General features: G+C 65.5%; 64 protein-coding genes (2 of these 64 running past the window's edge). 22 read left to right on the forward strand and 42 right to left on the reverse strand.

The window, feature by feature from the left end; all coding sequences use genetic code 11:
• Positions 1–496 carry the final stretch of an NnrS family protein gene (locus HNE04_RS15170; RefSeq protein WP_172220598.1) on the forward strand. The gene continues 665 nt to the left of window position 1, outside the view, so only the last 496 of its 1,161 coding nucleotides appear in the window; its start codon lies off the left edge, out of view; the stop codon is at positions 494–496.
• On the opposite strand, the gene HNE04_RS15175 is transcribed toward HNE04_RS15170, so the two are convergent.
• The 15 genes from HNE04_RS15175 to HNE04_RS15245 form a co-directional block, all read right to left on the reverse strand.
• Positions 448–1,107: a hemerythrin domain-containing protein gene (locus tag HNE04_RS15175; RefSeq protein ID WP_172220600.1), complete on the reverse strand. Its 660-nt coding sequence runs from the start codon at positions 1,105–1,107 to the stop codon at positions 448–450. The genes HNE04_RS15170 and HNE04_RS15175 overlap by 49 nt on opposite strands.
• A gap of 36 nt (positions 1,108–1,143) precedes the next feature.
• Complete coding sequence (locus HNE04_RS15180; RefSeq protein ID WP_172220602.1) at positions 1,144–1,791, reverse strand: alternative oxidase; 648 nt, start codon at positions 1,789–1,791, stop codon at positions 1,144–1,146.
• 54 nt (positions 1,792–1,845) lie between these two features.
• Positions 1,846–2,628, reverse strand: coding sequence for a fumarate/nitrate reduction transcriptional regulator Fnr (gene fnr / locus HNE04_RS15185; protein ID WP_172220604.1), 783 nt, complete (start codon positions 2,626–2,628; stop codon positions 1,846–1,848).
• Positions 2,629–2,649: 21 nt separating this feature from the next.
• Positions 2,650–3,039, reverse strand: coding sequence for a response regulator (locus HNE04_RS15190; protein WP_172220606.1), 390 nt, complete (start codon positions 3,037–3,039; stop codon positions 2,650–2,652).
• 112 nt (positions 3,040–3,151) lie between these two features.
• Entirely contained in the window at positions 3,152–3,796 is a 645-nt protein-coding gene (locus tag HNE04_RS15195; protein WP_172220608.1) for a response regulator, read from the reverse strand.
• On the reverse strand, positions 3,793–5,259 hold the full coding sequence (locus tag HNE04_RS15200; protein WP_172220610.1) for a PAS domain-containing sensor histidine kinase: 1,467 nt from the start codon (positions 5,257–5,259) through the stop codon (positions 3,793–3,795). Before HNE04_RS15200 ends, HNE04_RS15195 begins: the two co-directional genes overlap by 4 nt.
• A gap of 33 nt (positions 5,260–5,292) precedes the next feature.
• Complete coding sequence (locus tag HNE04_RS15205; protein ID WP_328700342.1) at positions 5,293–5,532, reverse strand: hypothetical protein; 240 nt, start codon at positions 5,530–5,532, stop codon at positions 5,293–5,295.
• Between the two features lie 21 nt (positions 5,533–5,553).
• Positions 5,554–5,823 (reverse strand): FixH family protein, encoded by a 270-nt coding sequence (locus HNE04_RS15210; RefSeq protein ID WP_172220612.1) that lies wholly within the window; start codon positions 5,821–5,823, stop codon positions 5,554–5,556.
• A 10-nt stretch (positions 5,824–5,833) separates the two neighbouring features.
• Positions 5,834–7,267: a cytochrome c oxidase accessory protein CcoG gene (ccoG, locus tag HNE04_RS15215; RefSeq protein WP_172220614.1), complete on the reverse strand. Its 1,434-nt coding sequence runs from the start codon at positions 7,265–7,267 to the stop codon at positions 5,834–5,836.
• A 14-nt stretch (positions 7,268–7,281) separates the two neighbouring features.
• Positions 7,282–8,199 carry a cytochrome-c oxidase, cbb3-type subunit III gene (ccoP, locus tag HNE04_RS15220; protein ID WP_172220617.1) on the reverse strand — a complete coding sequence of 306 codons (918 nt, stop codon included), beginning with the start codon at positions 8,197–8,199 and terminating at the stop codon, positions 7,282–7,284.
• 14 nt (positions 8,200–8,213) lie between these two features.
• Entirely contained in the window at positions 8,214–8,351 is a 138-nt protein-coding gene (locus HNE04_RS15225; protein WP_172220620.1) for a cbb3-type cytochrome oxidase subunit 3, read from the reverse strand.
• 17 nt (positions 8,352–8,368) lie between these two features.
• Positions 8,369–8,998: a cytochrome-c oxidase, cbb3-type subunit II gene (gene ccoO / locus HNE04_RS15230; protein ID WP_172220623.1), complete on the reverse strand. Its 630-nt coding sequence runs from the start codon at positions 8,996–8,998 to the stop codon at positions 8,369–8,371.
• Between the two features lie 13 nt (positions 8,999–9,011).
• Positions 9,012–10,445 carry a cytochrome-c oxidase, cbb3-type subunit I gene (ccoN, locus tag HNE04_RS15235; protein WP_172220626.1) on the reverse strand — a complete coding sequence of 478 codons (1,434 nt, stop codon included), beginning with the start codon at positions 10,443–10,445 and terminating at the stop codon, positions 9,012–9,014.
• Between the two features lie 67 nt (positions 10,446–10,512).
• Positions 10,513–10,650 (reverse strand): cbb3-type cytochrome oxidase assembly protein CcoS, encoded by a 138-nt coding sequence (gene ccoS, locus HNE04_RS15240; RefSeq protein ID WP_172220629.1) that lies wholly within the window; start codon positions 10,648–10,650, stop codon positions 10,513–10,515.
• Between the two features lie 10 nt (positions 10,651–10,660).
• Complete coding sequence (locus tag HNE04_RS15245; RefSeq protein ID WP_172220632.1) at positions 10,661–12,922, reverse strand: heavy metal translocating P-type ATPase; 2,262 nt, start codon at positions 12,920–12,922, stop codon at positions 10,661–10,663.
• A gap of 100 nt (positions 12,923–13,022) precedes the next feature.
• Here HNE04_RS15245 and HNE04_RS15250 point away from each other — a divergent pair, with 100 nt between their 5' ends.
• Positions 13,023–13,466: a universal stress protein gene (locus tag HNE04_RS15250; protein ID WP_172220635.1), complete on the forward strand. Its 444-nt coding sequence runs from the start codon at positions 13,023–13,025 to the stop codon at positions 13,464–13,466.
• Positions 13,467–13,483: 17 nt separating this feature from the next.
• On the opposite strand, the gene HNE04_RS15255 is transcribed toward HNE04_RS15250, so the two are convergent.
• A complete protein-coding gene (locus HNE04_RS15255; RefSeq protein WP_172220637.1) occupies positions 13,484–13,936 on the reverse strand; it encodes a universal stress protein in 453 nt (150 codons plus the stop codon).
• Between the two features lie 126 nt (positions 13,937–14,062).
• On the opposite strand from HNE04_RS15255, the gene HNE04_RS15260 reads away from it, so the two are divergent.
• On the forward strand, positions 14,063–14,428 hold the full coding sequence (locus tag HNE04_RS15260) for a TraR/DksA family transcriptional regulator (protein ID WP_172220640.1): 366 nt from the start codon (positions 14,063–14,065) through the stop codon (positions 14,426–14,428).
• 9 nt (positions 14,429–14,437) lie between these two features.
• On the opposite strand, the gene HNE04_RS15265 is transcribed toward HNE04_RS15260, so the two are convergent.
• The 7 genes from HNE04_RS15265 to HNE04_RS15295 are packed head-to-tail and all read right to left on the reverse strand — an operon-like array spanning position 14,438 to position 21,135.
• Positions 14,438–15,505 carry an ABC transporter substrate-binding protein gene (locus tag HNE04_RS15265; protein ID WP_172220643.1) on the reverse strand — a complete coding sequence of 356 codons (1,068 nt, stop codon included), beginning with the start codon at positions 15,503–15,505 and terminating at the stop codon, positions 14,438–14,440.
• Positions 15,506–15,523: 18 nt separating this feature from the next.
• Positions 15,524–16,681: an NAD(P)/FAD-dependent oxidoreductase gene (locus tag HNE04_RS15270; RefSeq protein WP_172220646.1), complete on the reverse strand. Its 1,158-nt coding sequence runs from the start codon at positions 16,679–16,681 to the stop codon at positions 15,524–15,526.
• Entirely contained in the window at positions 16,678–18,060 is a 1,383-nt protein-coding gene (locus tag HNE04_RS15275; RefSeq protein ID WP_172220649.1) for an FAD/NAD(P)-dependent oxidoreductase, read from the reverse strand. The genes HNE04_RS15270 and HNE04_RS15275 overlap by 4 nt, the downstream gene beginning before the upstream one ends.
• Positions 18,057–18,353 (reverse strand): (2Fe-2S)-binding protein, encoded by a 297-nt coding sequence (locus HNE04_RS15280; protein WP_172220652.1) that lies wholly within the window; start codon positions 18,351–18,353, stop codon positions 18,057–18,059. Before HNE04_RS15280 ends, HNE04_RS15275 begins: the two co-directional genes overlap by 4 nt.
• The gene (locus tag HNE04_RS15285) at positions 18,350–19,144 is read right to left on the reverse strand and encodes an ABC transporter permease (protein WP_172220655.1); all 795 of its coding nucleotides are present in this window, start codon (positions 19,142–19,144) and stop codon (positions 18,350–18,352) included. The genes HNE04_RS15280 and HNE04_RS15285 overlap by 4 nt, the downstream gene beginning before the upstream one ends.
• Before the next feature lie 3 nt (positions 19,145–19,147).
• The gene (locus HNE04_RS15290) at positions 19,148–20,041 is read right to left on the reverse strand and encodes an ABC transporter permease (protein WP_235965045.1); all 894 of its coding nucleotides are present in this window, start codon (positions 20,039–20,041) and stop codon (positions 19,148–19,150) included.
• On the reverse strand, positions 20,038–21,135 hold the full coding sequence (locus tag HNE04_RS15295) for an ABC transporter ATP-binding protein (RefSeq protein WP_172220658.1): 1,098 nt from the start codon (positions 21,133–21,135) through the stop codon (positions 20,038–20,040). The genes HNE04_RS15290 and HNE04_RS15295 overlap by 4 nt, the downstream gene beginning before the upstream one ends.
• Positions 21,136–21,300: 165 nt before the next feature.
• On the opposite strand from HNE04_RS15295, the gene HNE04_RS15300 reads away from it, so the two are divergent.
• The 3 genes from HNE04_RS15300 to HNE04_RS15310 all read left to right on the forward strand — a co-directional run bounded on the left by HNE04_RS15300 (position 21,301) and on the right by HNE04_RS15310 (position 22,922).
• On the forward strand, positions 21,301–22,122 hold the full coding sequence (locus HNE04_RS15300) for an IclR family transcriptional regulator (protein ID WP_172220661.1): 822 nt from the start codon (positions 21,301–21,303) through the stop codon (positions 22,120–22,122).
• Positions 22,119–22,499: a fluoride efflux transporter CrcB gene (gene crcB / locus HNE04_RS15305; RefSeq protein ID WP_172220664.1), complete on the forward strand. Its 381-nt coding sequence runs from the start codon at positions 22,119–22,121 to the stop codon at positions 22,497–22,499. The genes HNE04_RS15300 and crcB overlap by 4 nt, the downstream gene beginning before the upstream one ends.
• 81 nt (positions 22,500–22,580) lie before the next feature.
• The gene (locus tag HNE04_RS15310) at positions 22,581–22,922 is read left to right on the forward strand and encodes a hypothetical protein (protein ID WP_172220667.1); all 342 of its coding nucleotides are present in this window, start codon (positions 22,581–22,583) and stop codon (positions 22,920–22,922) included.
• On the opposite strand, the gene HNE04_RS15315 is transcribed toward HNE04_RS15310, so the two are convergent.
• Entirely contained in the window at positions 22,919–23,665 is a 747-nt protein-coding gene (locus HNE04_RS15315) for a SapC family protein (protein WP_172220670.1), read from the reverse strand. The genes HNE04_RS15310 and HNE04_RS15315 overlap by 4 nt on opposite strands.
• A gap of 17 nt (positions 23,666–23,682) precedes the next feature.
• Complete coding sequence (locus HNE04_RS15320) at positions 23,683–25,008, reverse strand: hemolysin family protein (RefSeq protein ID WP_172220673.1); 1,326 nt, start codon at positions 25,006–25,008, stop codon at positions 23,683–23,685.
• Positions 25,009–25,118: 110 nt separating this feature from the next.
• On the opposite strand from HNE04_RS15320, the gene HNE04_RS15325 reads away from it, so the two are divergent.
• A complete protein-coding gene (locus HNE04_RS15325; protein ID WP_172220676.1) occupies positions 25,119–25,373 on the forward strand; it encodes a hypothetical protein in 255 nt (84 codons plus the stop codon).
• A gap of 33 nt (positions 25,374–25,406) precedes the next feature.
• Here HNE04_RS15325 and HNE04_RS15330 read toward each other — a convergent pair whose 3' ends face one another.
• From HNE04_RS15330 to HNE04_RS15375, 10 genes are all read right to left on the reverse strand, one after another.
• The gene (locus tag HNE04_RS15330; RefSeq protein ID WP_235965071.1) at positions 25,407–26,099 is read right to left on the reverse strand and encodes a recombinase family protein; all 693 of its coding nucleotides are present in this window, start codon (positions 26,097–26,099) and stop codon (positions 25,407–25,409) included.
• 231 nt (positions 26,100–26,330) lie between these two features.
• A complete protein-coding gene (locus HNE04_RS15335; RefSeq protein WP_172220679.1) occupies positions 26,331–27,200 on the reverse strand; it encodes a zonular occludens toxin domain-containing protein in 870 nt (289 codons plus the stop codon).
• A 3-nt stretch (positions 27,201–27,203) separates the two neighbouring features.
• Positions 27,204–27,530 carry a DUF5455 family protein gene (locus HNE04_RS15340; RefSeq protein WP_172220682.1) on the reverse strand — a complete coding sequence of 109 codons (327 nt, stop codon included), beginning with the start codon at positions 27,528–27,530 and terminating at the stop codon, positions 27,204–27,206.
• Positions 27,530–28,852, reverse strand: coding sequence for a hypothetical protein (locus tag HNE04_RS15345; RefSeq protein ID WP_172220685.1), 1,323 nt, complete (start codon positions 28,850–28,852; stop codon positions 27,530–27,532). The genes HNE04_RS15340 and HNE04_RS15345 overlap by 1 nt, the downstream gene beginning before the upstream one ends.
• 172 nt (positions 28,853–29,024) lie before the next feature.
• Entirely contained in the window at positions 29,025–29,261 is a 237-nt protein-coding gene (locus HNE04_RS15350; protein ID WP_172220688.1) for a hypothetical protein, read from the reverse strand.
• 283 nt (positions 29,262–29,544) lie between these two features.
• The gene (locus HNE04_RS15355) at positions 29,545–29,880 is read right to left on the reverse strand and encodes a hypothetical protein (protein ID WP_172220691.1); all 336 of its coding nucleotides are present in this window, start codon (positions 29,878–29,880) and stop codon (positions 29,545–29,547) included.
• 2 nt (positions 29,881–29,882) lie between these two features.
• The gene (locus HNE04_RS15360) at positions 29,883–30,212 is read right to left on the reverse strand and encodes a hypothetical protein (RefSeq protein ID WP_172220694.1); all 330 of its coding nucleotides are present in this window, start codon (positions 30,210–30,212) and stop codon (positions 29,883–29,885) included.
• Between the two features lie 30 nt (positions 30,213–30,242).
• Positions 30,243–31,451 carry a replication initiation factor domain-containing protein gene (locus tag HNE04_RS15365; RefSeq protein WP_172220697.1) on the reverse strand — a complete coding sequence of 403 codons (1,209 nt, stop codon included), beginning with the start codon at positions 31,449–31,451 and terminating at the stop codon, positions 30,243–30,245.
• A complete protein-coding gene (locus HNE04_RS15370; RefSeq protein WP_172220700.1) occupies positions 31,448–31,630 on the reverse strand; it encodes a hypothetical protein in 183 nt (60 codons plus the stop codon). Before HNE04_RS15370 ends, HNE04_RS15365 begins: the two co-directional genes overlap by 4 nt.
• Positions 31,627–31,806 carry a hypothetical protein gene (locus tag HNE04_RS15375; RefSeq protein WP_172220703.1) on the reverse strand — a complete coding sequence of 60 codons (180 nt, stop codon included), beginning with the start codon at positions 31,804–31,806 and terminating at the stop codon, positions 31,627–31,629. The genes HNE04_RS15370 and HNE04_RS15375 overlap by 4 nt, the downstream gene beginning before the upstream one ends.
• 182 nt (positions 31,807–31,988) lie before the next feature.
• Between HNE04_RS15375 and HNE04_RS15380 the strand changes: the two genes are divergently transcribed.
• The 3 genes from HNE04_RS15380 to HNE04_RS15390 all read left to right on the forward strand — a co-directional run bounded on the left by HNE04_RS15380 (position 31,989) and on the right by HNE04_RS15390 (position 33,527).
• Positions 31,989–32,213, forward strand: coding sequence for a hypothetical protein (locus HNE04_RS15380; RefSeq protein ID WP_172220706.1), 225 nt, complete (start codon positions 31,989–31,991; stop codon positions 32,211–32,213).
• Between the two features lie 229 nt (positions 32,214–32,442).
• The gene (locus HNE04_RS15385) at positions 32,443–32,712 is read left to right on the forward strand and encodes a hypothetical protein (RefSeq protein ID WP_172220709.1); all 270 of its coding nucleotides are present in this window, start codon (positions 32,443–32,445) and stop codon (positions 32,710–32,712) included.
• The gene (locus HNE04_RS15390; protein ID WP_172220711.1) at positions 32,697–33,527 is read left to right on the forward strand and encodes a symmetrical bis(5'-nucleosyl)-tetraphosphatase; all 831 of its coding nucleotides are present in this window, start codon (positions 32,697–32,699) and stop codon (positions 33,525–33,527) included. Before HNE04_RS15385 ends, HNE04_RS15390 begins: the two co-directional genes overlap by 16 nt.
• On the opposite strand, the gene HNE04_RS15395 is transcribed toward HNE04_RS15390, so the two are convergent.
• A complete protein-coding gene (locus HNE04_RS15395; protein WP_172220714.1) occupies positions 33,514–34,944 on the reverse strand; it encodes a DEAD/DEAH box helicase in 1,431 nt (476 codons plus the stop codon). The two genes, HNE04_RS15390 and HNE04_RS15395, sit on opposite strands and share 14 nt — an antisense overlap.
• An 83-nt stretch (positions 34,945–35,027) precedes the next feature.
• Complete coding sequence (gene ypfJ, locus HNE04_RS15400; RefSeq protein WP_172220717.1) at positions 35,028–35,903, reverse strand: KPN_02809 family neutral zinc metallopeptidase; 876 nt, start codon at positions 35,901–35,903, stop codon at positions 35,028–35,030.
• Between the two features lie 39 nt (positions 35,904–35,942).
• On the opposite strand from ypfJ, the gene pcp reads away from it, so the two are divergent.
• Genes pcp through HNE04_RS15420 form a run of 4 tightly spaced genes read left to right on the forward strand, consistent with a single transcriptional unit; the run spans position 35,943 to position 39,042 of the window.
• Positions 35,943–36,614, forward strand: coding sequence for a pyroglutamyl-peptidase I (pcp, locus tag HNE04_RS15405; protein ID WP_172220720.1), 672 nt, complete (start codon positions 35,943–35,945; stop codon positions 36,612–36,614).
• 46 nt (positions 36,615–36,660) lie between these two features.
• Positions 36,661–37,512 (forward strand): 3',5'-nucleoside bisphosphate phosphatase, encoded by an 852-nt coding sequence (locus HNE04_RS15410; RefSeq protein WP_172220722.1) that lies wholly within the window; start codon positions 36,661–36,663, stop codon positions 37,510–37,512.
• Positions 37,509–38,402 carry a DMT family transporter gene (locus tag HNE04_RS15415; protein ID WP_328700343.1) on the forward strand — a complete coding sequence of 298 codons (894 nt, stop codon included), beginning with the start codon at positions 37,509–37,511 and terminating at the stop codon, positions 38,400–38,402. The genes HNE04_RS15410 and HNE04_RS15415 overlap by 4 nt, the downstream gene beginning before the upstream one ends.
• A 4-nt stretch (positions 38,403–38,406) precedes the next feature.
• Entirely contained in the window at positions 38,407–39,042 is a 636-nt protein-coding gene (locus tag HNE04_RS15420; protein WP_172220726.1) for an L-threonylcarbamoyladenylate synthase, read from the forward strand.
• A 526-nt stretch (positions 39,043–39,568) separates the two neighbouring features.
• Here the strand turns inward: HNE04_RS15420 and HNE04_RS15425 are convergent.
• Entirely contained in the window at positions 39,569–40,591 is a 1,023-nt protein-coding gene (locus tag HNE04_RS15425; protein WP_172220728.1) for an IS110 family RNA-guided transposase, read from the reverse strand.
• A gap of 646 nt (positions 40,592–41,237) precedes the next feature.
• Between HNE04_RS15425 and HNE04_RS15430 the strand changes: the two genes are divergently transcribed.
• The 3 genes from HNE04_RS15430 to HNE04_RS15440 all read left to right on the forward strand — a co-directional run bounded on the left by HNE04_RS15430 (position 41,238) and on the right by HNE04_RS15440 (position 43,891).
• Positions 41,238–41,906: a site-2 protease family protein gene (locus HNE04_RS15430; protein ID WP_172220730.1), complete on the forward strand. Its 669-nt coding sequence runs from the start codon at positions 41,238–41,240 to the stop codon at positions 41,904–41,906.
• Positions 41,907–41,908: 2 nt separating this feature from the next.
• Positions 41,909–43,204 (forward strand): tryptophan--tRNA ligase, encoded by a 1,296-nt coding sequence (locus HNE04_RS15435; protein WP_172220732.1) that lies wholly within the window; start codon positions 41,909–41,911, stop codon positions 43,202–43,204.
• A 93-nt stretch (positions 43,205–43,297) separates the two neighbouring features.
• Positions 43,298–43,891, forward strand: a complete 594-nt coding sequence (locus tag HNE04_RS15440) for a response regulator transcription factor (RefSeq protein WP_172221222.1) — start codon at positions 43,298–43,300, stop codon at positions 43,889–43,891.
• Here HNE04_RS15440 and HNE04_RS15445 read toward each other — a convergent pair.
• The 4 genes from HNE04_RS15445 to rpoN all read right to left on the reverse strand — a co-directional run bounded on the left by HNE04_RS15445 (position 43,870) and on the right by rpoN (position 47,529).
• A complete protein-coding gene (locus tag HNE04_RS15445; protein ID WP_172220734.1) occupies positions 43,870–45,285 on the reverse strand; it encodes a sensor histidine kinase in 1,416 nt (471 codons plus the stop codon). The two genes, HNE04_RS15440 and HNE04_RS15445, sit on opposite strands and share 22 nt — an antisense overlap.
• 26 nt (positions 45,286–45,311) lie before the next feature.
• Positions 45,312–45,680, reverse strand: a complete 369-nt coding sequence (locus tag HNE04_RS15450) for a response regulator (protein ID WP_172220736.1) — start codon at positions 45,678–45,680, stop codon at positions 45,312–45,314.
• A 225-nt stretch (positions 45,681–45,905) separates the two neighbouring features.
• Positions 45,906–46,109, reverse strand: a complete 204-nt coding sequence (locus HNE04_RS15455) for a KGG domain-containing protein (protein ID WP_172220739.1) — start codon at positions 46,107–46,109, stop codon at positions 45,906–45,908.
• The gene (gene rpoN / locus HNE04_RS15460; RefSeq protein WP_172220742.1) at positions 46,096–47,529 is read right to left on the reverse strand and encodes an RNA polymerase factor sigma-54; all 1,434 of its coding nucleotides are present in this window, start codon (positions 47,527–47,529) and stop codon (positions 46,096–46,098) included. The genes HNE04_RS15455 and rpoN overlap by 14 nt, the downstream gene beginning before the upstream one ends.
• Before the next feature lie 234 nt (positions 47,530–47,763).
• On the opposite strand from rpoN, the gene HNE04_RS15465 reads away from it, so the two are divergent.
• The 5 genes from HNE04_RS15465 to HNE04_RS15485 form a co-directional block, all read left to right on the forward strand.
• Positions 47,764–50,739 carry a hybrid sensor histidine kinase/response regulator gene (locus tag HNE04_RS15465; RefSeq protein ID WP_172220745.1) on the forward strand — a complete coding sequence of 992 codons (2,976 nt, stop codon included), beginning with the start codon at positions 47,764–47,766 and terminating at the stop codon, positions 50,737–50,739.
• 89 nt (positions 50,740–50,828) lie between these two features.
• Positions 50,829–52,175, forward strand: coding sequence for a sigma-54-dependent transcriptional regulator (locus HNE04_RS15470; protein ID WP_172220748.1), 1,347 nt, complete (start codon positions 50,829–50,831; stop codon positions 52,173–52,175).
• Between the two features lie 162 nt (positions 52,176–52,337).
• The gene (locus HNE04_RS15475) at positions 52,338–52,562 is read left to right on the forward strand and encodes a KGG domain-containing protein (RefSeq protein WP_172220751.1); all 225 of its coding nucleotides are present in this window, start codon (positions 52,338–52,340) and stop codon (positions 52,560–52,562) included.
• 137 nt (positions 52,563–52,699) lie between these two features.
• On the forward strand, positions 52,700–53,011 hold the full coding sequence (locus HNE04_RS15480; RefSeq protein WP_172220754.1) for a hypothetical protein: 312 nt from the start codon (positions 52,700–52,702) through the stop codon (positions 53,009–53,011).
• A 96-nt stretch (positions 53,012–53,107) separates the two neighbouring features.
• Positions 53,108–53,578 carry the 5' portion of a hypothetical protein gene (locus HNE04_RS15485; RefSeq protein WP_172220757.1) on the forward strand. The gene runs 27 nt beyond the window's last position, so 471 of the gene's 498 nt are visible here — the first part of the coding sequence; its start codon is at positions 53,108–53,110; the stop codon falls past the right edge of the window.

A 53,578-nucleotide genomic window follows, 5' to 3' on the forward strand; every position in this document is an offset into this window, starting at 1 on the left:
TGCGCTGCAACTGCAAGGGTCGCCACTGGCCCTGCTGGCTGCCGCCGGCGCGGCAGCGCACCTGATCCGCTGGGCCCTTTGGCAGCCCTGGAAGTCCTGGCGCGCGCCCCTGGTCTGGGTACTGCATCTGGCGTACTTGTGGATTCCGGTGCACCTGGCGTTGCGGGCGATGTCCGCGGCGCAATGGATCGCGCCGTCGATCGCGGTCCATGCGCTCACCGTGGGCGCGGCGGGCGGCCTGATCATAGGCATGATGGTGCGCACCGCGCGCGGCCACACCGGGCGGCCCTTGCGGGCGGACCGGTGGGATGTAGCCGGCTTCGTGCTCATAGCGCTCGCAGCCTTCGTCCGCGTCTTCGTCCCGCTGGCGGCACCGGCCTGGGCTCTCGATGCCGTGCTGTGCTCGGCCGCGTTGTGGTCCGCCGGCTTCGGGCTTTACGCGGTGCGTTACTGGCCGGTGCTGACGCGCCCGCGGCTGGACGGGAACCCCGGCTGAGGGGCGCTTTGCGAAGCGTCCATCGCATGGAAGCTGCGCCCCACACCGATCGGTGCAGGTGCGGTCAGCACAATGCGCGCGAAGAGACGGTCGAAGCTCGGATCGCGCGCGCCAGGACCGAGCGGGTCCGGTGCGCAGAGAAAAGCAGCATCCAGCTCCACCCAGTCGGCCGCCGTCAGGAGCCGCTGTGCGGTCGGCAACAGCTCGGTTTCCTCGCAGCGCATGTGATCCAGGTAGAAGCGCACATACTCCCGGGCCGCCTGCTCGAAGGCAAGGCGGCGCGACTCGCCCAGCAGTTCCCAGGCCAGCAGCAGGTGCTGCAACGCGCGCACCTTTCCCTCGCCCTTCATGTGGTCGGCTTCCAGGCCTTCAATCACCGGCATGAGCTCGGGAGCGACGCGCAGCAGTTTGGGGAACAGCAAGTCCGATTCCCGGGGGTGGTGCTGGCGCTCGGGAAACTCATCGATATAGAAGAGCATTGCGCGCAGCACATCGAAGAACCGCTCGGGTTCGTCACCCGGGCCGTGGTCGACCATCATTGAAACGGAGTGCAGCACAGCGGCGATCGAAGCGTGCTGATCGCGAATAACCTGGGATGTGGATGAGGCCATGTCTGTCTCCGGTGCCAAATGTTGAAAGAAAAATGCTCAGACCTCGGCGGAGGCCGGTCTGACAGCGCTCGCTTGCCCGCCCAGCTCGTTGGCGTAGCCGTGATTCACGTCGCGGTGCCCAGCCTCGTCTTCGCGCACCGCCAGCACGACGTCGCGCAAGGTGGCGCCGTCCGGCAGGTTCCAGTACTTCTTGGCGATCTCCGGCGCGGACACGTTGGCGTGTTCGCCGGCATCGATCAGCGCCAGGTAGTTCGTGTAGCTTTGGTAGGCCTCTTCCTCGAAGTAGCCGACCACACGGTGCGCCACGGCAGGGGCCAGCAGGTACAGAAGGAAATAGGCGTTGTAGAAGAATCCCTGCACCAGGATGACAAGCAGGCGCTCGAACCAGTTGGGCTGGGCGATCTCGATGAAGGTCATCAGGTGCATGCGCTCGTTCTCCGCCTCGTCCATCAGCGTGCGGATCCAGCCTCGGTCATCCTCGATGCGGCGCAGACAGCGCAAGTGAGTCAGTGTCGCGCCCACCATTCCCGGGACGGCGGCCACGGTTTCCAGGACGATCGCCCGGTGGCCGTAGCGTTTGGCGAAGAACAGGTCGGCGAAGAATCGCAGGAATCGAACGAAGCCGTAAGCGAAGCGGTCACCGAAGTTGCGGGGGATGTGGTGAGGATTGTTTTGGAAAGTCATGGCTGGTACTTGGGTTAGGGATACGGGAATGGGGATGCCGCCGGACAACTGGCTTCACTGAACTCGCATTTCAAATGCGCGGGTCAGGCCGTCCAGATCGACGATGCGGATGTGGCGTTTGTCCACCTCCAGCAGGCGCTGCTGCACAAAGGCCGAGAAGGTGCGGCTCACCGTCTCCAGCTTCATGCCAAGGTAGCTCCCGATCTCGGCGCGCGACATGCGCAGGTGGAATTCGCTGGCCGACCAGCCGCGGGCCTTCAGCCGCTGCGACAGGTTCAGGAGAAAGGCGGCAAGCCGCTCTTCTGCGTTCATGCTTCCCAGCAGCATCATCAGGCTGTGCTCGCGCACGATCTCGCGGCTCATCAGGCGGCTGACCACATGCTGCATATTGCTGTTGCCGGCCGACAGTTCGTTCAAATGCGCGTAAGGGATGGCGCAGATCTCGGTGTCTTCCAGTGCGGTGGCGCTGCTGGCATGCGTGCCCTGCGCCAGGCCGTCCAGGCCCATCAACTCGCCGGCCATATGAAAGCCGCTCACCTGCTCGCGACCGTCGGCCAGCATCAGGCTGGACTTGAAGGTACCGCTGCGCACCGCGTAGATGAACTGGAACTTGTCACCTTCGCGGTACAGGGTGTCACCGGTCTTGACCTTGCGTCGGGCAAACATCAAGCTGTCCAGCTGCTGCATCTCCGTCCCGCCCAGCCCGCATGGCAGGCACAGCTCGCGCAGGTGGCAGGTGGAGCACTGGGTTTTCAGGGGCGCCGGCGCAACGTGCGCGCGCTGGGCCACGAAAACGGGACGGGAGGAACGGACGGGTGCTTCGAGGGCGGTGTTCATGAGGATCCTTGGCGGCTGAAATCAAAGCGAGACCGGTTGCCGCGCCGTGGCGACGGCGTGGGCCAGCTGGTCGAACTCGGTGCTCTTGTCGAGGAAGCGGACGGCGCCCTCGCGCAGGTAGCGCTCGCGGTAGGCGGGCGCCGAGTTGTTGCTGAATACGACGAATGCGATCTCGGGGTCGGAAAGGCGAACTGCTCGCAGCACCTGCAATCCCGAGCCGCCTTCCAGCTGAACGTCGAGCACCACCACATCGGGTTGCGTGGCCAGGATGCCGTCGATGGAGTCTTGCGGTGTCTTTGCCTGGCCGACGATCGTCATGGCCGGCGCTCCAAGCATCGCGGCAACTCGGGTGCGGATCAGTTCCGAGTCATCTGCCAGGAAAACCTTGAGGGGATTGTTGCGGGAAGGCATGCCGCTACTGTGCCGGGCGGCCCGCCTTCGCAACATCGGCGGCGGCTGAAACCGAGCCTCGGTCAAGTCCCAAACAGGACCGGGACTGCGCCTAGGTACGCTAGGAATATTCCTAGGGATCCAGCTGGTCGGCCAGGCCGTGCTTGATCGCGTAGCGGATCAGCTCGCTGGCGTTGCCCAGACCCATCTTCTGCATCAAGTTCGCCTTATGGGTGCTGACCGTCTTGACGGACAGGTTCAGGCGCGTGGCGATGTCGGTCACCGAAACGCCCGCCGCCAGCAAGCGGAAGACTTCGAATTCGCGCGCCGACAGGGACTCGTGCGCCGCGGCGGCCGCGCCCGGCATGGCGCCCAACGCGAGTTGCTCCGCCACCTCGGCGGTGATGAAGGCCCCGCCGCCGGCGATCTTGTGGATGGCCTGAACCAGCAGGGCCGGGGCGCTCTCCTTGGTCAGATAGCCGCTGGCGCCCGATTTGATGGCCCGCACCGCGTACTGCAGCTCCTGGTGCATGCTCAGCACCAGGATGCGCAACTTGGGTTTTTCGGCCTTGACCAGCTTGATCAGCTCCATGCCGCTGCGGCCGGGCATGGACAAGTCGAGCACCAGCACGTCGAAGTCGCGCTCGCGCACCAGCCGCATCACTTCGGTGCCGTCGCCGGCTTCGTCCACGATCTGCAGGCCGACGTCGGCGGCCACGATGCGCTTGAGGCCCTCACGCACGATGGCGTGGTCATCGGCAATGGCGATACGGATCACTTCGCGCCCTCTGTCCGGTACAGCGGAATGTGAGCCTGCACGCGGGTGCCGCGCCCCGGCTGGCTATCGATGCTGACGCTGCCCTTGAGGAGGTGCGCCCGTTCGCGCAGGCCCACCAGTCCCAACGAATTCTGCTTGCGGGGCGCGGCTGGTTCGAAGCCTACGCCGTCATCCTGCACCCAGAGCCTCGCTTCCCCAGGGTTCACGGCAACCCCCACCGTCACCTGCCGGGCCCGGGCGTGCTTGGCGACATTGGCCAGCGATTCCTGCACCATCCGGAAAACGGCGGTGGCATACGGCTCGGGCAACTCCAGCCCCTCATCCATCTCGATCCGGCAGGGCACGCCGGTGCGTTGCGTGAAGTTCTGGGCCAACCATTCGATCGCGGGCACCAGGCCCAGGTCGTCGAGCAACAGGGGCCGCAGGTCGGCGGCGATACGGCGGGTGGCTGCCACGCTGCCATCGAGCATGGCGAGCATCTCTCCCAGCTTGGCGGCAGCGCCATGCGGATCCCCTGCCACGTTGTCTCGCACCCAGATCGTGTCCATCTTCAGCGCCGTCAGCGATTGCGCCAGTTCGTCGTGCAACTCGCGGGCGACGCGGGTCTTCTCCTGCTCGCGGATGGCGCTGGCTTCGGCGGCGAACGCGGCAAGTTCCTCCTGCGCGCGCACGCGGTCGGACACGTCGCGCAGGATGACCGTGAGCAGCTTGCCTTCAGGGGTCTGCAGCTGCGAGATCGAGGCATCCAGGGGAAATTCCTCGCCGGTCGCCCGCTTGCCGTAGATCACCGTGCCGTCCCCCATGCGGCGGGACGTGACGCCGGTGGCGGCAAACTGCCCCACATGGGCCTCGTGACTGGCCTGGTACCTCGCCGGCAGCAGCATCGCCAGGCGTTGACCGACCACCTGGGCCGCGGGCCACCCGAAGATCTTTTCGGCAGCGCGGTTGTAGAGCACGATCCGCTGGCCTTCATCGATGGTGATGATGCCATCCATCGCCGAGTCCAGCAGGCCGGCCAGGCGGGCTGCCAGGCGCATCTGCTCCCGCTCCGCCTGCACCCGCTCGGTCACATCGCGCAGGATGACGGTGAACAGCTTGCCCTCGGGCGTGTCCAGCTGGGAAATGGAAGCATCGACCGGGAACTCTTCACCGCTGGCGCGCAAGCCATACACCACGGTGCTGCCACTCATGCGTCGCGAAGTGACGCCCGTGGCCCCGAAGCGGGCCACGTGCTCGGCGTGACGTTCGCGGAAGCGCGGGGGAATCAACCGTGTCAGGGGCTTGCCCATCACCTCGGCTGCCGGCCAGCCGAAGATGCGTTCGGCGGCGCGGTTGTACATGACGATGTTCTGATGCTGGTCGGCGGTGATGATGGCGTCCATGGCCGAATCCAACAGTCCCGCCAGCCGTGCGGCTGAGTTGTCGGAGATCGAAGGGGTTGAAGCCATGTTGCGCTCGGGCATGAGCGCAATTTACAGCACAATTGCCTCCCGCTGCTAGCGGTTCATCTTCTCCGGCGCCATGACGAGGATGGCCGTCATCAGGCTTGCCAGCGCACTGCAGCCCCAAAAGAGAAAAAACGCTGCTGCGTAAATCGCCTGTCGCGACCAGGGCAATGGATGGCCGAACCAATGCAGTTCCATGGGATCCACCACAGCGAATACCACCGCCTGCAGCGCGCACGCCGCCAGGAATGCAGGCCAGGCAATCCCCATGAGTCGGTTGACAGTGGGCATGGCGTTGTCTCCTTGGCTCTTTCACGGGCTGCCTGGCAGCGGTGTCGCCGCATGGTTGCGTCCCTGCAAGGCCGGCAGCAATGCCTTGCCGTGTTGCGCCGCAAGCGTCTTGTTGATCTCCATGCCGCGGCGATAGTAGTCTTCGGCCACCACCGGGTCGGGCGTGCCCACGGCGATCCACACGGTCGCGATCCCGGCAACGACCACCACGGCCGGCCCGGCAATCACCATCCAGACCAGGGGAAACTTCCACCAGGGGGCATCCGGCCGGTCTGCGCTGACGTTCTTCATGAGGCCTCTCCTAACGGGGAACAATGAACACCGACTTCTCGCCTACGTGGGCGTCGCCCGCGGCGTCGCCGATTCGGAACTCGATGGGATGCGAGCCCGGGTCGGCCGAGCCGTAGGCGATCTGCAGCCGCACCGGCACCCAGCGGGACTCGGCGGGTCCCACCTCGACTTCGGCTTCCGATGCAATGGCGAGGCCTGCCAGTCCACGAGCCGAGATGCGGTAACGCTGGGGCTGCTCCGTCGCATTCATGATCTGAAGCCGGTAGACGTTCTCCAGCTTGCCGCCTGCGACGATCCGCGAAAGAGCCGCCCGGTCGCGCACCACGTCGACCTTCAATGGCGTGCGGGCGACCAGGCTGGCCAGGACGCCGACGCACAAGGCCAGCAGCACGCAGGTGTAAATGAGCACGCGCGGGCGCAGTACTCGGCGCCACATCCGGCCCGCGTCCCACTGCCCAGCCAGGGCGTTCTGGGTGGTGAAGCGGATCAGCCCGCGCGGATAGTTCATCTTGTCCATCACCGTGTCGCACACGTCCACGCAAGCGGCGCAGCCTATGCATTCGTATTGCAGGCCCTGGCGGATGTCGATGCCGGTCGGACACACCTGCACGCACAAGGTGCAATCGACGCACGAACCCAGCGCCAGCGCGGAAAGCTCCGCCTTGCGCGAACGGGCGCCGCGCGGTTCGCCCCGCTCCGCGTCGTAGCTGACGATCAGCGTGTCGGCATCGAACATGGCGCTCTGGAAGCGTGCATAAGGGCACATGTACTTGCAGACCTGCTCGCGCAGGAAACCGGCATTGCCGTAAGTGGCGAAACCGTAGAAGAACACCCAGAACACTTCCCAGGAACTCATGCGGGCCTGCAGGAATTCCATGCCGAGCTCCCGGATCGGCGAGAAATAGCCCACGAAGGTGAAACCCGTCCACAATCCCAGGCCGATCCAGAGGAAGTGCTTGAACCACTTCTTCACCAGCTTCTCCAACGACATCGGCGCGCCGTCCAGGCGCATGCGCGCGCCGCGATCACCCTCCACCTTGCGCTCGATCCACAGGAATATCTCGGTGTACACGGTCTGCGGGCAAGCGAAGCCGCACCACAGTCGCCCTGCCACCGCGGTGAACAGGAACAGCGCGAGCGCACTGATCACCAGCAGGCCGGTGAGATAGATGAAATCCTGCGGGTACAGCACCAGGCCGAAGATGTAGAAGCGGCGCGCCCCCAGGTCGAACAACACCGCCTGGCGCTGGCCCCACTCCAGCCAGGGTATCCCATAGAACACCAGCTGGGTCAACGCGACGAAGCACCAGCGCCACCGCGAGAAGAAGCCCGATACCGAGCGCGGATAGATCTTCCTCTGCGCTTCGTAGAGCGACTCACCCTCGCCCTGGGATGGCACGGGAACGATGGGGATGACCTTGCGCGTGGTGGCGGAAGACTGCAAAGCGAAGCTTCCGTTCAGGGCTTGGCCGCAACGGCATTGTTGGACAGGCCCCAGACATAGGCGCCCAGCAGCTGGATCTGCGCCTCGGTGAGCTTGCCGGCCTGCCCCGGCATGTCGCTGGTCTTGCCGCCGTTGATGATCGCGACGATGGCCGGTTCGCCCCAGCCGTGCAGCCAGATGTCGTCGGTGAGGTTGGGTGCGCCCAGGGCCGCGTTGCCCTTGCCGTCGATCCCATGGCAGGCGGCGCAGGCCGTGAACTTGCTTCTGCCGAGCTGGCCGCGCAGCGAGTCGTGCGGGCTGTTGGAGAGGCTCAGCACATAGTTGGCGACGTTCTTGACGTCATCGCTGGTCCCCACGGCCGCGGCCATCGGGGGCATCTGCCCATGGCGCCCGCCGGTAATGGTCTCGATGATCTTCTCGGGCGTGCCCCCGAACAGCCAGTCCTTGTCGGTCAGGTTCGGAAAGCCCTTGCTGCCGCGCGCGTCCGAGCCGTGGCATTGGGCGCAGTTGTTCATGAACAAGCGCTCACCGATGGCCATGGCGTGGGGATCGCCGGCCAGTTCTTCCGCCTTGCGCGCCGCGAACTGGGAATACAAGGGCGCAAGCTCCTGCTTGGCCTTCTCCACCTCGGCGTCGTACTCGCCCCGTTGCGTCCAGCGCAGCTCGCCCTCATAGGAGCCCAGGCCGGGATAGGCCACCAGGTACAGCATGCCGAACACGATGGTCAGCACGAACAGCCACATCCACCAGCGCGGCATGGGATTGTTCATTTCCCGCAGATCCTCGTCCCAGACATGGCCCGTGGTGTTGTCGCCGTCGGAAACCACCTTCTTGCGCGCGGTGATCCACAGAAGCAGCAGACAGGCCAGGATGCTGACGAACGTCACGCCCGCCACATAGATCGACCAGTAATCCGAATTGAAATCGCTCATGGCGGCGCTCACGATCAGTCTTGTTGGAAGGGAATGCCTGCCGCTTCGTCGAAGCGGGAGCGGTTGCCGCGTGAATAGGCCCACCAGGCGATGGCCAGGAAGGTGATGAACGAGGCCAGCGTGGCCGCGATGCGCAGGGTCGTGACGTCCATTTGAGAGGCTCCTTGTCTTACTTGAGGGCCAGGCCCAGGCCCTGGAGGTAGGCGACCATGGCCTCCATCTCGGTCTTGCCTTTCACCTCGGCGGCGGCCTGGGCGATCTCGGCGTCGGTGTAGGGAACGCCCACCATCCGCAAGGCCTTCATGCGCGGGGCCATGCCGGCGGCGTCCACCTTGTTCTTCTCCAGCCAGGGGTAAGCGGGCATGTTGGACTCGGGCACCAGGTCCCGCGGGTTGTTCAGGTGGATACGGTGCCACTCGTCGCTGTACTTGCCTCCCACCCGATGGAGGTCGGGACCGGTTCGCTTGCTGCCCCACTGGAACGGATGGTCGTAGACGAACTCGCCCGCCACCGAGTAGTGGCCGTAGCGCAGGGTTTCCGCGCGGAACGGCCGGATCATCTGGGAGTGGCAGTTGTAGCAACCCTCGCGCAGGTAAATGTCGCGCCCGGCCAGCTGCAGCGCGGTGTAGGGCTTGACGCCGGTCACCGGCTGGGTTGTCGATTTCTGGAAGAACAGCGGCACGATCTCCACGGCGCCGCCTATGGCGACCACCAGCAGGATCAGCACGATCATCAGGAAATTGTTGGTCTCCACTTTCTCGTGAGAGAAGCCGGTGGCCTTGTTGGTGTTCTCGCTCATGTTTCTTTCTCCATCAGGCCGCTTGCGGCATCGGCACGGCGACGCGGGCCGCGTGGCCGCCCACCACGGTCATCCAGGTATTCCAGGCCATGACCAGCATGCCGCCCAGGTACAGCAACCCGCCCAGCAGCCGGACCACGTAGAAGGGATAGGTAGCCTTGACCGATTCGACGAAGGTGTAGGTCAGCGTGCCGTCGCCGTTGACGCCGCGCCACATCAGGCCCTGCATCACGCCGGCGATCCACATGGCCGCGATGTACAGGACGATGCCGACGGTGCACATCCAGAAGTGCAGCTCGATCGCGGGCACCGAGTGCATCTTCTTCTGGCCGAACAGGCGCGGGATCATGTAGTAGAGCGTTCCCATGGTGATCAGCCCGACCCAGCCCAGGGCGCCCGCGTGGACATGGCCGACGGTCCAGTCGGTGTAGTGGGAGAGCGCGTTGACGGTCTTGATCGACATCAGCGGGCCTTCGAAGGTGGCCATGCCGTAGAACGACAGCGCCACGATCAGGAAGCGCAGGATCGGGTCGTCGCGCAGCTTGTGCCAGGCGCCCGACAGCGTCATCACGCCATTGATCATCCCGCCCCAGCTGGGGGCCAGGAGGATCAGCGAGAACACCATGCCCACCGACTGCGTCCAGTCCGGCAGCGCCGTGTAGTGCAGATGGTGGGGGCCGGCCCACATGTAGGTGAAGATCAGCGCCCAGAAGTGCACGATCGACAGGCGGTAGCTGTACACCGGCCGCTCGGCCTGCTTGGGGATGAAGTAGTACATCATTCCCAGGAAGCCCGCCGTGAGGAAGAAGCCCACCGCGTTATGGCCATACCACCACTGGATCATCGCGTCCTGCACACCGGCGTAAGCGGAGTACGACTTCATCCAGCCGGCTGGAACCGCGGCGCTGTTGATCAGGTGCAGGATGGCCACGGCCAGGATGAACGAGCCGTAGAACCAGTTGGCCACGTAGATGTGGCGCACCTTGCGGATGCCGATGGTGCCGAAGAACACGATGGCGTAGGACACCCACACCAGAGTGATCAGGATGTCGATGGGCCATTCCAGCTCGGCGTATTCCTTGCCCGAGGTGTAGCCCAGGGGCAGGCTGATGGCGGCGGCGACAATGACGGCCTGCCAGCCCCAGAAGGTGAAACTGGCCAGCTTGGCCCCGAACAATGGGACGCTGCAGGTGCGCTGCACCACGTAGTAGCTGCTTCCGATCAGCGCGCAGCCGCCGAAGGCGAAAATCACCGCGTTGGTATGCAGGGGGCGCAGCCGCCCGTAGCTCAGCCACGGTATGCCGAAGTTCAGTTCGGGCCAGGCCAGCTGGGCGGCGATGAACACGCCGACCAGCATGCCGACCACGCCCCACACCACCGCCATCAGCGAGAACTGGCGCACGACGCTGTCGTTGTACAGGATGGCGGAGCCGGGTTTGTCGTTCATGGAGAGCACCTTCTTTTCGTGACGCTCCCAGTCTCGCCGCGCCCCGGCCCGGCCGGCTTGACGAAAATCAATCGGAGTGCAGAATGCGCTCGCCTTCGGCGTCCAGCGCCTCGAACTGCCCGCGCCACACCGCCCAAGCCAGGCCGCCCAGGATCAGCAGGGCCAGCGCCACCGACAGCGGTATCAGGAGGAACAGGATGTCCATGTCAGCGACCTCAAGACACGCGGGCCAGCCGTGCCGAATTCACCACGACGAGGAGGGAGCTCGCCGCCATGCCGAGGCCGGCCAGCCAGGGCGGCATCCAACCCATGACAGCCAGGGGCACGCAAACGGCGTTGTAACCGGCGGCCCAGGCCAGGTTCTGGCGCACGATCATGCGGGTGCGGCGCGCATGCAGCAGCAACGACGCCACTGCCGTGAGCTGTCCGCCCAGCACGACGAAATCGGCCTGGGCCTGGGCCAAGGGCACGGCGTGGCCCATGGCGACCGACACGTCCGCACGAGCCAGCACCGGGCCGTCGTTGATGCCGTCACCGACCATGGCGATGCGATGGCCGCCTTGCTGCAGCTGGCGCACGTGTTCCAGCTTGTCCGCGGGCGATTGATTGCCCCAACTCGCGTTGATGCCGGCGAGCCGGGCGATGCGGCGGACTGCGCGGGTCTGGTCGCCGGACAGCAACTGCAGCCGCAACTTCAACCGTCGCAGTGCGCCCACCGCAGGCACGGCGCCTGGACGCAGCGCCTCCTCCAGCTCGAAACTCGCCAGCCATCCGTCCTCGTCGGCCAAATGAACCTGGCTGGTGGCGCTTCCCTTCATTGACGAATCACCGCAGAAAGCAGCCGATCCCAGCTTCAAGTTGCGCGGCTGCCACCCGCTGTCGCGCGACACTCTCCCCGAGACACCGCCGCCCGAGGTCTCTTGGACCTCAGACGCGTTCCAGCCAGCAGCGCCAGCGGCCGCTACGATCGCGCGTGACGCGGGATGCAGGGAATGACTAGCGAGCGCGGCCGCCAGCCCCAATGCCTCGGCCGTACCGGTGCCGGGTCGGCAATGGCTGCGCACGACCGAAACTCGCTGCTCCGTCAGCGTTCCGGTCTTGTCGAACACCACCGTGTCGATGCCGGCGCATGTCTCCAGCGCCTGGAGCCGGCGCACCAGGACGCCCCGCCGTGCCAACCCACCGGCGGCAGCCAGCGTGGCGGCTGGCGTAGCCAGCGACAAGGCGCACGGACAGGTGACGATCAGCACAGCCACGGCCACGCTCAGCGCTTGTGCGGGCCCGGCCGGCCACCACCAGGCGGCGGCCGCCGCGCTGGCGATGAGCACGCCCAGCAGGAACGGGCCGGCGATGCGATCGGCGAGTTGGGCCAGCTGCGGCTTCTCGACCGAAGCGCGCTCCATCATGGCGACGATGCCGGCGAAACGGGTCTGCTCGCCGGTACGCTCGACATGAACCACGACCATGCCCGTCAGGTTGTGGCTGCCCGCCACCACCGGCTGACCCTCGCCACGCGACAAGGCGTGCGACTCGCCCGTGAGCAGGGCTTCGTCGACGCGCGTTTCGCCGGCCACGACCGTCCCGTCGGCGGGGAACACTTCACCGGGCAGCACGCGGATCCGATCGCCGATGGCGAGTTGGCGCACCGGCACGCGTCCGAACCCGCCATCGGCCGACTGCCGCTCGACCGTCTCGGGCATGCGGCGAGCCAGGGCTTCCAGCGACCCGGCCGTCTTGTGGCGAAGCCGCTGCTCCAACAGCCGCCCGGACAACAGAAAGAAGACGAACATGCTGATCGAGTCGTACCAGACATCGCCGCCCATCGGCCCACTGGGATCGAACGTGGCCGCAGTGCTTGCGCCGAAAGCGATGGCCAGCCCCAGTGCCACCGGCACGTCCATTCCCATGCGCCCATGGCGCAGGTCACGCCAGGCCGACTCGAAGAACGGCCGGCAGGAGAACAGCAGCACGGGCAAGGTGAGAATCCACGACGCCCAACGCAGCAGGGCCTGGATGTCCGGGGTGATTTCCCCGGGCTGCGCCACATAGGCCGGGGTGGCGTACATCATCACCTGCATCATGCAAAAACCCGCGACCAGCCAGCGCCACAGGAGCAGCCTTTGCGCCCGCAAGCGCGGCACGGCCGAAAGCAGATCGGCTGCCGGCAACGCGCCGTAGCCTGCGCGTTGCAGGGCCTTGAACCACTCCGACGGCTTGCCGGGACTGGGCGACCAGACCACCCGCGCGGTCGCCGTCGCGCCGTTGACTTGCACGCTGCGCACGCCCGGGCTGCCCAGCAGGGCCTCTTCCACTGTGAGCGAACACCCCGGGCAGTACATGCCCTCGATGGCGAGATAGGACTCCCACCAGCCCTCGCTGCCGGCCAACTTGCGACTGAAGCCCTGCCACTCGGCGGGCTCATCCAGCGCGGCCCAGCGCACGGGCTCGGCGGCAAGGACAAGTGTGGCGCTTTGCATGTTGCAAGGCTAACGACGGCGTTGCGCTGCGCGGTTGACCTGGATCAACTACGCCAGCCGCAAGCCGCCCTAACCTGCACCAATTGCACAGGAGACCCTTATGTACAGACGAATCCTGGTCGCCACCGACGGCTCGACCCTCTCCAAGAAAGCCGTCCGCGACAGCATCGGCCTGGCGGCCGCGACCGGTGCGGAACTTGTCGCGCTCCATGTCGTGCCTCGCTACCCCGTGAGTTACTTCGACGGCGCCCTCACGATTTCCAGCGACGACATCGCCCGGACCGAAAAACATTGGCACGATCAGGGTCAGGCGGTTGTCGATCGGGTGCGCGAGGCCGCGTTGTCCGACGGCGTCAAAGCCAAGGGGGTGGTCGCCCACTCGGATCTCGTAGCCGAGTCCATCATGGCTGTCGCCAGGAAGCACAAGTGCGACCTGGTCGTCATGGCTTCACACGGCCGCAAAGGCATCAAGCGGATCCTGCTGGGCAGTGAGACCCAGCAGGTCCTCACCCACAGCAACTTGCCCGTCCTGGTTCTGCGCTGATCCCGTGAAGTAGCGCGTTACGTGTGTGCTTCCCGCGCGACCAGGACCGGAACGGGTGACTGGGACACGACCTTGGCGGCGATGCTGCCCAGCAGCATCCGCCTGATCCCCGTGCGCCCGTGCGAACCCACGACGATCAGATCGGCACCCTCCTCCCGGGCCGCCTGAAGGATGCCATCGGACGCGTGCACGTCTTCGGCACGCCGCCAGCGAAGCTCGATTGCTTTGCCTTCCTTGTTGCACAAGGCCGCCACCTTGGCGTGAGCCTGGGCCGCATGCTCGTACGCGGACGACATGTAGGCCTGGAACCCGAGCGGGTTGCTCTCACCAATACCCAGGTACGGGTAGGGGTCGATGACGTACAGCGCCGTCAGTCTTGCGCCGCATGTGCGCGCCAGTTCCACCGCCAGCTGCGCCGCGCGCGTGGAAGCCGGGGAACCGTCAGTGGCAAGCAGGATATTGCTGAACATGGGGATACCTCGATGTGCTGCTTCTACAGGCTCCATGGTGCACCCGCGGCTGGAACCGTGCTTGACTTTTATCAATGGCCCCCGCCCTCGCGCGACCAACAATTCGCTTATCACCAAGGGGTTTCCATGAAGAGATACCACAGCGGCCTGGTGGCCGAATACGACCAACTCCTGGCACGGCGCGAACGGGAGCTTTGCGCGCTGCTGCGTGCACGCGAAGAGCAGGCGGTCGGCGCCGCTCGGGACGACATCAGCGACTTCAAGGACGTGGCGACCCGGGAGTCGCAAGTCGTCGTTGATGAGGTCCAGGCCGAACACGCCGCGCACGAGCTCGAGCAGGTCCTGGCGGCCCGCCGCCGGCTGCAGGAGCTCAACTACGGGATGTGCCAGGATTGCGGCGCGCCCATCGACCTGCGCCGCCTCTCAGCCATGCCCGCTGCGTCCCACTGCGTGTCCTGCCAGTACATGCGCGAGCACCAGCCGTACTCGTGATACGGGCGCTCAACGCTCCACTGTCTTGTTCCACCGCGCATTCCACGCCGGCCGGTTCTCGTTGATCGTGTCCCAGTCGACCGTGGTCGCGGTCTTCATGTACTGGTTCATCTGAGCCACCAGCGCCGCCGACGCGCCGGTGGCCTTGGTCCTGGAATTGGACGGGATCTGGTTGCCGTGCTCCAGCGCCGCGGCCTGGGCTTCCGGCGACAGCAGGTACTGGGCCAGCTTGTGCGCCAGCGCGGGCTCGCTGTTCTTCGCGATCACGCACTCGCCCACCGTGAGGACGGCCGAGCCTTCCTTGGGCTGCACGTACTCCACCGGCAGGCCCTTCTCCTTCAGCACGCCGACGGCAGTCGGCGTCAGCGGGAACATCGCGGCCTCGCCGGTCTGCACCATCTCGGCGATCTTGGCCGAGCTGGGGATGTACTCCACCACGTTCGGGCCGATGGTCGTGGCCCAGGCCTTGAAGCCGGGCTCCACGTTCTTGTCGGTGCCGCCCTGGATGCGGTTGAACAGCAGGAAACCATGCAGGCCGAAGGTCGACGACGACAGCGACTGGAACACCACCTTGCCCTTGAACTTGGGATTGGCCATGTCCATCCACGAAGTGGGCGCCGGCCAGCCCTTCTCTGCGAACATCTTCTTGTTGTAGGCGATGCCGGTCATGCCGACGTTGACGCCGGCGGCCATGTCGCCTTTGAAGCGCGCGGTGGGGTACAGGTCGTTCAAGGCCTGGCTGGGCTGCATCTTCTCGCACAGGCCCATGCCGATGGCGCGATACATGATGCCGTCGTCCAGGAACATCACGTGCATCTGCGGGTTGTCCTTGTTGGCCTGGGCCTTGGCCAGGATGTCCGACGAGGTCCCGGGCACCACCACCACCTTGACGTTGTTGGCCTTCTCGAAAGCGCCGAACACGTTCTCGGTATAGGTCTTCTCCATCGTGCCGCCGTTCATGCCGATGTACAGCGTCTTGGTTTGCGCCAAGGCCGCGCCGGTGGAGAAGCAGGCGGCAGCGGCGGCCAGGCACAGGGCAGTGCGACGAGTGGAAAGGAAGCGTGAAGGCAGGTTCATGGCAATCTCCTGGAGGGTTCAGGCAAGGGCTGAAGGAACAAGTCCGGCGCTTGCCGCGCGCGGGCTTGAAGTGAAACGGGAAATGGAAAAGGCTTCGATCGGCGTGGTGGACTCGCCACCCTGCACCAGTTCGGCCAGCACCGCGCCCACGGCGGGCCCGAGCTGGAAACCGCCGCCGGCGAATCCGAAGGCATGGATCAGGCGTGGCGTGGTGGCGCTGTGGCCGATGACGGGCTGGCGGTCCGGCAGATAGCCTTCGGTGCCGCTCCAGGTCCGGATGATGTGGGCGTTGCGAAGGGCCGGCAGCAAATCGACGGTCTGCTGCATCAGCTTCGCCAAACCGCTTCGCTGTACGCGGGCGCGCAGGTCGTCCAGCGCATAGCCCTGGCCGCCGCCGATCACGCAATTGCCGCGCGCCACCTGGCGGGCGTACACGCCGCCGCCTTCCACGCCCAGGCTCAAGTCCATGAAATGCGGCAGGGGTTCGGTCACCGCCATCTCGGGATGGCCGGACACCATCGGCACGGTGTCGCCGAACTGCGCCGCGATGGTTCCCGCCCAGGCGCCCGCGCAATTCAGCAGGTAGCGGGAACTCACTTCCAGTTCGCTGCCGGATCGCAGGAGGAAACTCTCGCCGTCGTGCACGGCTTCGTCGATGCACGTCTGCTCCCGCACGTCCGCGCCCAGCCGCCGCGCGGCCAGCGCGAAGGCCGGGGACACCAGGCGCGGGTTGGCCTGCCCGTCCTGCGGGCAGAGCGACCCACCGACCGCAGCACTTCCCAGCCAGGGACAGCGCTCATGGACGGCACGGGCCGACAGGATCTGCAGGTCCATGCCGAAGCCCCGGGTGCGCTCACGGTAGCTCTCCAGCGAAGCCAAGTCCGCATCGCTGCGCGCGATCTTCAAATGCCCGGATTGCAGGTATTCGCCGTCGATGCCGGTGAGCTCCTTCAGCTGCGCCCAGATGCCGTGCGCGCGTTGCGACAGCGGCAACTGCGCCAGCGGCCGGCCCTGGCGGCGCACGCCGCCGTAGTTGACGCCGCTGGAGCGCGAGCCGCAGAGGTCGCGTTCGATGATCACCACCGGGATGCCCATGCGCCGCAGGAACAGCGCGGCCGAGGCGCCCACGATGCCGCCACCGATGATGGCCACTTCGGTGGAAATGCGTTCTTTCATGAGGCCTCTCCAGCGGCCCGGGCCACCGCCGCGAACGGCAGCGGCTTGATCGGCGCCTGGCCGCGCAGTCGTCCCACCGTCTGGGGCGCAGTGGCGCACGCATGAGCCAGGATCTCGGCCGCCGCCACGCCGCAGGTGCGGCCCTGGCAGCGTCCCATGCCCACGCGGGTCAAGGCTTTGAGCCGGTTCATCTCGCGCGCGCCGGTGTCGCGGGCGCAGGCCCGCAGTTCGCCCGCCGTGATCTCCTCGCAGCGGCAGATCACCAGATCGTCGGGCGCACCCGCGGCCCAATCCGCCGGAAAGGGAAAGGCGCGTTCCAGGCCGTGCCGGAAGGCTGCCGTGCGCGCCAAGCGGGCTTCAAGCGTGGCGACGCGCGCAGCATCCACTGCAATCCCCGCGTCGGCCAGCAGCGCCAGCGCCGCGCGCTCACCCGCCCATTCGGCGGCGTCGGCGCCCATGATGCCGGCACCGTCGCCCGCCAGGTAGACGCCCGGCACACTGGAACGCCCTGCCCCGTCGCGTTCGGGCAGCGCCGCCCGCTGCAAGGCGTTGTAGCTGAAGCGGCAGCCCAGCAGGTCGGCCAGCTGGGTCTCGGAGCGCAACGCGTAGCCGAAACCGACGGCGTCGCAGGCCAGTTCGTGCTCATCGTTTCCATCGCGCCAGCGCATGCCGGAAACCTGTGTGTCGCCGCTGGCACGGACCAGCCGCACGCCCTGATGCACCGGCACACCATGGGCCCGAAGCCACCCCAGGTAAAACAGGCCCTTGGCGAACAGCGCCGGTTGCCGCAGCATGGCCGGCACGGCAGCGGCCTTGTCCTTGAAGCTCGCGGTGTCCAGCACGGCGACCACCTTTGCGCCGGCCTTCGCATATTGGTAGGCCACCAGGTAGAGCAAGGGCCCGGTGCCCGCAAATATCACCCGGGAACCGATGGCGCAGCCCTGGTACTTCAGTGCTACCTGCGCCGCGCCCAATGTGTAGATGCCGGGCAAGGTCCAGCCCGGAAACGGCAGCACGCGATCGGTCGCGCCCGTGGCCACGATCAGCTGGCCATAGGGCAGCGTGCCCATCCGGCCGCGGCTGAGCAGGTCGAGCCGGCCGCCTTCGGCGCTCCAGACCAGGGTGTCGGGCCGCCAGTCCACTTGCTCCAGGATCTCCGCCATGGCGCTGTGCACGGCGTCGGCGCGCCCGGCCTCGAAGCCGTACAGCGCGCGCTTGGGCCGCTCGAAGCCGGCCGGTGGCTGGCGATAGATCTGCCCGCCCCAGCGCGGCGCTTCGTCGATCACCACCGGCCGCACGCCATGCGCGACCAGTGCCTGCGCCGCCCGTACGCCGGCGGGGCCGGCGCCGACGATGACGGGTTGCAGTGCCGCGGTCATTTACCGGCCTCCACGCCGCTGACCAGGCGCATGCCTTCTTCGACGAAGGTGGCGCAGGCTCTAAAGCGCTGGCCCGATTCGGTGGCGATCCAGCAGTCCTGGCAGGCGCCCATCATGCAAAAACCCGCACGCGGCTCGCCGCTGAACTCGCTGCGGCGCAGCTGCGCCGAATGCGTCAGCACCGCCGTCAGTACCGTGTCGCCCGCCAATGCGGTGAGCGGCTGGCCGTCGAGCACGAAGCAGACGGGCCTGCGGCCGGTCTCGGCCAGGCGTTTCAAAAGCGCGGTGCTCATCGATGCCCCACCAGGATCTTGTCGAGCCCGTAGATGCGATCGAGCACCAGCATGGCCACGGCCGTCAGCGCCACCATGAGCGCCGAAACGGCGGCCATCAGCGGATCGATCGATTCGGTGGCATACATGTACATGCGCACCGGCAGCGTCACCGTGGATGGCGCCGTGACGAAGATCGACATCGTCACCTCGTCGAAGCTGTTGATGAAGGCCAGCAGCCAGCCCCCGGTCACGCCGGGCAGGATCATCGGCAGCGTGACGCGCCGGAACACCGTGGCCTGGCTGGCGCCCAGCGACAGGGCCGCCTGCTCCGCGCTGCGGTCGGTGCCCTCCACCGCCGCCAGCACCAGCCGCAGCACGTACGGCGTGATGATGACCACGTGGGCCAGCACCAGCCAGAAGAAGCTGCCGGTCGCACCGATCAGGGAAAAGGTGCGCAGCAGCGCCACGCCCAGCACCAGGTGCGGAATGATCAGCGGCGAGAGGAACAGGCCATTGAGGAAATGGCGCCCCGGGAAGCTGTGGCGCGCGATCGCCAGCCCCGCGGGGACGGCAATCGCGGTGGCCAGCGTGGCCGACAGGAACGCCAGGGACAGGCTATTCTTGAACGACTGCACGAAATCGGAATGGGCGAACACCGCCCTGAACCAGCGCAGCGAGAACTCGGTAGTGGGGATGGTGAGCGTGTTCGCGGGCGTGAAGGCCACCACGCACACGATGACAAGGGGAGCCAGCATGAAGGCGATGACCAGGGCGTTGAAGACGAGCGCGATAGGACCGTTCTTGTTCATGACCTACCCCATCGACTTCTTATAAGAGCGCTCGAGCACGCGGTTGTAGCTGAGCATCAACACCAGGTTGGCCAGCAGCAGGGTGAGCGCGATGGCCGCGCCCAGCGGCCAGTTGAGCTCGTGCAGGTACTCGTCGTACACCACCGTCGCCACCATCTTCAGGCGGCGCCCGCCCAGCAGGCCCGGAATGGCGAAGGCGCTGGCGCTCAGGCCGAACACGATGAGGCTGCCGGAAAGAACGCCGGGCAGCACCTGCGGAAAGATCACGCGGCGCAAGGTCGTGAAGTGCGAGGCCTTGAGCGACAGCGCGGCGTCTTCCACGCCGGGGTCGAGCTTTTGCAGCGAGGTCCAGACCGGGATCACCATGAAGGGAAGCATCACGTGCACCAGCGCGATGACGACCGCCGTCTCGGTGTAGAGGATGCGCATGGGCGCCAGGCCGATCGCCCGCGCGGCCTGGTTCACCAATCCTTCGGGGCCGAGCAGCATGCTCCAGCCGAAAGCGCGCACCACCACCGACACCAGCAGCGGCGCCAACACCACCAGCAACAGGATCGAGCGCCACGGGTTGCGCATGCGGCTGAGCACATAGGCCTCGGGCGCGCCGATGGCCACGCAGATCAGCGTGGTCAGGCCCGAGATCCAGAAGGTGCGCCAGAAGATGCGGTGGTAGTAGTCGTCGGTCAGCACGGCTGTGTAGTGCGCCAGCGTGAAGCTGTTCTTGACGCCGGTGGCATGGTCGAACACCTGGAACGACAGCACCACCGTGAGGATCAAGGGCACCAGCAGCAGGCAGGCAAACAGCGCGAAGGCGGGCGCCGACAGCAGCCACGGCGCCCGGGCCGTACCGGGCACGGTGGGCGTGGGCAGCGGCAGCGCAGCGGTCACGGAACTCATGCCACCGCCTCCAGCACGGACTGCGCCTGCGGCGGCAAATGGGTTGCACCGGGCAACAGGCGCACCTGCTGCGCCGTCCAGTCCAGGCCGGTGCTTTCACCCTCTTCGACGGCCACGCCGCCATCGTTGGGGCAGACCACGACCAGCTCGCCGGCGGCCGTCGCCACCTGGTAAAGCCACTGGCTACCCAGGAAGAACCGCTCGCGCACGACACCCGCCAGTCGGCCCTGGCCGGCGGGCACCAAGCGGATTTTCTCGGGCCGCAGGCTGAGCACCACGGCATCGCCCACCGCCGCGCCGGGCGCATCGACTTCGAGCGACACCGCGCCAAGATCCACCGTCGCCCAGGCGCCGGTGGCGGTGACGCGGCCCTCCAGCAGGTTGGCCTTGCCGACGAAGCTGGAAATGAAACGCGTCTGCGGGTGCTCGTAGAGGCGGTGCGGCTGGTCGATCTGCGTCACCCGGCCGGCTTCCATCACCACCACCCGGTCGCTGATGGACATGGCCTCGGTCTGGTCGTGCGTGACCATCACCGTGGTGGTGCCCACCTTGCGCTGGATCTGCCGCAGTTCGAATTGCATCTCTTCGCGCAGCTTGGCGTCCAGGTTCGACAGCGGCTCGTCCAGCAGCAGGACCGGCGGTTCGATCACGAGCGCTCGGGCCAGCGCTACCCGCTGCCGCTGGCCGCCCGAGAGTTCGCGCGGGTAGCGCGCGGCATGCGCTTCCAGGTGCACCAGGGCCAGCGCCGCCTTGACGCGCTCGGCGCGCTCGGCCTTGGCGATGCGCCGCATCTCCAGGCCGAAGCTCACGTTGTCGTGAACGGTCATGTGAGGGAAGAGCGCATAGCTCTGGAACACGATGCCCAGTCCGCGCGAGTTCGGTTTGGCGTGCGTGATGTCGCGGCCATCGAGCGTGATGCGGCCGGCGCTGACACCGGCGAAGCCCGCGATCATCTGCAGCGTGGTGGTCTTGCCGCAGCCCGAGGGGCCGAGCAGCGAAACGAATTCGCCTTTTTCCACCGACAGGTTCATGTCGATGACCGCATGGGTAGCCCCGTAGGACTTGTTCACATTCGCCAGGGTCAGGAACGACATGGGCAATACCTTTGCAAACAGGGAAGAGAGCGGGATTGATGCTAGGGGACGGCGCGAAAAACCGTCAACTGGTTATTCCGTAGAAAGAGATATTTATTTAATTTATTCCGTTAAATGGAATACTGATACAGTATTGATATTCTTCATTCCATTGAGAGAGATGAGATGAAACAGGAAGACGGCACCTCCGGCAGCGTGCAGCGGGCCTTCGCCATCCTTCGGGCGTTGGCTGCAACGCAGGCCCAGGGTGGCCGCGTCACGCACATCGCGAAGGCCACCGGCCTCACGCAGGCCACCACCCATCGGCTGTTGCAAAGCCTGGTCGCCGAGCGCGTCGTGGAGCAGGACGCCTCGTCCAAGCTGTACCGCTTGAGCATCGATTTCTTTGCCTTGGCGGCGCTGGCCGGCAACACCATGGATTTGCGCGCGCTGTGCCGGCCATCGCTGCTGCGGCTGTGCGCGAGCCTGGGCGACACCATCTTCCTGCTGGTGCGCAGCAGCTTCGACGCGATCTGCCTGGACCGCAGCGAAGGCCCCTTCCCGATCCGCTCGTTCACCGGCGACATCGGGGGCCGCGTGGCACTGGGCGTCGGCCAGGGCAGCCTGGCCATCCTGGCGTTCCTGCCCGAGGCCGAGCGCGAGGAAGTGATCCGCTACAACCTGCCGCGCGTGCGCGAGTTCGGCGTGCTGGACGAGGTGTACCTGCGTACCGAGATCGACAAGGTGCGCGAACTCGGTTACGCGGGGCGCAACACCGGCCTGCTCGAAGGCATGGCCGGCGTCGGCGTGCCCGTGCTGGACCGCGAAGGCCGGGCCGTGGCCGCCCTCAGCGTGGGCACGATTTCGGCGCGGCTCAGCGCCGACCGGTTGCCGACGGTGGTGGACCTGCTCAAACGCGAGGCCACTGCCATCGGCGCGCGGATCAATCCGTTCGACGCCACCCTGCGCCGTCCTTCGCAGAGCCTGGCGCGGGCGGGCGGCCAATGATCGCTTCAGTCCTTTCCATCTCCGCCGGCGCCTCGATCGGTGCCCTGCTGCGCTGGTTCCTTGCCGGCCGCTTCAATCCCCTATTCCCGGCCCTTCCGCTGGGCACCCTGGCCGCGAACCTGCTTGGCGGCTACCTGATTGGCGTGGCCATTGCGGTCTTCACCCACCTGCCGGCGCTGTCGCCGCAAGCCCGCCTGTTCGTGATCACGGGTTTCCTGGGCGGTTTGACGACCTTTTCCACCTTCTCGGCCGAAGTGGTCACCCAGCTGCAGCAGGGCCACACGGCCTGGGCGCTGGCCACGGCCCTGGCCCACCTGCTTGGCTCGTTCGCACTCACGGCACTGGGTATTGCCACAGTGGCCTGGGTGCGCGGCTAACCCCGGCTTAAGCAAAAAACCTAGGCTGCGGCCGATGTTTCCCTTAAGGCGGCTCCTCGTGGGCCGCGCACACTTGGATACATGCCAAGCGTCTACGACACCCTCTATAGCTGGGCCCGGAAAAGGACCACCTCCTTTGCCGAGCTGCGCTTCGTGGCGTCGGAACGCGGCCCGTCGTCGGAGGCCGAGGGCGACGCCCTGGTCTACCGGCTGCGGACCTGGCCCGACTGGCCTGCCGCCATCAAGACGGCCGGCGTGCTGCGCACCCTGTCCGTCATGAGCCACCGGCCGGTGAACCGAAGCTGGCTGCTCAGCCACTCCAAGTTACCGGCCCGCCAGATCGACCGGCTGCTGCAACGGCTGGTGGACGAAGGGGCCGTCGAGGTGATCGACACCTCCAAGTACGGGCCGGACAGCCACTAGGGCTTGGGGGCCGGCTGCAGCGGGCTCTTGCGCTGCGCCATCAGCTCCACCAGTTTCTGCATGTTGGACAGCGAGGCCAGGTGCATCGAGATCAGGTGCAGCTCGCCGGCGCGAAACAACGACAGCGCCACCGCGTCGGGCAAGGCCATCAGCTTTTTCTCGTCCACGACCAGCAAACCGTTCACGGCGAAGCTGCGGCCGTCCACCAGTTGGGCCTTGGCATTCATCTCGGTCAACAGCCCCGCCTGCTCCAGGCGCCGGCAAAAGCCCTCGGTGCGGGCGAACTCCTGCTGGTAGCGAGTCAGGAAGTCGACCGCGTTTTTCAGGAACGGCGTGTCGGCGCCCTTGGCGTCGAACAAGGCCTCGCCTTCCTGGGTGTCCAGGCCGCCGTAGGCCTCGTCGATGCACACCCCCAGGCTCTCGCCGGGCAGTTCCGCCAGCACGAACGGGTATCTCCGCACGAAAGCCGGCACGTAGGTGGCGGCCCAATGTTCGGCGGCATCCACGAAGAGGTTCTCGCGGCTGCGCAGGCCGAGCATGGCCACCGGGACGGTCTTCTGCTGCGCGCCGCGCGTGAAGACGATGGCGTACTCCTTGCACGCCTCGTTGAACTCGACCCCCGCGAGGTACAGCGAATTGGCTTTGCGGGCGAAGGCGAAGCTGCTGCCGGGTTTGACGCGAAGCTTGCGGTGCTTGCCGCGGTCCAGCAGCACCGGCCTCTCGTAATACATGGCGTCCGACATCGCTGTATTCCTCGTATTCAGGGGCCTGCGCCCGGCCGTGATTCGGGCCGCGCGCTGTCCTGCGCGCGCGCCATCGCCAGCACCTTGTCGATGCGCTTGCCGTCGAGATCGACCACCTCGAACAACCAGTCGCCGCAATCGATGCGCTCGCCCGCGGCAGGCAGGCGGCCCGACACCGACATCAGCAGGCCGGCCAGCGTGTTGTAGCGGCCCCGGTCCTCGTCAGGCAAGTCGCGGATGTCCAGGCGTGCCTTGAGTTCGGCCACCGGCATCAGGCCATCGAGCAGCCAGGATCCGTCCTCGCGCTGTGTCGCCCAGGCATCGTGCTGGGCCACCGGCTGCAATTCGCCGGTGATGGCCTCCAGCAGGTCGTGCGGAGTCATGAGGCCCTGCACCACGCCGTATTCATCGACCACGAACACCATGCGGCCCGACCTCTGGCGGAACTGCTCCAGCAATTCCATGCCCGTCAGCGTCTCGGGCACGAACAGCGCCGGCGCCGCCAGAGATTCCACGGTGGTCCCGCTTTCATCGGGCTCCAGCGCCAGCAGCTGCGCGACACTGACCACGCCCACCACGTCGTCGAGCGAGCCGCGGCACACGGCATACCAGGAATGCGCCCCGCGCCGGCCGACCTGGCGCAGGCACTGGGCGATGGTGCATGAGGCGTCCAGCCACTCGATTTCCGATCTGGGGACCATCATCGACGTCAGCGGCCGGTCGTCCAGGTGAAACACGTTCTGCACCATCTGCCGCTCGTGCTGCTCGATGACGCCCGCGTCCACGCCCTCCTCCAGGCTGTGCGCGATCTCCTCTTCGGTCATGCCGCGTGCCAGCGTCATGTCGATCGGCAGCAGCTTGAGGACCGCCTGCGTCGATGCCGACAGCAGCTTGACGAACGGCCCGGCCGCGCGGGCCAGCCAGCTCATGGGCTGCGCCAGCACGCGCGACACGGCTTCGGGGTACAGCTGGCCGATCCGCTTGGGGACCAGCTCGCCGAAGATGATGGTGACGTAGGTGATCAACGTGACCACGATGCCCGTTGCGACGTAGCTGGACATGCGCGGCCCCGCGCCCAGGCCCTGCAGCCATTCCGCGAGCGCGCTGCTGAAAGCGGCCTCGCCGATGATGCCGTTCAAGACGCCGATGGAGGTGATGCCCACCTGCACGGTGGACAGGAAGCGCGTGGGCTGGTCCATGAGGCGCAGCGCCGCAGCGGCGCCGTTGTCTCCGGATTCGGACATTGCCACCAGGCGCGCCTTGCGGCTGGAAGCCAGCGCCATCTCCGACATGGCAAAAACCCCGTTCAGCACCGTGAGCAGCGCGATCAGCAGGATTTCCATGAACTAGGGAGAGAATGGCACACCATGGGACTTTACTTTATTGGTGACATGGTCTAAATTCCGCAGAACATCGAAACTCAAAAATGATGGGCCCGTCGGGCCCTTTTTTCATGGCTAACACACTACTGCCTACCGGATTCGACATTGAACTCGATATCGCATACGAAAAATGGACACAAGCCCTAAAAGACCTTGCGACAGCCGAGGACCGCCTCTTCAAAATAAGGCGCAGTCTTACCCAGCAGGAGTTTCAAAAATTGAAGGTGGAGATCGCACACAAAAAGAAAGTAACCGACGAGCTATTTGAAGCCCTCCGAACCTTATTCGAAGAAGAGTCGCGGCTGCTGCCCTTGCCACCGGGATAACACCACGCCCTTGAGCGCTAACGCACACGCGGGTCACGCAGCAACATACGCCCCCAGCACCGGCAACCGCCTCAGCTTCGGCGCATCCGGCCTCGACGCAATCCAGATCGAGCGCCACACGGTTGACTCGCTGCACTCGAAAATATCCGCCAGCAACGGTATCGTAAATAGGCCCGTTTCGCGCAACTTGAAAATCTCGGCCGCATCACCGACCGATACCGCCCTCGGCTGACCTCCCCAGCGCACGCCCCGACGATACGCCGCTACTTGCCCGGCAATTGCGCGCTCACGGATCAGCGACCGTTCAAATTGCCCCACGGCACCGAGGATTTGCACTATGAACGTGCCCACCGCCGACGAGGTGTCAATCGGTTCCGTGAGGCTACGAAAACCGGCGCCCATGTGCTGGATCGCCTCAAGGATGGTCAGCAGGTCCTTAAGACTTCGTGCCACCCTGTCCAACTTGTAGACCACCAGCACATCACCCGGCTTGAGCACCGCGATAGCGGCCCGCAACTGCGGTCGATCCCCTACAGAACTGCGCTTCTCCGAAAAGACACGCTCGACCCCAGCGGCCTTAAGCGCGTCCAACTGCAAATGATTTTCCTGTTCGCTGGTTGATACCCGCGCATAGCCGTACTGCATATTCCTCACCCTCACCCGCTTCTTATTGGCGGGGAGAATACCGTTTATCAGGACGCGCTGCCTGCGGATCGGCCAACGCATGTCGGTCACACGCAGGCTATGAAACGGGCTCGGCAGACGCGCTGCAGCGGCCTAGCGCGAACGATCATGATCCGGCTGGCATGGTGGTACTGTCGTTGCAATGGCGGCGCTACTGCGGGGCCGCTACGCGGACCTCTGGCAGCGCCTTTTCCTATTCGTCGACCGCAAGACGGGACGCGCAGTGGTAAACCAAGCTGGCGAGAACTGCCCAAATGATCAGATACCACCAGGTCATAACACCCCCTGCAAGTTGAGTTGCCGCGCATAGTACCAACGCCGATCAGGTGGCAGGCGCTCAAGCCGTTGGACCAGCGGCAGCTTGGGCCGTAGAGGCGGCTTGGCACCTCGAGCCAGCAAGCGAGCTACCCAGCCCTGCGGCGACCCCTGAACACTGTGCCTGCCCTTCAAATGCCACGCGCTCAGATAGCTGAACGAGCCCATAAACTTCTCGTCGCGAAACCCCTCATCAGCGGGATTGCGAGCCCACTCGCGGAAAATCTGGCGCGTGTCATAGGCGTTGTTCACATCGTCAGCGCGATACCACTCGCGATCCACCACGACGCCAGGAACGTCCTGCAAACTGATGTTGGCCATGTGGCACCGCGGCATCTTGCCGTACTTGCCGAGGAAGGGACCGATCAGCGGGATTTTGACGCGATCCAGGCGCACGCACTTGACCAAATACTCGGCCAGCGCCTTACGTAGCTGCTTGTCGATCATGTCCAAATCCTGAACGATCAAATAGCAGTCCCAGCCCTTCTTGCGTGCGTGAATGAACCAGTCAATGAGAGCGGACCGGCCCTTGTCGCCAAACGACCGCGCGTTGAGCCAGGACCCGGCCTCATCGAGCACCATGACGCCGTTTTTTTCCTCGTCCATGCTGTCCGGATTACCGTGGCCTACCGCATCCAGATCGGCAGGCGTCGGACGATCCGGCACGCGAGAAATGGACAGCCGATTGTTGGCGGGCATCAAGTTTTCAGGCCACAGGTCAAAGTTAGTCGCCACCCGCCTGACTTCGAACGCAGCATCGCGCATCACCTGAACGCCGTACTTGCCCTTCCCTGTGCCAAGCTTGCCAGTAACGATGTAGCTGGGCATGGCTCAGGCCTTGACGAACAGGTGCAACAGATCGCGCTGCCACGTGTAGACCGTGCAGGCCGTCCAGAGCGTGTAGTAGGTGCTGATGCAAAACGGCGCAGCCGGCGGAATGCCCATGGTCAATGCATCGATGAAGATCGAATGCGCGCCGCTGGTATAGGCATGGAGCGCAAACACCAACGAGCGGAACAGCACAAAAAGCCCGAGCGTCAAGCCGGACATAGCCACAACGGCTGCAACACCAAACGCCACCTTGCGCGTGAAGTACTGCGCGAGGAAGGCAACGAGGCCAGAGAACAACGTCGAGAGAAGACCACCGAGCAACGGCATTACGAGACTCCTTTACCCATGACTCGGCCCATCATCCCCAGGCAGGCGAGGAAGGTACCGAAGACCCAAAGAAAATTCATGACGCCCAGCACATACGGTTTTAAAACGCACATGTCCACCAAGATCACAAAATCAATCACCGGCATGGTGCCCAGGTTCCAAGGCGAGCACCCGGCCTGCGGTTGCGCCCATGCAGGGATCGCCCAATTGGTGTCTTTGCCCGAGGCGGAAGTGATCGACGCGAGCGTCGAATTGCGCAGCCCGTCCGACGCCGTCATTTCCTCGCCTGACTTCTTGTACGCCTCCGCACCATTGGGCGTGCCGGTTTCATCGATCGCGCATTTAGGCTGACCCGGTGCGCCGCACGCCAACTGTTCTTGACCCGCAACCGAAGACTTGGTGCCGGTCGGCGGCGCTGTGGGCGTGGGCGTGACGCGCGTTCCATCGGGATAAACACGCGTGCCGTCCGTGGTGGAAGACGGGCCCCCTGCGTTGCTCCCGCTGCCACTAGCGGGGATGGCTGGCGCAGTGCTGCCGCCCGACGATCCCGCTGTCGGATTGCCTTCAACGATGGTCTTGCTGCGCGGAGGCACACCGGACGTCGGCGCAGACTTCGACACGCACGTCAACTTGTCATTGATATAGCCGAGCGATCCATCGCACGGCGGCACCGTTGCCGTCGGGTTGATCATCGGCTTTTCAGCTGGTGTTTCGGTGCAGCTGGTGGCCGTGCTGGTGAACCGCCAATCGCACGAGCCGCGATACAAGCCCGTGGCCGTGGGCGTCTTCGAAATCCAGCAGTCCCCGAGATCGGCAACAGTGGTGCCGCGAGTCTGTACACAGGAATTGACGCACATCGAGGCGGGCGGGTCTTCGACGCTAGAGCCGCCCGGTGAACCGTCAGGCTTCAAATCCGGAACGCCGGTCGTTGGATTGGCCGAGCGGTAGTAGCCCTGCGTGACATTGTGAGTGGTTTGAGCGCCTGGGCTAAGGCTACAAGAGGCCGGACCACACGTGACCGTCCGCGATCCCATCGGACCGGTGTAGGTGTTGCCAGTGGCAGATCGAAAGATGCTCCATTGCGAAGTGTTGCACAGACTCACAGCGCCTTGGGTTGGACCAAGCTGAGGCGAGGAAGCCGCCCAATTAGCGTTGTGCCAATCAACCGCAGATTGACACTGTGCAGCCGTGCTGCTGCCCCACGACGACTGACTATCCATGTAGGAGCCGCCCGTTTGATACCAGCGGTATTCAATGCAATCTACCGCCCAGACAGACAGCGCGACCAGCACGAGAGACACCGCGACGACGAAGCGTTTCATAGGTCCAGCTTTTTGTTCCACGGCCTCCGCTTGGCGGCGCAGTGATCCCAACCCGAATTGACCTGACGCTCACAGTCGCCAAGCAATCGAAAACTTCCACGCTCATCGCGAGGGAGTGCAACACACCCCCCCACGACGAGGGACAGCAGCAGTAATGCAGCTGCCCGGTTCATCACGCAGCGCCGCGCAGACGCTTGATGAACTTGGCACCGACGCCCCAGCCGACCGAGCCCAGCGCGATGACGACCATGGCAAGGCCACCGATGGCAGCGATTGCCAGCACGGCGACCTTACCGCTGGTGATGGCTTCCTCGGGCGTGGTGGGGTCCACAGCCATCGCCAACATGGGAGCCGATGCCAAGGCGAAGCAGGCAGCGCGAGCGGTCAGGTTTTTCAGTTTCACGTTCATGTCTCTATCTCCAAAAAATCCGGCAAAAGCACCGGCCCGTTGCACCCTTCGAAAAGGGCACAAGAGGCTGTAGCCTCATCCCGAAGACCCCATGTCCTTGATGAACTTCGCCGCCGTGCCGAACTTGACGCCGACGAAGTACGCCACTACCAGGCCGATCACATACGACGCGACACCGGCTTCGCTCATACGCCCGCCCGGCCTTGCCGGTACCCAGCAACGAATGCAAAAAACAAGGTCGCCACCACAAACAGCGTGGTGAGCGGAAGGTCCATGGTGGAACTCATACAGGCACTCCGGAAAAATCGTTATCCCCGTGATTACCATCGGGGACGCTCGACACAGCTGCGCCGCCTGCGCCCCCCGCTACGCGGAGAGCTGCGGCGGCTTCGCCCTGCGGCGGGTAGTCGTTGAAGGTGCCCAGGCGATCCAGGTCGATCAGAATTGGCTGATCGTCAGGCTCGCAGTTGTCCAGCACCAGCTGATAGGCGGTTTCGACGTCCGCCACAACGCCGCCGCCCGCCTCCCGCAGGGACACCACCCACTCAGGCTGGCCGTCTTCCAGCGACGGGCACAAAAAGCGCCCGGTACTGGCTGACTGGACGAGCAGGCGCGCCATGCTTAGACCTTGACCGACGCCGGAGCGGCTTTTGCCATCTCGAGCGGGCGGATCGCCAGAAGGGTCAGCTTCATGCCGTCCTCGCGTGCCGCTTCCAGGCCCATGGTCGCCACCGCCTTGATAGGCAGCGAGCCGCCCAGGTGCGCCCACTTGTCGAACTCGGTGTGGTCGCCCAGCTTGAAGGGACGCGTCACGCGGCCGATAGAGCGGCCCGCGCCGTTTTCCTTCAGGTCCACCTCACAGTGGAACGTGGTGGACGAGAACGCCTTGTTCTCGAAAGTGCCGCTCGACTCCTTGACGGCGTGAACGATGACTTGCATTTCAGTTTGCATGGTTTTCCTTTGTGGTCCCGTGGTTGACGGCTAAGCGAAGGCAGGACCGGCGCCCCCAGCCGTTGAAGAAAATCGCCCTAAAGCGGACTCGAAAGCCCGCGCCAGTTCAGCCGGCGCAAACTTGCGCAGGCGACCCGGCAGCTTTTGATTGGTGACGAGCTCCAAGAAGCCATCGCCCAGGTGCGTGAACGCCGCAGCCATCGTCGGCGCGGCAGTGTTGAAGGCCCAGCGCAGATTGCGCACCGCCTCGGCTTCGACCGTTTCAAGGGCGAGCCTGGCAGTTGTGCGCACCGGCTCGGGAGCCACCTTGATCGCGTCGGCCTCGGCCAGCATCGCAGCATGCCAGTCGGACGCGCCAGCGAAGAAATCCGCAGGCCTGCGCAGCATGTCGGCAGAGAGCACGCGCAGCTTGTTGCCGTAGCGCAGTTCCGCACGTATCCAGCGCGACCCGGCCTCGACGCCAAACAGCTGGTCACCCTTCTCGTACACGTTGGTTTGCTTGCCCGCTTCCTTGCTGCCAAAATAAAAGGATCGCTCGCTACCGTTGCTGGTCCAGTTGCCCAACATGTTCGGCTTGAGCATGCGACCGCCGACATTCATCAGACCGGCTTCATAGTCGGCCTTGACGCGCTCCATGCCGCCCGCGAAACCATCGAAGAAATCGAGCGCCAGATCACAGCGCGTCAGGTCCGCTTTGCGCTCATCGCAGATATCGGCGAGCCGATCATTCCAGCCTGGCGCCGCAAACGTACAGGCCGCGCCGAACAAGTTGCAATGGATGGTGCGACTTTGCGACTGCTGGCGAGGACTGTCGCCCGAGGCCAGGTACCCGACCCAGCCACACTCCGCACCGTTACGCTCGATGGCCCAGCGGAAGCGATAGAAGTCATGCCCCTTGCGTTGCTCGGGCGCGATGGTGAAGTCAGAGCCGAGCGCCGCCGCCACCGTTTGCGCCAGGTCCAACGCCTGCGCGGCGGCATCGAAATCGCAGTCGGGAATCGAGCGCAGCAGCTGCAAAACGCGGCCACCCGGATCGACGAATTGATGCAGATCCTCGAAAGACTCCTGCGCACGCGGCAAGATAAGATCCGCTGGCAGGAACGGTGCGTTGCGACGAATGACCGTGAAGCGCACCCAGTCAACATGGACCGGGGTTTTGGTGCGAGCACGCTCAGCCTCCAGCCGAAACTTGACCTCGGAGCCGTCGAGGACCAGGCTGGACTTCGACGGGCGAGTCATACAGCAGCCCGCACCAGCACGGACAACAACGCAGCAAGACCCAACGCCAGGCCGAGCAACGTACCGCCCGCCAGGTCCATGAACAGGTCATAAACCCGCATTGGCCAATGAGCCTTGAAGTCGGACCGAGCCTGCGCATTGAGCAACGCGAGCTCGCGGCGTGTACGAAGCGTTCTCATGCGAGCAGCCAGGGCAGGGAAACGGCCACCACACCAAGGCCGACACCGCAGAACCCGAGCACGAACCAGGCGCCACGCTCGACTGCGGCCACAAGTCGCTGATCGCGGTCGAATCGAGCGAACATGCCACTTACCGCCTCGTCGTACTCACGGTCGCAAATTTGATGCGGGCTCATGCGACCACCCGCACCGACACGCATGCGTGCCACTTGGCAAACGCCGCGCTGCCAATGAACTGACCTGAGCGCACGCGAGCAACGCGGTCTGTAGACCCGCTTCGAAACTCAATCACGCAGCCTTTGCGCACGACGCGCATACCGGTAGCATCGAGGTTCGACTTTTTGGGAGAGGGAACAACGTGAACGTCCAAGCTTTTCAACTCGAACTCACGCGCATGCTGCTTTGGTACCTGGGCCTTAGCCTTGTGGGCTTCATCGCGACCATGTGGGTGCTGTACATCGTCGTGAAATCCGCAATCCGCGACGGCATCAACGAATCGGGATTGGTAGGCAACTGGAGACGAACTGCCGCCGCCACCGCTATCCAGCCCGACACATTCACCAACACCCGGCCGCAACGCTGACTGGATGCGGACCGACCCGCTGTGCTTTGCCGGAGCCACCATAGCCGGGGCATCGCCGTTTGCGCGGGCCGGACCGCAAGGAATGCGCATCGCCGGAGCGAGGTAACTGCGCAAAAATGGGTGCATGGTGGCTCCTGTTAGGATTGGTTCACCAAATCAGCGTGCCGTTTTGGCTTGCCAATTTGGTTAACTCAGCCGTAATGTGCCATTTTGGTAACTGGAGTGCAACATGTTTTTTGAAGCCTTGGAGAAACTGTCGGCCGACGACATCAGAAGCCTTGCCGCTAAGGGCGTAGAACGCTCACGCGTCAGCGACTGGAAAGCACGTCGGCGTATTCCAACCCGCGCGCAGGCCTATGCACTCGCTACGGTGCTAGGGCTCGACTTCGACCGGCTAGAGCGTGAGCTCACCTTCCTCGAAATAGAGCACGACGCTCAGAAAAATGCAGGCTTCATGGACCTACTGAAAGTGTTCCGCAGGCAATGGCAGCATTCTTGATTGGTGACGTGCAGGGCTGCGATGCGCCCCTGGGCCGTCTGCTCGAGAAGATTGAATTCTCGCCAAGCCGGGACACGCTGTACGTGCTGGGCGATCTGGTCAACCGCGGGCCGGAGTCCGGCGCGGTGCTGCGCCGGCTGATGAAATACGGGGATTCGGCCAAATGCCTGCTGGGCAACCACGACCTGAGCCTGCTGGCGGTCGCGCACGGCCGCCGGGCGCCGCACCGCAACGACACCATGGACAAGGTCCTGATGGCGCCGGATCGCGGCGAGCTGCTCGAGTGGCTGCGCCAGCAGCGCATGGCGATCCGCGCGCATGGGCTGCTGATGGTGCATGGCGGGGTGCTGCCGCAGTGGGACGCGACGCAAACGATGCTGCTGGCCGCGGAAGTGGAGACGGTGCTGCGCGGGCCCGACCTGGTCGATTTCCTGTCGCAGATGTATGGCAACGAGCCGGCGCAGTGGGACGATGCGCTGGCCGGCGCGGACCGGCTGCGGGTGATCGTGAACGCGCTCACGCGGCTGCGCTTTTGCACGCGCGAGGGGGTGATGGATCTCAAGGCTTCGGGGGGATTGAAGGACGCCCCGCCGGGCTACCTGCCCTGGTTCGACGTACCGGGGCGAAAGTCGGCGGGCACGCCCATCGCCTTCGGGCATTGGTCGACGCTGGGCTACCTGCAGCGGCCCGACATCATTTCACTGGACACGGGATGCGTCTGGGGCGGCTGCCTGAGCGCCCTGCGGCTGGGCACGCAGGGCCATGAACTGATACAGGTGAAGTGCGAGCAGGCGCAGTCGCCTATTCCGACTTGAACAGCGCCGCCACCTTGCGCTTGGGCTTGATATTGCTCGAAACGCGGCTGGCGGCCGGCTTGGCGCCTGCTTCCCATGCCGGTGCAACCTCTGTGGCCGGGGCCTGGTAAGGCTGGTCGAAGAACGGATCGCGGGGCGCGGCCGGAGCGCGGTACTCGCGTTGCGGACGGGGGGTGCGCTCGCGCGGCGCGTCGAGCACGTCGCGCGGATCGCCCACCTCGCCGGCTTCACGCCAGGCACGGCGGCCGTCGTTGATGCGGCCCTTTGGCTTGTCTTCGTCGAACTCGAGGGGCTCCAGTTCGATCTTTCTCTTGAGCAGCTTTTCAATGTCGCCGATCAGGCGCGCGTCGGTGCCCGAAACGAAGGTGACCGCCAGGCCCGACTGGCCGGCACGCCCGGTGCGCCCGATGCGGTGCACGTAGTCTTCGGCGTTGAACGGCACGTCGAAATTGAACACCGCGGGCACGTCCTTGATGTCGAGCCCGCGCGCGGCCACGTCGGTGGCGACCAGCAGGTCGACCTCGCCGGCCTTGAAGGCGGCCAGCGCCTTGAGGCGCTCGTCCTGGCTCTTGTCGCCGTGCAGGGCGGTGGTATTCATGCCCTCACGCTCCAGCGAGCGTGCCAGCCGCGCGCAACCGAGCTTGCTGTTGACGAACACGAAGGCCTGCTTCAGGCCGCGCTGGCGCACGATCTGCTTGAGCGCGTGCCGCTTCTCTTCGTCCGGCACGCTGTAGAAACGCTGTTCGACGGTGGATGCCGCCTCGTTCGGGCGGGCCACCTCGATGGTCACCGGATCTTGCAGGTAGCTGTTGGCCAGGCGCTTGATCTCGGGCGAGAAGGTCGCCGAGAACAGCAGCGTGGTGCGCTGCTTGGGCAGATAGGACAGGATGCGCTGCAGGTCGGGCAGGAAGCCGATATCCAGCATGCGGTCGGCCTCGTCCAGCACCACGTATTCGACCTGATTCAGCACCGCGTTCTTGGCTTCGATGTGATCCAGCAGGCGCCCTGGGGTCGCCACCAGCACTTCGACGCCCTTCTTGAGCTCCGCCGTCTGCGGCTTCATGTCGATACCGCCGAACACCACCGCGCTGCGCAGGTTGGTGTACTTGGCGTACAGCTTGACCTGCTGAGCCACCTGGTCGGCCAGTTCCCGCGTGGGCAGCAGCACCAGCGCGCGCACCGGGTGCCGCGCCGGGGAGGTGGAAGCATTCTCGTGTTTGAGCATGCGCTGCAAGAGCGGCAGCGAGAACGCCGCCGTCTTGCCCGTGCCCGTCTGGGCCGCGCCCATCACGTCCTTGCCGGTCAGGACGACGGGGATCGCCTGGGCCTGGATGGGGGTCATTTGCTCGTAGCCCATTTCGGCCACGGCACGTGCCAGCGGCTCGGCCAGCGATAAATTGGAGAAGGAACTAGGCATTAGGGCTCGGTACAGAACCCGGCATTGTCGCATTTCGGCGCGACAAGCCTGTGACAAAGGCTATCAGGGGCCCGCAGCCGGCTCTACAGGTCGCGGCTGCTGAAAGTGTCGCAGGCCTTCACGCTGCCCGTCTTCAGGCCGGTCGTGAACCATTTCTGGCGTTGGGCGCTGGTTCCGTGGGTGAAGCTCTCGGGCACCACAGCCCCGCCGCGCGAACCCTGGAGCGCGTCGTCGCCGATCTTGGCGGCCGCGTTCATGGCCTCCTCCACGTCGCCCTGCTCCAGGATCTGGCGGGCATTCTGGGCGTGGTGGGCCCAGACGCCGGCAAAGCAGTCGGCTTGCAGTTCCAGCTTCACGCTCATGGCGTTGTACTGGGCCTTGCTGGATTGCCCGCGCAGGCGCTCCATCTGGCTCGTGATGCCCAATTGGTGCTGAACGTGATGGCCTACCTCATGGGCGATCACATAGGCCTGGGCGAAGTCGCCGGGGGCGCCCATGCGTGTCTTGAGGGTCTCGTAGAAGTTGAGGTCGATGTAGACCTTCTGGTCGGCCGGGCAATAAAAGGGGCCCATCGCCGATTGGCCCGTGCCGCAGGCCGTGGGGACTGCGCCGCGGAACAAGACCAGGCGGGGTTCCTTGTAGGTGGCGCCGCCCTGCGTGAAGAGCTGCTTCCACACGTCTTCGGTATCGGCCAGCACGGTTGACACGAACTTGGCCATCTTGTCGTCTGCCGGGGGCGCCTTGGCCGGGCCTTGCTGCTGCACCTGCGCCGGATCGCCGCCGCCACTCAGGATGCTCAATATGGTCAGCGGGTTGATGCCGAAGATGGCGCCGCCCACCAGCGCGATGACGACGGTGCCGATGCCTATGCTCCGCCCGCCGATTCCAAAGCCTCCGCCGCCGCCGCCGCCGCGCGCGTCCTCGACGTTGCTCGATTCCCGATTGCCTTCCCAACGCATGATGTTCTCCAGATGCCGCTGCTGCGGTACATTGAAACCATGGTAGCTCCATCAAACGCGGCCGTGGGCCGCTTTCCCACTGTGTTGGTAACGGGTTTTGACCCTTTCGGCGGCTCCAGCGTCAATCCGAGCTGGATGGCGGTTCAAGCCCTACACGGGCGTCAGGTCGGCGGCCATCGCATCGTAGGCGCGCAACTACCCACGGTGTTCGGACACTCGCTGGAGGTGCTGCGCGACCTTCTGCTGAGGCATAGGCCCGAGCTGGTGATCTGCACCGGCCAGGCAGGCGGCCGCGCCGCGCTGTCGTTCGAGCGGGTCGCCATCAACGTCAACGACGCACGCATTCCCGACAACGCTGGCGAACAGCCGGTGGACACGCCCGTCGTCGCGGGCGGACCGGCGGCCTACTTCACCAACCTGCCGATCAAGGCGATGCTGGCCACGCTGCTGGCCGAGGGCATCAACGCCGAGGTATCGCAGACGGCGGGCACATTCGTGTGCAATCACGTCTTCTACGGACTCATGTACGAATTGGCCACGCGCAAGGAGTTGAAATACACGCGCGGCGGGCTGGTCCACGTGCCGTGGCTGCCGGCGCAGGGCCAGCCCTCGATGCGGCTCGACGAGATGGTGCAGGGCATCAAGCTGGCGATCGAGTGCGCGCTGGCAACGGTGACCGACATCCGCAAGCAGGCCGGCGCACTCAACTGACAAAGCCCGGCCCCCGGTAACGCGGCAGCCAGCCTAAAATCGAACGGTGTCCATCCTCAACGCCGACCTGCACTGCCACTCCGTGGTTTCCGACGGCACCCTCACGCCCGAAGAGCTTGCGGCGCGCGCGGCGGCCAACGGCGTGGAACTGTGGTCGCTGACCGACCACGATGAGATCGGCGGCCAGCACCGTGCGGCCGCGGCAGCCCGTGCCCATGGCATCAAATACCTCACCGGCACCGAGATCTCCGTCACCTTCGCCGACCAGACAGTGCACATCATCGGCCTGGGCTTCGATGCGGATGACCCCGAGATGCTGCGCGGCCTGCTGGCGACGCGCGGCGGGCGCGAGGCCCGCGCCCGGGAGATGGCTGAGGGCCTGGCCCAGGTGGGCATCAAGGAGGCGTACGAGGGGGCGCTGAAGTACGTGGGCAACCCCGAGCTGATCTCACGCACGCACTTTGCCCGCTTCCTGGTGGAAAGCGGCGTGTGCCGCGACACCGGCGAAGTGTTCCGCCGCTACCTGGTGGAGGGCAAGCCCGGCTACGTCTCGCACCGCTGGGCTTCGCTGAAGGCCGCGGTGCAGTGGATCACCCAGGCCGGCGGCGCCGCCGTGATCGCGCATCCGGCGCGCTACCGGTTCACAGCCAACGAGGAATACGCGCTCTTCACCGACTTCAAGGCGCATGGCGGGCTGGGGGTGGAGGTCGTGACCGGCAGCCACACGGCCGCCGAATACGTGACCTATGCCGAGACCGCGCGCGAGTTCGGCCTGGCCGCCTCGCGCGGCAGCGACTTCCACAGCCCCGGCGAAAGCCACACCGACCTGGGCCAACTGCCCTTCCTGCCCGGCCAGTTGACGCCCGTGTGGGACTTGCTCGCGGACCGCATCCAGTGAGCGGGCCGAAACGGGTTTTGGCCGGTATCGGGCTGGTCGTGGCGGCGGGCGCATGCTTCGCGGTGCTGGACACCACCACCAAGTTCGTCAGCGCCTCGGTGCCGCTGCTGATGGCGCTGTGGTTTCGCTACGCCTTCCAGGCCATCGCCACCACGGCCACCGTGCTTCCGTTGCGGGGCATGTCGGCGCTGCGCACGCTGCATCCCAAGTTCCAGTGCCTGCGCGGCGTCCTGCTGTTGGCCAGCAGCCTGCTCGCCTTTGCCAGCCTCAAGTACATGCCGGTGGGCGAGTTCACCGCCATCGTCATGATCGCGCCGCTGGCAATCACCGTGCTGGCCGCGACGGTGCTCAAGGAAAAGGTGTCGCCCATGCGCTGGGCGCTGGTGGCGGGCGGCTTCGCCGGCACGCTGGTGATCATCCGCCCCGGCGACGAGGCCTTCAACTGGGCCAGCCTGCTGCCGCTGGGGCTGGTCGTGACCAACGCCTGGTTCCAGGTGCTGACCAGCAAGCTGGCACGCACCGAAGATCCGATGACCATGCACCTGTACTCCGGCTGGATCGGCACGCTGCTCGCCTCGCTGGCCCTGCCTTTCGTCTGGACGGCACTGCCGGCGTGGTGGCTGTGGGCCGGTTTGTGCTTCATGGGCCTGATGGGCACCGTCGGCCATTTCCTCCTGATCCTGGCCTACCAGCGCGCGCCCGCCGCCACGCTCACGCCCTACCTGTACTCGCAGATCGCTTTCGCCATGCTGGGCGGCTGGCTGGTGTTCTCGCATGTGCCCGACGGATGGGCCCTGGTGGGCATGGCAATGATCGCCGTCTGCGGCGCGGCCGGGGCCTGGCTCACCGTGCGCGAGAGCCGTGTGAGGCTGGAACCCGTGGAAGCGTGACGCTATGGCCCAGTACTTCGAAGTCCACCCCGAGAATCCGCAGCCGCGCCTGCTCAAGCAGGCCGTGGGACTGCTCGAGCGCGGCGGGGTGCTGGCCGTGCCGACGGACTCGAGCTATGCCCTGGCTTGCCACCTCGACGATAAGACCGCCGCCGACCGCCTGCGCCAGATCCGCGGCGTGGATGACAAGCACCACCTCACCCTGCTGTGCCGCGACCTGAGCGAGCTGGCCAACTACGCGCGGGTCGACAACCGCCAGTACCGGCTGCTGAAATCGGCCACGCCCGGCGCCTACACCTTCATCCTGGAAGCCACGCGCGAGGTGCCGCGCCGCGTCAGCCATCCGCAGCGCAAGACCATAGGCCTGCGGGTGCCCGGCCACCGGGCGCTGCAGGAACTGCTGGCGCTGCACGGGGCGCCGCTGCTGGCCACCACGCTGATAGCGCCGCATGAAACCGCGTCCATCAACGACGCGCAAGAAATCCGCGAGCGCTTCGAACACCAGCTCGCCGGCGTGATCGACGCCGGCGCCTGCCCCTCTCAGCCGACCACGGTAATCGACCTGACGCCCATGGGCACCGGCGGGGAGGCCGTGGTGGTGCGCGAAGGGCGCGGCGATATCGCGGCCCTCGGGCTGTGATCGAGGTTGTCATTGCGGGCTTGACCAATCCACCTGTTGCGCGCCAGCACCTCGCGGCAAGGCTGTGCGCCGGTCGGCTGCGGCGCGCGGACCAGCCGTTCGGCGCCGGGAGCGCCGAAACGATGCGGAGGTCGAGTTTGCGGCCTTTGGACTAATCGTGGCCTGTCCCCGCGCTCCGGAGATGTCCTGCGCGCTGATCGCGCGCAAACGGCCGCAAACTCGACCTCCGCATCTCGCCTGGTCCCTATATGGACGCCTCCCATGTGGCAAGCAAGTTTTTGAAGTTCTGACGCGGCGGGTTCATTGCGGTCTTATATCCGGCCTTTAGTACAGTCGGACTTCCTCCGCTGTTGGCCCTGGTGGTCTTCGCGAGGTCGGGGCTTGACTGATTGACGGGCTTTAATGCCCTTGGGCTAGGTTAGCCTTGCCGACCCACGGTCTGACCGCTTTGCCATCACTTCATCTGCTCGCCTGCACACTCCTTGGCGGCGCCTGCCGCTTGATCCGAATGAAGAGTTTGTTGCACTCAGTGGGATGCCGGGCTGGACCCCCAGCGCGGCTCATAAGCAGAGCCGTGAGAAGCCATCGCCCACGCGGTGCGCGCCAGTTTGTGGGCCACGGCTGTGGCCGCCACGTTGAACGGTCGTCGCTGCAGCAGTTGCGCGATCCATTCGGGTGGGTTGGCCACGCGCACCAAGTTTCTAGCGCCGTGGATCAGCAGGGTGCGCAGGTAAGCGTCGCCACGTTTGGTGATCCCGCCTATGCGCACCTTGCCGCCGGTGCCGCTGTGGCGCGGTGTCAAGCCCAGGCCGCAGGCGAACTCGCGTGCATTGCGCCAACCCGACCCGTCTCCCAGCGTCGCGGCCAAAGCAGTGGCCCCCAGCACGCCGATGCCCGGCACCTTGCGCAGTCGCTTGGCAGTTGTGTTGCTGCGCTGTACTGCCTCGATCTCTTGTTCAAGGCTGTGCACGTGCTCTTCGATTTGGCGCAATGTCTCCAGATGCGCTTGCAGCAGGCGGACCATTACCGGTGGCAGCTGTGCCTCAATCGAGGCGCGTTGCTCGCACAGCCAGCGCAGGGCTGCGGGCTTGCCCTTGGGCAGCACGATGCCGAACTCGTACAGTAGCCCGCGCAGCGCGTTGAGGCTGGCGGTGCGCACTTGAACCCAGTGAGACCGCATGCGGTGCACCGACAGCTCGGCTTGCTGCTGCGCAGTCTTGACTTGCACCCGACGGATGTCCTGATGCTGAGCGGCCAGCCACAGGCCGCGGGCATCGGCCGCGTCATCCTTGTTCCGGCTGACGAAGGCGCGCACCTGGTGGGCTGGAAGCAGCTCGACTTGGTGGCCCAGCGCTGCCAACACTCGCGCCCAATGGTGAGCGCCACCGCAAGCCTCCATCACCACGCGGGCCGGCTCGCGCCTGGCAAAGAACTCGCTCACCTTGCCTCGGCTCAGCTTCCTGCCGCAGATCTCGCCGCCGGCAGGGTCCACCCAGTGCACTTGAAAGACATTCTTTGCAATGTCCATGCCGTACGTCGTAGCATTCATAGCGGAGGCCTCCTTCGCAAGTGGTTGATCGAAACTCCACTTTGGCACTAGATGCCGTCAGTTGCGAGGCCTCCCTTCCTCGCAGTGGCAGCGGGGGGCGGGAGGCGTCCATACCATCTGATTGCGCGCCGCAGCCGACCGACGCACAGCCTTGCAGAAGCACGGTTGGAGTGCGGAAGCCTTCGGCGCGCCAACTAAGTCCGAGCGAAGCCGCGTGTGGGCGGGCTGGGGCGCGCAATCAGGCTGCCCGAGGCGTCGGGGAATGGACTTGCGGGCGTTGCGCGCGATCAGCGCGCGGGCCTCTCCGGAGCGCGAGGACAGTCCACGATGAGTCCGCAGCCCGCAAGTCCGTTCCCCGGCGCCGCTTGCGCGCCTTGAAAAGGCGCGGAACGGGCTGACCGCGCGTCACAGCCCGCCCGCACGCGGCTTCGCCGCCCACACGCAGGCCTGCAACAGCAGCGGACCGCTCGCGACCATGGGTCCCGGGTCAAGCTCACATCCATGAGCAATTGCCAGCGCTCTGAAATCTCCGGCCAGTAGTGGGCTTGACCCGCAATCCATGTCGCGAATGGCAAGATGGCAGCCGGCCTGCATGGATCCCGGATCGAGTCCGGGATGACAGGCCGCGTCTGACACAATCCCCCTCGTGGATATCAACAACCTCGTTCAAACAGTCCTCATCTACGCACTGCCGGTGCTGTTCGCCATCACCATCCATGAGGCGGCGCACGGCTACGTGGCGCGGGCCCTGGGCGACGACACGGCTTACATGATGGGCCGGGTCACGCTCAACCCGATCAAGCACATCGACCCCGTCGGCACCATCCTGATGCCGCTGTTGCTGTACTTCGCCACTTCGGGCGCTTTTCTTTTCGGCTACGCCAAACCGGTGCCGGTCGAGTTCGGGCGGCTGCGCCGGCCCAAACGCGACATGATCTGGGTCGCGCTGGCCGGCCCGGCTTCCAACTTCATCCAGGCGATCCTCTGGGCGATCGGCTACACCTTGCTGGTGGGCACGGACACCAACGAACGCTTCTTCCTGGAGATGTGCAAGGCCGGCGTGCTGGTCAACCTGGTGATGTGGGCCTTCAACCTGTTCCCGCTGCCCCCGCTGGACGGAGGCCGCGTCCTGGTGGGCCTGCTGCCGCATCGCCTGGCCTATTCGCTCAGCCGCATCGAGCCCTGGGGCTTTTTCATCGTGCTGGGCCTGGTGCTGATCGGCGTCGTCGGCACCTACTGGCTTCGTCCGCTGATTTCGCTGGGCTATCTGTCGCTGGACTTCCTGCTCACGCCGCTGACTTCCCTGTTTCTCTAGTTATGGCACCGACTTCTCCCACCCGCTTTCTCACCGGCATCACCACCACCGGCACGCCCCATCTGGGCAACTACGTCGGCGCCATTCGGCCGGCGGTTGAGGCCAGCCGCCGCGCCGGCATCCAGAATTTCTACTTCCTGGCCGACTATCACGCCCTCATCAAGTGCGACGAGCCGGCGCGCATCCAGCGCTCGACGCTGGAGATCGCCGCCTGCTGGCTGGCCGCGGGCCTGGACCCGGAGCACGTCTTCTTCTACCGCCAGTCCGACATTCCCGAAATCACCGAACTGACCTGGCTGCTCACCTGCGTCACCGGTAAGGGCCTGCTCAATCGGGCCCATGCCTACAAGGCTTCGGTGGACAAGAACGTCGCCGCCGGCAACGACCCGGATGCCGATGTGACCGCGGGCCTGTTCATGTACCCGGTGCTGATGGCGGCGGACATCCTGATGTTCAAGGCGCACAAGATCCCGGTGGGCCGCGACCAGGTGCAGCACATCGAAATGGCGCGCGACATGGCGCAAAGCTTCAACCACCTCTACGGCGAGCATTTCGTGCTGCCCGAAGCGGCCGTGGACGACTCGGTGGCCATGCTGCCCGGCCTGGACGGGCGCAAGATGAGCAAGAGCTACGACAACATCATTCCGCTGTTCGCGCCGCCCGCGCAGATCAGGAAACAGATCGCCGGCATCGTGACCGACTCGCGCGCGCCGGGCGAGCCCAAGCCGGTCGAGGGCTCGGCCCTGTTCCAGATCTACCAGGCCTTCGCCTCGCCCGAGGAAACACAGCAATTGCGCCAGGCCTACGCCGACGGCATCGCCTGGGGCGAGGCCAAGCAGCTGCTGTTCGAGCGCATCGACCGCGAGGTCGCGCCCATGCGCGAGCGCCACGACGCGTTGATCAGCAACCCCCAGCAGCTGGAGAAGATCCTGCGGGGCGGGGCCGACAAGGCGCGCGCCATCGCCACCCCATTCATGGCGCAGCTGCGCGAGGCCGTGGGCCTGCGCAACCTGGGCGCGCAGGCGGCATCGGCCGGCAAGAGCAAGGCTGCCAAGGCAGCCCTGCCCTCCTTCAAGCAGTACCGCGAAGCCGATGGCCGGCACTACTTCAAGCTGGTGGATGCCGCAGGGCGGCTGCTGGCCCAGAGCACGGGCTTTGCATCGCCCCAGGAAGCCGGCCGCGCCGTCGCCCAGCTCAAGCAGGGCGGGCTGGCCGGACTGGAGGAATCGCTGCAGCTGGCCGAGGGAGTCAGCCGTGCGGATCTGGGGGCTGCGCTGGCGGCACTGACAGAAGCCTGACTGATGGCATGCTAATGACAACCCTTAACCGGGGGTTAGTCATTCGCGGTTATCCTTAGTTCTATGTCGCTCGAAATCAAAACCCCGAAGCCGTTGACCCTGTATGTCATCGACGACCATCCGCTGATGCGTGAGGCCGTTGTCATGTTGCTGCGCCGTCTGCGCCCCGGGGCCAATGTGATCGAGCTCGACCGCTTGGGCGGCATGGAATCGGCCGTCAAGCAGCACGGCGTACCCGACCTGATCTGCCTCGACTTGAAGCTGCCCGACACCACGGGCACATCGGGCATCCACGAACTCAAGAAGCGCTTCCCCGAAACGCCCCTGGCCGTGCTGTCCGCCTCCCCCGCGGCCGACGCCGAAGAGGGTTGCATCGAGGCCGGCGCCGACATCTACATCGAGAAGTCTTCGGGTGCCCAGGAGATCGGCGCCGCCTTGCGCGCCCTGCTCAACGCGGACGGCGGATTCGAAGAGCTATCGCCCACCGACAACAAGCTGTCCAAGCGCCAGAAGCAGCTGATCGTCATGCTGGACCGGGGCTTGTCCAATCGCGAGATCGCCGACGAACTGGGTATCAGCGAGCACACCGTCAAGGTTCACCTTTGGCGCCTGTTCCGCCGCCTGGGTGTGAAGAGCCGCACGCAGACGATTCACTACGCCCGCACTCACGGCATGCTGACCAGCTGAGCCACCGAAGCGGCCGCGCGGTCGGCCGCTTCCCTTGCGTCGGTGGGTTCGAGAAACACGCGAAACACCGTGCCTCGGCCCGGCCGCGAAGCCAGGCTCAAGGGATGGCCCAGGATGGCTGCCAGGCGCGCCACGATGTACAGCCCCAGCCCGAAGCCGTCCTCGGTGCCCGCATGGCTGGGCACCTTGTAGAACTCCCGGAAGATCTCCCGCTGGTGCACCGGCGCAATGCCCAGCCCGGTGTCCCACACTTCGATGCAGCGGCCACCCGCCTTGGCGCGAGTTGCCACCAGCACGCCGCCGCGCTGCGTGTACTTCACCGCGTTGGAAACCAGGTTGCCGACGATGCGGCGCAGCAGGATGGGGTCCGAAATCACGGTGCCCAGCGTCACGTGAACCCTGAACTGCAGGCCCTTGGCCTGGGCCAGGGGCCGGTACTGCAGTTCCAGGTCGTGCAGCAGCTTGCCCAGGTCGACCGGCTCTATGTTCAGCTTGATCTTGCCGGAGTCCAGGCGCACCAGGTCGAACAGCGAATCGAATAGCGCGTTCACGGCCTTGGTCGATTCCACGATCTTGGGCGCGATCTCGTGCACCAGCTCCGGCTCGCTGCCCAGCCAATCCGCGTACAGCCCCAGGGCATGAACGGGCTGGCGAATGTCGTGCGCCGCGCTCGCAAGGAACCGGTTCTTGATCTCCACGGCGTCCAGCGCCGCCTGGGTTTGCCGCGTCAGCGACTCGATCAGCTGGCTGTTGCGGTACTGCAATTGGAAATTCGTGCGGTGCGTCTCGTGCAATCGCGACCCGGCCTGGCGCAGCACCTGCCAGAAGATCACCAGCAGCGCGATGATCCAGTAGTGATAGTACGGCCCGTGAAACTGCAACTCCACGCCGATGCGCCAGAGCATGACACCCAACGCCGTGAGCGCCAGCGTGTCGAGGTAAAGGCGCAGCGTGCGCAGGTGGCTGGACAGGGCGTTGATGGAAAACATCGCCACCCCCGCCAGGATCAGCCAGCAGATGAACTGATCCGCCAGCGACGACCGGTCGAAATACAGCAAGGTGGACAGGCCCCAGACCAGCCCACTGACGGGCCACAGGAGCCGGTAGCGGCGGAAAAAAGCCAGGTGCTCGGCCGCACCGCCGGTCAGCACCTCGCGCACATATTTGCGAATGATCAGGGAGCGTGCGCTCGCGATCGCCACCGCCGCAAGCGACCACAGCAGCAGCGAGCCCAGGCTGGCGCTGTTCCACAGCACGCCCACGAAGATGGGGATGAGCAAAAAGCCGACCAGCTGCGTGTTGCGGGCCGTGCGCATGAGGCTGCGCACCAGCTCGGCTTCGACCCACTGGGCCTCGGCGGGCGTCGCAATCGCGGGGGCAATGTCGGGCTTCATCGGCCCGAGTCTAGAACAGAAAAAAACTATTCCAGCGCGGAGCAGAACTCGATGAACCGGCCCATGTCGTGAGCCTTGTGGAACACCGCATCGGCGCCCAGGTCCATGCAGTGTTTCTGGATTCCCGGCGACACGTAGTTGCTCAGCACCACGGCCTTGCCGCCGGCGGACCAGGAGCGGCATTTGGACAGCACTCCCATGCCCGTGCCCGCATCCAGGATCAGGTCGATCACGGCCAGGTCCCATCCGTGGGGGTTCTCCTCGAGCCAGAGATTGGCCTCGGCCTCCGTGGTCACGGCGCCGACCGGCTTCAGGTCTCCAATGCTCTCCAGCAGGTCGGCCACTATGCCGTGAACCCGACGATCATCTTCCACCAGCAAAACGCGAATAGTCACATCGATCAGGGACCCAGGGTCCGGTTTGTGAATCAGAAAAAGCCGGACACGCAGATCGCGCGGCGGCACTTGTCCCCCACTGTTGCTCTACTTCGCATTCTGAGAGGCGCGCTGACAGCTCGTCCGCGGCTTCGAGTACCTAACTCTCCATCGTACTCGCTGCCAATGCATGAGCTAAAGGCAAAAAAAAGCCCCCGTCAAAGGGGGCTCTGGGATGCGGGCCGGTCAGCGCTTGTCGCTTTTCTGCCTGCTGCTATGACTCTTCTTGCCGGCTTCCCGGCCTTCCGCGGAATCGAACTCATGAGCGTTGCCGCTCTGATGGGCAGCCTTGCCGCCCTGGCTGGCGATCATGCGCTGGCGTTCGGGATCCATGGAGGCGAATCCGCGCCCGGACGAGCCCTTGTTTCCGCCCTGACTACTCGAAGCCATAGGAATCTCCTTGAGGTGGGGTAGCCGTGGGGCGGCAAGCCATGTGCCCGCGGCGGCGCTCGGCCGGTTCTATCCGCAGCAACTGGCGATATTTGGTGACGGTTCGGCGCGCCACTCTCAGGCCCTGGCTGTCCAGCTGCCGGGCGATCTCCACATCGGACAGCGGCCGGGCGGACGGCTCGCCGGCCACGATCTCCCGGATCAGGCCGCGAATCGCCGTCGGCGAGCACTCGCCGCCGCTGGCCGTGCCCAAGCCGCGCGAAAAGAAATACTTGAGCTCGAACACGCCGCAGGGCGTGGCCATGAACTTGTTGTTGGTCACCCGCGAAACCGTCGATTCGTGCACCCCCACTTCCTGCGCGATCTCGCGCAGGCACAGCGGCTTCATGGCCATGGGCCCATAAGCCAGGAAATGCTCCTGGCGCTTGAGGATGGCCTGGGCCACGCTCAGGATGGTGGAAAAGCGTTGCTCGACATTGCGCACCGTCCATCGGGCATCCTGCAAATGCGCGCCCAGTTCTGCGTGCTGTGCGTTGCGGTGCTGCTGGAACAGTTCGATATAGCTGCGGTTCAGGCGCAAGCGCGGAATGACGGCTTCGTTGAGCGTGGCGGTCCACCGGCCGCGCCGCTTCTTCACGATCACATCGGGCGTCACGTACTGCACGGACCCCTGCGAAAAGCGCCAGCCGGGATGCGGGTCGAGCCGGCGAATCGCCGCGCAAGCCGCCTCCACCGCGGCCTGGTCGGCGCCGATGTGCCGCGCCAATGACCGCATGTCTCGTGCGGCGAGGACGTGGAGATGGTTCCGCAGGATGCCCCTCGCCATGGTCCTGGCCGCCGGATCGGCGATTGCGGGAAGCTGCAACTCGAGACATTCCGCCACGCTGCGAGCCCCGACGCCGGCGGGGTCGAGGGCCTGGACCCGGCGCAAGGCGATCAACCACTCGTCGGGCTCCGGCTCGGGCACCAGGTAGAGCGCATCGGCCAGCTCTTCCAGCGGCGTGCGCAGATAGCCGTCGTCGTCGAGCGACTCGACCACCACCGCGGCCAGTACGCGATCGCGCTCCGGCAAGGGCATCACGTTCAATTGCCCCATCAGATGGCTGGCCAGCGAGGTCGCTGCCGTCAGCGTTTCAAAAAACCCACCGTCGCTCTCGGTGTTGCGCATGCGATTGACCCCATCCACGCCCCAGCCCTCCCCTGGCTCGGCGACGGCCGGCTCGGGGACAGCGTCCTGGTCCGCGGAGTCGGCTGGCGAGACGGCCTCTTCCGATTCGAGAAAGGGATTGGTATCCAAGGCAGCGCGCACGACCTGGGCGAAATCCTGTGACGACATCTGCAGCAGGCGCACGGCGCGCTGCAGCCGCGGCGATAGCGTTGCCTGGAGCGACGTCGTCGCCTGTAGGTTGAGTGAAGTCATCAGTCGATGGCCTGTTGCTTGGGTTGGATGCAACGACCGTGCCCGCCAAAGCTTGGAGCCTATGCACCCTTCTTGTCGGCGGATGGCCGGATGATCCGCGGCCAACGGAGCGGCCACAGGCCGCCCCAGCCGGTACGAGTTGCGGCAAGACCGCCGTTACGTTTTGTAGCAACCGCCAATTTTGCAGCGGTCGAGGTTACGCTTGCCGCTTACATCTGGATTTTCCCAACGACGATGGGCATCGTTAAACGATTCATCGACCGGTTCGAAGGCTCTTGGCCGACCGCCTCGCTGCGCACGTACCTGATCGCGGTCATCCTGCTCGCCACATTTCCGGTGGCAGCCCTCATGAGTTTGCAGATCTTCCTGGAAGTGCGCAGCGAGCAGGCCCAGATCGAGGACGAGCTGGCGCGCTCGGCTGGGGCGCTGATGCAGACGGTCGAGCGCGAGCTGGCGTCCTCCCTGGATGCGCTGGGCGTGCTTTCGCAGTCCGAGCTTTTCCAGCACGGCCGCATCACGGCACTGGGCCGATTGCTGCACGGCCGGCCCCGCCGGGACTGGGATAGCGTGTTCCTGTTCGATCGCGACGGCAGCCTCGTGCTGGACACGGGGCCCCAGCGCATCACCCGCGAATCGGGCGAGCGGCTGCGCGGACTGCATGAGCGGGTGATGCGGACGGGCCAAGCCGTGGTGTCCGGCCTGTACGACGACCAGCCGCCCGGCAGCCGTGCGGTCGCGGTTGCGCTGCCCGTCATCCAGGGTGGGACCGTGCGCTTCGTGCTCGGCGCCCGGATGGGGGAGGCGGTGTGGCAGCGGTTGGCCACCACGGCCAGCACGCCCGAGGGCGGCCATGCCAGCATCTACGACGGCGAGCAGCGGCTCATCAGCTATTCGCTGGGGGGCGCGGCGCCGGCGGGTACCACCCTTCCTCACGACGCGGCCGAGTCCATGCAGGGCCGCCCTGCCGGCGTGCATCGCTCCAGCGACGTCGATGGACGCCTGGTGTACGCAGCGTGGCAGACCGTGCCCATGTCGGGCTGGCGCGTTCGAGTGGCGCTTCCGGCCGACCCGATCGATGCGGCGCACCGCAAGGCCATCATCGCAGCACTCTCCACCAGCGGCGCCAGCCTGCTGATCGGCCTGCTGCTGGCCTCGCTGGTCGCGCGTCGCATCGCCGGCCCGCTGCAGCAGCTGGCCACCCGCGGACCCACCGGTTTGTCCGGCCGGGTCCCGGTGCGCGAAATCGCCTTGTTGCGCGATGCGCTGCTGCGCGCCAGGACGCAAGACGCGGCGGCCCACGGGTCCCTGCAGGCCAAGGCCCAGGAATTCGAAACCCTGTTCAACAGCAGCCCCATCGGCATGGCGTTCGCGCAAGACCCGAGTTGCCGCGTGATCTGGCACAACGCGGCCATGGACCGCCTGCTGGGGCCGCTGCCCTCGCACAAGGCCGGCGCCGTGCGCGTGCTGCACCAGGGCCAGTTGCTGCCCTCCGAGCAGCAGCCCCTGCAACGCGCGGCCGCGCTGGGTGAAACCGTCGCGGGCATGGAACTGGAAATCGTTGTCGAAGGGCGGGCCCCCACTTTCGTCATCGCCAACGCCGTGCCGCTGCGAGACGCCGACGGCAAGCCGCGCGGCGCGATCAGCGCCATGGTCAATATCACGCAGCGCAAGGAAGTGGAGGAGCGCCTCCTTGGCATCGACCAGAAGTTGCGCGAGAGCCAGCACTTGATGGAGCTGGCCCAGGAGGCGGGCCACGTGGGGTTCTTCCACTACCAGTTCGCCGGCGACCGGCTGGCCTGGACACCGGGCCAGTGCAAGCTGTTTGGCGTGGAGGAGCTGCGCGAAGGCGGCCTGCGCGACTGGTTCGAGCGCATCGACGAAGAAGACCGCGATCGCATCGAGCGCGAGTTCTGGACCGCCTGCGCCGTGCGACGCGAGAAGGAAACACTGGAATACTGCGTGAAGCAGCCCGATGGCAGCTCCCGCTGGCTCTCCAGCCGCGTGATGCTGCACTACGACGACGAGGGCCGCGCCTCGCAAATGACGGGCGTCACCGTGGACATGACCGACCAAAGGGAGCGCGAACGGGAACGCACGCAGCTGACCGAGCGCGCCCTGGCCGCGCGCCGTGAGGCGGAGACGGCCAGCCGGGCCAAGGACGAATTCCTCACCATGCTCAGTCACGAGCTGCGCAATCCCTTGGGCGCGATCTCCGCGGCGATCGACGTTCTGGAGGTCGCCGACCCGGCGGGCCCTACAGGCGGCGAGGCGCGCGCCATCATCGCCAGGCAGACCCGCAACCTGGCCCACATGATGAACGACCTGCTGGACGTGGGCCGTGTCATCGCGGGCAAGATCCTGCTCGCCCGCCAGCCGGTGAACCTGGCTGCCGTCGTCAAGCGGGTCGAGGAAACGCTGGCCATCACCGGCGAAGCCAAGGAGCACGCGGTCGACCTGCAAATCGAGGACGCCTGGGTGGACGGCGATGCGGTCCGTATCGAGCAGGTTGTCAGCAACCTGCTGACCAATGCCATCAAATACACGCCGGCCGGCCGCACGATCCGCGTCACCATCGGCATCGAACATGGCGCCGCCGTGCTCCAGGTGCAGGACGCGGGGATGGGCATTCCCGCGGCGCTGCTCCCGCACATCTTCGACCTGTTCGTGCAGGGCCATCGCACACTCGACCGGCGCGCGGGCGGCTTGGGCATCGGCCTGACATTGGTGCGCCGACTTGTGGAGTTGCATGGCGGCACGGTGGGGGTGGAAAGCTCGGAGGAAGGCAGCCGCTTCACCGTCCGGCTGCCTTCCGTGCAGCCACCCGTCAAGCTGGACGACGACACGCTGCCGCCCTCGAGGCGCCGCAAGGTGCTGGTGGTCGAGGACAACGACGACGTACTGTCGGCGCTGCGGTCCAAGCTCGAACTGGACGGCCACACCGTCAGCACGGCCGTGAATGGCATCGAAGGGCTCACTCGCTTGCTAAAGCTCAGGCCTGAGGTGTCCATCGTCGATATTGGGCTGCCCGGCCTTACAGGTTTTGAGCTGGCGCGCCATGCCCGCGCCGCCGGCTATGCCGGCCGAATGATCGCTTTATCGGGCTACGGCGCCGAACGCGATGCCCAGGAGGCCTTGATTGCCGGTTTCGACGCCTATTTGGTCAAGCCCGTGGACCGTAACCAATTGCGCGCCAGCTTAAGTGCCGATTGATTTGTTGCTCACCTTGTGTTACACCGTTTGACCCGACAGTCACCTAATAATGAGCTGGGCCCGAAGCGGCCCTGCTCGAGGGGAACAATATGGGGCACGCACTTATCGTCGAGGACGATGCGGATTCCGCGCAGATGATGGCCGCGTTGGTTGGGGCCGAGGGTTTTTCCGCGGCCACGGCGCGTTCGCTGCGTGATGCGCGCCGGCAAATGGCGCTACAGCAACCCGACTTGGTGCTGCTGGATCTGCGGCTGCCGGACGGTAACGGCATGGCCCTGCTGGACGACCAGGATTTGATCGGTAATTCCGAGGTCGTGCTCATGACCGGGCATGCCAGCCTGGAAACCTCCATCCAGGCCCTGCGCTACGGCGCCGCCGACTACCTCATCAAGCCAGTCAGCGCCAAGCAGCTGCAAAGCATTCTTTCGCGCGTCACCCGGCCTTCCGTGCTGCGCGCCGAGGTCGACACCCTGAACGAAAACCTGCAACGCACCGGCCGCTTCGGCCACCTGGTGGGCAGGTCCGAGCCGATGACGCGGGTCTACGAACAGGTGGCCCGCGTGGCGGGAACGTCCGTCACCGTATTCATCACCGGCGAAAGCGGAACCGGCAAGGAGCTGGTGGCGCGCACGGTGCACGATCTCAGCCGCCGCCGCTCGCGCCCTTTCCTGGGCGTGAACTGCGGAGCCATCTCGCCCAACCTCATGGAGAGCGAGATTTTCGGCCACGAGCGCGGCAGTTTCACCGGCGCCGAACGCCAGCACCAGGGCTTTTTCGAGCGCGCGCATGGCGGCACGCTGTTCCTGGACGAGATCACCGAGATGCCGCTGTCGTTGCAGGTCAAGCTGCTGCGCGTGCTGGAGACCGGCACTTTCATGCGCGTGGGCTCGACCACGCCCCAGGAAACCGATGTGCGGGTGATCGCCGCTACCAACCGGGACCCCGCGCACGCGGTCGCCAGCGGAGCGTTGCGCGAGGACCTGTTCTACCGCCTCAACGTATTTCCTGTCGAGCTGCCGCCGCTGCGGGATCGCCGCGAGGACGTACCGCTGCTCGTCTCGCATTTCCTGCAGGAGATCGGCCTGCGCGAAGGCGCCTTCAAGCGCGCAACGCCGGCTGCGCTCGAGCGCTTGGGCCAGTACCGCTGGCCCGGCAACGTGCGGGAACTGCGCAATGTGCTGCAGCGTGCCTACGTGATGACGGCCGGTCCCGAGATCGGCGATCAATGGCTTCCCCGGGACATCCTTGCCGATCTCACGCGGGCAGCCGCCGGCGGAACGCTTGAGGTTGCGGTGGGCACTCCGCTGGCCTCCGTGGAGCGGCAGGTGATCCTGGCTACGCTGGAGCACTTCGGCCACCAGAAGGAACGCACGGCAGCGGCGCTCGGGGTCAGCCTCAAGACGCTGTACAACCGGCTCAAGGAATACGGCGTCTAGCCCGCAAATCAGCTCAGCTTACGGCAAGATTTACCGTTGAGCGTAGCTTCGATTCCTCGCGCAGCCCCGCTGCGCCTCTGAAACTCCTGCAAAGACGACCGGGCACGGACCTTGCCACTGCTGGCATGCTCCCCCCAACCCACAATCACGAAAGGATTGAATATGTCTTTGCAAGATACCTCGAGCCAGCGCACCGAGACCACTGTCAACGGCCAACGTCGCAGCCCCCGTGGCTTTGCGGCAATGGATCCCCAGCGCCAGCGCGAGATCGCCAGCCTCGGCGGCCGGGCGGCTCACCAGAGCGGCCATGCCCATGAGTTCACCAGCGAAGAAGCTCGCGCTGCAGGGCGCAAGCGCCACGCTTCCAGCAGCGCGTCGGCCAAGTGACATCTGTCACCCCGCGTGAGCGCAGGGCTGGCTCGACGTAGGAAACGTCGGGCCGTTCCTGGCTCACAGGGCTGACAGACAGTCTGTATCGGTAGACCCTAGGATGCTGGAACGTCTTCCTCCAAGGAGCTCCTGCGATGAACGCCGACGCAACCAACGCTGACGCACTCGCACTTTCGCGGGCCTGCAGTGCTCTCTGGGTCGCGACGCTGTCTTTGATGGCAGCTTTCATGCAGACTTCCGCGCCCGCTCATCGCTACCTGATCGCTCGCAAGATCGCGAGAAACTTCGAAACGCTGCGTGAGCAGGACTGTTTCACGACAGATTCCCGTGCGACTTTTTCCAAGCTGGCGCAGCGCTGGACCGCCAAGGCGGACCAGCTAGCCCGGCAGGAAGACCAGCCGCGCGGTGGCATCGGCTTCCTCCAGCCCATCTGGAAGGCACGTTGATCCCTTGTGCGGCCCTGCCTACATGGCGGGCGGTCGCTGTCTGACGTCGATCCCCCGGTAATGTTTGCACACTCTTGCAAACATTTAAGGGAGATAGTGTCGAACCTCTCCTATTACCTGCTCTGGCTGGTTGGTGGTTTGCTGGCCATCGCGGCCATCAGCGCGGGCATTACCCGATACCTGCGACTGCGCTTGCTGCGGCGCCTGAAGGCGACCCAAGTGCTGGATGCACTCGCCCGTTACTCCGATTGGGTGGCAGTCCAGGGCCGCACACCGTATTTCCAGGGCGACGCCCGCGAAGAGGATTCGCCCCTGCAGGAGGTACGAACCATCAGGCAGCAGTGGTTTCCTGAATTATCGAACGAAGCGGCAGAAATCTTCGCCGTGCACGCCCGCCTCATCGACTTCCTGTGGACCCAGCAGATGCTGCGTGTGAGCGACCCCGAAGCCTGGCTGGAGTCGGACTACGACAGGCAGTTCATGGATCTGTGGCGCCTGCATCTGCGCGCCATGCACGAGATCGTGGAAAAACTGAAACTGGTGGCCGGCGTCGGCGACCTGGGCCAG

Source organism: Caenimonas soli (assembly GCF_013155545.1).
Classification (GTDB): Bacteria; Pseudomonadota; Gammaproteobacteria; order Burkholderiales; family Burkholderiaceae_C; genus Ramlibacter; species Ramlibacter soli.

Bases quoted from the DNA above. Each gene is read 5' to 3' on its own strand.
- HNE04_RS15345 (WP_172220685.1), bottom strand. From the start codon at position 28,852: ATGAAACGCTTCGTCGTCGCGGTGTCTCTCGTGCTGGTCGCGCTGTCT.
- pcp (WP_172220720.1), top strand. From the start codon at position 35,943: ATGGTAGCTCCATCAAACGCGGCCGTGGGCCGCTTTCCCACTGTGTTG.
- HNE04_RS15445 (WP_172220734.1), bottom strand. From the start codon at position 45,285: ATGAAGCCCGACATTGCCCCCGCGATTGCGACGCCCGCCGAGGCCCAG.
- HNE04_RS15225 (WP_172220620.1), bottom strand. From the start codon at position 8,351: ATGGACGTCACGACCCTGCGCATCGCGGCCACGCTGGCCTCGTTCATC.
- HNE04_RS15265 (WP_172220643.1), bottom strand. From the start codon at position 15,505: ATGAACCTGCCTTCACGCTTCCTTTCCACTCGTCGCACTGCCCTGTGC.
- HNE04_RS15300 (WP_172220661.1), top strand. From the start codon at position 21,301: ATGAAACAGGAAGACGGCACCTCCGGCAGCGTGCAGCGGGCCTTCGCC.
- HNE04_RS15255 (WP_172220637.1), bottom strand. From the start codon at position 13,936: ATGTTCAGCAATATCCTGCTTGCCACTGACGGTTCCCCGGCTTCCACG.
- HNE04_RS15190 (WP_172220606.1), bottom strand. From the start codon at position 3,039: ATGCCTTCCCGCAACAATCCCCTCAAGGTTTTCCTGGCAGATGACTCG.
- HNE04_RS15260 (WP_172220640.1), top strand. From the start codon at position 14,063: ATGAAGAGATACCACAGCGGCCTGGTGGCCGAATACGACCAACTCCTG.
- HNE04_RS15285 (WP_172220655.1), bottom strand. From the start codon at position 19,144: ATGAACAAGAACGGTCCTATCGCGCTCGTCTTCAACGCCCTGGTCATC.
- crcB (WP_172220664.1), top strand. From the start codon at position 22,119: ATGATCGCTTCAGTCCTTTCCATCTCCGCCGGCGCCTCGATCGGTGCC.
- HNE04_RS15290 (WP_235965045.1), bottom strand. From the start codon at position 20,041: ATGAGTTCCGTGACCGCTGCGCTGCCGCTGCCCACGCCCACCGTGCCC.
- HNE04_RS15200 (WP_172220610.1), bottom strand. From the start codon at position 5,259: ATGCCCGAGCGCAACATGGCTTCAACCCCTTCGATCTCCGACAACTCA.
- HNE04_RS15435 (WP_172220732.1), top strand. From the start codon at position 41,909: ATGGCACCGACTTCTCCCACCCGCTTTCTCACCGGCATCACCACCACC.
- HNE04_RS15250 (WP_172220635.1), top strand. From the start codon at position 13,023: ATGTACAGACGAATCCTGGTCGCCACCGACGGCTCGACCCTCTCCAAG.
- HNE04_RS15360 (WP_172220694.1), bottom strand. From the start codon at position 30,212: ATGCAAACTGAAATGCAAGTCATCGTTCACGCCGTCAAGGAGTCGAGC.
- HNE04_RS15310 (WP_172220667.1), top strand. From the start codon at position 22,581: ATGCCAAGCGTCTACGACACCCTCTATAGCTGGGCCCGGAAAAGGACC.
- HNE04_RS15275 (WP_172220649.1), bottom strand. From the start codon at position 18,060: ATGACCGCGGCACTGCAACCCGTCATCGTCGGCGCCGGCCCCGCCGGC.
- rpoN (WP_172220742.1), bottom strand. From the start codon at position 47,529: ATGACTTCACTCAACCTACAGGCGACGACGTCGCTCCAGGCAACGCTA.
- HNE04_RS15375 (WP_172220703.1), bottom strand. From the start codon at position 31,806: ATGAGCCCGCATCAAATTTGCGACCGTGAGTACGACGAGGCGGTAAGT.
- HNE04_RS15335 (WP_172220679.1), bottom strand. From the start codon at position 27,200: ATGCCCAGCTACATCGTTACTGGCAAGCTTGGCACAGGGAAGGGCAAG.
- HNE04_RS15205 (WP_328700342.1), bottom strand. From the start codon at position 5,532: ATGCCCACTGTCAACCGACTCATGGGGATTGCCTGGCCTGCATTCCTG.
- ccoN (WP_172220626.1), bottom strand. From the start codon at position 10,445: ATGAACGACAAACCCGGCTCCGCCATCCTGTACAACGACAGCGTCGTG.
- HNE04_RS15175 (WP_172220600.1), bottom strand. From the start codon at position 1,107: ATGGCCTCATCCACATCCCAGGTTATTCGCGATCAGCACGCTTCGATC.
- HNE04_RS15370 (WP_172220700.1), bottom strand. From the start codon at position 31,630: ATGAGAACGCTTCGTACACGCCGCGAGCTCGCGTTGCTCAATGCGCAG.
- HNE04_RS15350 (WP_172220688.1), bottom strand. From the start codon at position 29,261: ATGAACGTGAAACTGAAAAACCTGACCGCTCGCGCTGCCTGCTTCGCC.
- HNE04_RS15355 (WP_172220691.1), bottom strand. From the start codon at position 29,880: ATGGCGCGCCTGCTCGTCCAGTCAGCCAGTACCGGGCGCTTTTTGTGC.
- HNE04_RS15180 (WP_172220602.1), bottom strand. From the start codon at position 1,791: ATGACTTTCCAAAACAATCCTCACCACATCCCCCGCAACTTCGGTGAC.
- HNE04_RS15325 (WP_172220676.1), top strand. From the start codon at position 25,119: ATGGCTAACACACTACTGCCTACCGGATTCGACATTGAACTCGATATC.
- HNE04_RS15330 (WP_235965071.1), bottom strand. From the start codon at position 26,099: ATGCGTTGGCCGATCCGCAGGCAGCGCGTCCTGATAAACGGTATTCTC.
- ccoP (WP_172220617.1), bottom strand. From the start codon at position 8,199: ATGAGCGATTTCAATTCGGATTACTGGTCGATCTATGTGGCGGGCGTG.
- HNE04_RS15340 (WP_172220682.1), bottom strand. From the start codon at position 27,530: ATGCCGTTGCTCGGTGGTCTTCTCTCGACGTTGTTCTCTGGCCTCGTT.
- HNE04_RS15270 (WP_172220646.1), bottom strand. From the start codon at position 16,681: ATGAAAGAACGCATTTCCACCGAAGTGGCCATCATCGGTGGCGGCATC.
- HNE04_RS15395 (WP_172220714.1), bottom strand. From the start codon at position 34,944: ATGCCTAGTTCCTTCTCCAATTTATCGCTGGCCGAGCCGCTGGCACGT.
- HNE04_RS15455 (WP_172220739.1), bottom strand. From the start codon at position 46,109: ATGGCTTCGAGTAGTCAGGGCGGAAACAAGGGCTCGTCCGGGCGCGGA.
- HNE04_RS15420 (WP_172220726.1), top strand. From the start codon at position 38,407: ATGGCCCAGTACTTCGAAGTCCACCCCGAGAATCCGCAGCCGCGCCTG.
- HNE04_RS15280 (WP_172220652.1), bottom strand. From the start codon at position 18,353: ATGAGCACCGCGCTTTTGAAACGCCTGGCCGAGACCGGCCGCAGGCCC.
- HNE04_RS15390 (WP_172220711.1), top strand. From the start codon at position 32,697: ATGGCAGCATTCTTGATTGGTGACGTGCAGGGCTGCGATGCGCCCCTG.
- HNE04_RS15475 (WP_172220751.1), top strand. From the start codon at position 52,338: ATGTCTTTGCAAGATACCTCGAGCCAGCGCACCGAGACCACTGTCAAC.
- HNE04_RS15245 (WP_172220632.1), bottom strand. From the start codon at position 12,922: ATGCAAAGCGCCACACTTGTCCTTGCCGCCGAGCCCGTGCGCTGGGCC.
- HNE04_RS15315 (WP_172220670.1), bottom strand. From the start codon at position 23,665: ATGTCGGACGCCATGTATTACGAGAGGCCGGTGCTGCTGGACCGCGGC.
- HNE04_RS15365 (WP_172220697.1), bottom strand. From the start codon at position 31,451: ATGACTCGCCCGTCGAAGTCCAGCCTGGTCCTCGACGGCTCCGAGGTC.
- HNE04_RS15210 (WP_172220612.1), bottom strand. From the start codon at position 5,823: ATGAAGAACGTCAGCGCAGACCGGCCGGATGCCCCCTGGTGGAAGTTT.
- HNE04_RS15295 (WP_172220658.1), bottom strand. From the start codon at position 21,135: ATGTCGTTCCTGACCCTGGCGAATGTGAACAAGTCCTACGGGGCTACC.
- HNE04_RS15425 (WP_172220728.1), bottom strand. From the start codon at position 40,591: ATGAATGCTACGACGTACGGCATGGACATTGCAAAGAATGTCTTTCAA.
- ccoS (WP_172220629.1), bottom strand. From the start codon at position 10,650: ATGGACATCCTGTTCCTCCTGATACCGCTGTCGGTGGCGCTGGCCCTG.
- HNE04_RS15320 (WP_172220673.1), bottom strand. From the start codon at position 25,008: ATGGAAATCCTGCTGATCGCGCTGCTCACGGTGCTGAACGGGGTTTTT.
- HNE04_RS15385 (WP_172220709.1), top strand. From the start codon at position 32,443: ATGTTTTTTGAAGCCTTGGAGAAACTGTCGGCCGACGACATCAGAAGC.
- HNE04_RS15470 (WP_172220748.1), top strand. From the start codon at position 50,829: ATGGGGCACGCACTTATCGTCGAGGACGATGCGGATTCCGCGCAGATG.
- HNE04_RS15465 (WP_172220745.1), top strand. From the start codon at position 47,764: ATGGGCATCGTTAAACGATTCATCGACCGGTTCGAAGGCTCTTGGCCG.
- HNE04_RS15480 (WP_172220754.1), top strand. From the start codon at position 52,700: ATGAACGCCGACGCAACCAACGCTGACGCACTCGCACTTTCGCGGGCC.
- ypfJ (WP_172220717.1), bottom strand. From the start codon at position 35,903: ATGCGTTGGGAAGGCAATCGGGAATCGAGCAACGTCGAGGACGCGCGC.
- fnr (WP_172220604.1), bottom strand. From the start codon at position 2,628: ATGAACACCGCCCTCGAAGCACCCGTCCGTTCCTCCCGTCCCGTTTTC.
- ccoO (WP_172220623.1), bottom strand. From the start codon at position 8,998: ATGAGCGAGAACACCAACAAGGCCACCGGCTTCTCTCACGAGAAAGTG.